This is a genomic window from Promicromonospora sp. NPDC023987 (assembly GCF_040639055.1).
Lineage (GTDB): Bacteria > Actinomycetota > Actinomycetes > Actinomycetales > Cellulomonadaceae > Promicromonospora.
Window position 1 is genome coordinate 1 of sequence record NZ_JBEZZF010000011.1, and the last position, 56,671, is coordinate 56,671.

Consider the following 56,671-nt stretch of genomic DNA (forward strand, 5'->3'; position numbering starts at 1 on the left):
GCCTCCAGACTGCCGCACCTTCCGTACGGGAGGTGCGGCCCCGACGTCGTGCGGGCGCTGTGTCCTGGTTGCGTAGACCGTGCGCCGATCGTCCGCCGTTTACCGGTGTGCCACCCCACGGCGATACGATCCCGCATCATGGCCGACACGAAGCAGACGCTCGGGGAAGAACCGGAACCCGTTGCGACCACAGCGGAGCCGGCCACCGAATCAGCACCCGAGAAGACCGCCCCGGAGGCCGACGAGGCCACCCCCGAGGAGCCGGACGGCGAGCCGGAGGCCGCCGACGACGACAGCGAGCGCGAGCCGGCCGACGCAGACGACGCCGAGCCCGAGCCGGACGACGCCGACGACGCGCCCGCCGGCCCCTTCCCGACCCGGGTGGGCTGGGTGGTCGCCGCGTTCCTGTTCTTCTGGCCGCTCGCCATCCCCGCACTCGTGCTGTCGATGCGCACCGCAGAGGCCAACGGCACAGGGAACACGCGCCGCGCGAAGAAGTCCTCGGTGCGCGCCCTCGACTTCGCCCTCGGCGCCGTCGTCCTCGGCGCGGTCGGCATCGTCGGGCTGGCGGTCGGCATCGCGGCCGCACCCACGTACGCGTCATCGCTCCCCGTCGGGTTCGTCTCGACGGTCAAGTCCTTCGTTCCGCCGGCCCTGGCGGGCCCGCTCGGCATCACGCAGCCCGGCGACGGCGCCGAGCTCGCCGCACCGACGTCGTCCCCCACCCCGAGCGACGACCCGTACGCGACGGCCGACCCGTACGCCCCGGAACCGGATGCGGAGGCTGACGGCGCGATCGCGGTGCCGACGCCCGAGCTCGGGGACCTCACGGAGCCGTCCGACGAGCCGACCTCGCCGTCGGACTCGACGGCCACGGCCGGGGCGGAGATCCCCGACCTGGAGGTGGGCGACTGCTTCGACACGGCCGCGACGTCGGGCGAGAGCACGCTGTACCGGATCCCGGTGGTGCCGTGCACCACGGCGCACGGCGGTGAGATCTACGCGGAGACAACGGCGCCCGACAGCCTCGCGAAGAACGGCGAGACGCCCACCCAGCAGGAGCTGTGGGACACGGCCGACGCGTACTGCTACCCGCAGTTCACGAAGTTCGTCGGCATGCGATGGGCCAGGTCGGAGCTGCAGTACTGGCCGATCGCGCCGTCGGAGGAGAGCTGGGCCGAGGGCGACCGGCGCGTCCTGTGCGTCATCGAGTCGGAGGAGCCCGTGACGGGCTCCCTCGAGGGCGCGGAGCGCTGACCGGACGTCAGATGCTGGGCGTCACCACGGCGAGCACGCCGATCACTACCGCCGTGGCGCCGTACAGCACGATGTCCACCGTCCGCGTCCGGATGACGAGACCCACCGGGCTGTCGAGCACCGCGCGGAAGATCGCGCAGACCACCAGGACCACACCGATCCCGATCGCACCCGCCCGCGCGCCGGCGGTCATGCCGAGCACGACCGAGACGACGACGCCGACGAGGACGAGCCAGATGGCGAGGTTGCTGCGCTGCAGCTCCGGCATCATGTCGGGGCCCTCGCCGCTCGATGGCTCACTGCGGTCGAGCTCCTGGCTGGTCGTCGTGGGGGCCGCGGTCAGACGGGCCTCTCTGGTGCGTTCGAGCGTAGCTGTTCCGGCCGAGCCCGGCTCGAGGAGCGTCGTGGCGCCACCCGGTGCGCCGGGGGCAGTCCGCGTCTCACTGAGATCCACGGGACGAGGGTACAGCCGAAACGTCGCGATCCTGGAGGGCCGTGACCTGCTTGCAACCTGAATACCAGCGCGTTCCCAGGTTGGCGGCCTGCGAGCTACCGTGAGGACCATGCCCACGCCTTCAGCACAGGTCCTCAGCAGCGTCGTCGTCGTGGGTGCTGGGCTCGCGGGAGCACAAACCGCCGCGGCGTTGCGCAAGCACGGTTTCGAGGGCAGTGTGACGGTGCTCGGGGCGGAAGGTCTGCCACCCTACGACCGTCCGCCGCTGTCCAAGGAGCTCCTCAAGCGCACCGAGCCGGTCTGGCTGTCCGACGACCTCGGCGTCGACCTGCCCGCGCTCGTCGACGACCTGCGGCTCGCCGATCCGGCGGTCCGGCTCGAGGTGGACCGGGAGGGCGTGGTGGTGCGGACGGCGTCGGGCGACGACGTCGCGGCCGACGCCGTGGTGCTCGCCTCCGGCAGCGAACCCGTGCGGCCTGCCGGCTGGGAGCCCGCCGTCACCCTGCACACCGCCGCGGACGCTGAGCGGCTGCGCGCGGCCCTCGTGCCTGGCATGCGGCTCGTCGTGGTGGGCGCCGGCTGGATCGGCGCGGAGGTCGCGGGGGTCGCCGCGGGCGCCGGCGCACGCGTGACGGTCGTGGAAGCTGGTCCGGTCCCGCTGGAACGGCAGCTCGGCCGCAGGGTGGGCAGCCTGCTCGCCCCCTGGTACGACGCCGCCGGGGTCACCCTGGTCACGGACGTCGCCGTCGACCAGGTGCTGCCCGGTTCGCACGAGGGCTCGCCGGACGGCGCGCGCGTGACGCTGGCCGACGGCAGGGTGCTGGAGGCGGACCTCGTGCTGGCCGCCGTGGGTGCGCGGCCGGCGTCGGGCTGGCTCACCGGGTCGCTGCCGCGCGAGGCGAACGGCGGGCTGCGGGTCAACCGCGCGGGGCGGTTCATGGGCGTGCGCTCCCCCACCGACCCGGCCGGCAGGCTGCACCTCGACGCTCTCCGGCGCGTCTGGGTGGTGGGCGACCTCGCGACGCGCGAGCACCCGGTGTTCGGGGCGGTTCCCGGCGGTCACTGGTCGGCGGCGCTGCACGACCCCGACGTCACCGTGCGGGCGCTGCTCGGCCTCGACGAGCGCGCGGCGGAACCCGAGCACGTGCGGGCGCGGCTCGGGCTCGCACCCGTCCCTGCGCACGCGCCGTACGTCTTCTCCCAGCAGCTGGGGCACGACCTGGCGCTGTTCGGCGTACCGTCGCCGTTCGACGAGGTGGTGCTGCGGGGCGACCCGGCGGCGTCGGGCGGCTGGGCGGCGCTCTACCTGGAGAACGCACTGGACCGGCACCCGCGCCGTACCCCGGACGGACACCGGGTGGTGACCATCCGGGCGGCGCTCCTCGTCGACTCCCCGCGCGAGGTGGGGCAGGTGCGCAAACTGATGAACCGCGGCGTCCCGCTGGAGGTCGACCTGGACCGCGCGCTGGACCCGACGATCAAGCTCCGGGACGCGGTGCTCTGACCCCCTCCCCGGGGGCCTCCGGCCTTCTCAACGAGGCCTAGGTTTCTTCGCTTTGAGGCCCCTCAAAGCGAAGTAACTTAGGCCTCGTTGAAGGCCCCGCAGCCGCGTTATCCACAGGACCATGTGATTTCATCGGTTTTGGTGTCGCTTGGATGCTGACATTGCTTCATGCGACCGCTGAAACCACTGCCTCCCCAGCTCGCCATCGTCACGTCCCGGCAAGAGGGCCTGGTGTCGTCCGTACAGCTCGACGAGATGGGGGTCGACGCCGCCTGGCGGCACCGCCTCGTCCGCCAGTGCCGTCTGATCCGGGTCACCCACGGTGTGTACGACATCGATCCCGTCCCTCCGGAGCAGCGGTCACGGGCCGACCTCCTGGACCATCTGCGCCGTCGACCGGCGTGGGTCGGCCTGCTCGCGGGCGGCCCTGGTTCGACGGCGGTCGGCCTGTGCGCCCTCGCGCTGTACAGGGTCAAGGGTCTGCCGCGCACCATCCGGCCCGAGGTGGTTGCGCCCGGCGGCAGATGGCGGCCGGCCCGGGACGGCATAGTGTTCCGGAAGCTCGGCGGCATGGTGACCGGTCGGTTCAGTGGCGACTTCCGGATTGCGAGCATCACCGATGCCCTCGCTCTCGGCGTCGCGCAGATGGGCCGGGACGACGCCGTCGCCGTGATGGACGATCTGCTCCACACACGGACCGCCACGGTCGACGACCTCGCCCGTGCGCATGACCTGGCACGTGGGCACCGGGGTGTCGACACGACGCATCCCTGGTGGCGGATGGCGACCGGCCGAGCGGAGTCGCCGCTCGAGTCCGCCGCACGAATGGCGTGCCTCGATGCCGGGATCCCGCCGGACGCCCTGCAGCTGGTCGTCCTGGATCCGGCGGGCAAGCACCTCGGCCGGATCGACCTCGCGTGGCGGCTGCCGGACGGCACGTGGCTGCTCGTCGAGATCGACGGCGCCGACGTGCACAGCACCCCCGAGGCCGTGTTCCGGGACAGGAGCCGCCAGAACGACCTGATGTCGGCGGGTGGGGCCCGCATGCTCCGGTTCACTGCCAGGGACATCCGCAGCCGGATGGTCGCGACAGTGTCCCCGATCCTGCAGGAGGCCGGCTGGAAACCCGGACTCTACGACGACCACGGTCAGCCCGTGACGCTCGGTGCCCGCCTCCTCAACCTCAACGAGGCCTAAGTTTCTTCGCTTTGAGCGGCCTCAAAGCGAAGAAACTTAGGCCTCGTTGGGGAGTGGGCCGAGCGACCAGGATGCGAGCACCTCCGGTCAGTGGGCGAAGTGGCGGGTGCCCGTCAGGTACATCGTGACCCCGGCCGTCTCGGCAGCCTTGGCGACCTCCTCGTCGCGGATCGAGCCCCCAGGCTGCACGACGGCGGTGACCCCGGCGTCGAGCAGCACCTGCAGGCCGTCCGCGAACGGGAAGAACGCGTCCGACGCCGCGACGGCGCCCCGGGCGCGCTCGGCGCCGTCGGCCAGGGTGTTGGCGCGCTCGACCGACAGGCGGCACGAGTCCACGCGGTTCACCTGGCCCATGCCGATACCGACGGCGGCGCCGTCCCTGGCCAGCAGGATCGCGTTCGACTTCGCGGCCCGCACGGCCTTCCACGCGAACTCGAGGTCCGCGAGCACCTCGGGCGACGCCGCCTCGCCGGTCGCGAGGGTCCAGCTCTCCGGGGCGTCGCCGTCGGCCTGGAACCGGTCGGTGGCCTGCATGAGCAGCCCGCCCGAGATGGGCCGGGTCTCGACGACGGCGGACGGCGCCGACGGCACGACCAGCAGCCGGATGTTCTTCTTGGCCCGCAGGATCTCCAGCGCCTCGGGCTCGAACCCGGTGGCCACGACGACCTCGGTGAACACGGGAGCGATCTGCTGCGCCGCGGCAATCGTGATGACGCCGTTGGCCGCGATCACGCCGCCGTAGGCGCTGACCGGGTCGGTCGCGTGGGCCTTCGCGTGCGCCGCGGCGATGTCGCTGCCCACGGCGATCCCGCACGGGTTGGCGTGCTTGATGATCGCCACCGCGGGACCCTCGTGGTCCCAGGCGGCCCGCCACGCGGCGTCGGCGTCGACGTAGTTGTTGTAGCTCATGGCCTTGCCGTGCAGCTGCTCGGCCTGGGCCAGACCCGTGACCCCGTCGCCGCGCGTGTACAGGGCGGCCCGCTGGTGCGGGTTCTCGCCGTAGCGGAGCACGTCCGCGCGCTCCCAGGTGCCGCCGGCCCACGCAGGGAAGCCGGTCGAGGCGGGGCCGTCGGCGCCGTCCACCACGTCGGTCGGCGCGAGCACCGAACCCATCCAGGACGCCACGGCGACGTCGTACGTCGCGGTGTGCACGAACGCCGCGGCGGCGAGCGCCTTCCGCTCGGCATAGGTGAAGCCACCTGCCTGGACGGCCGTCGCGACGTCGTCGTACCGCGCGGGGTCCACGACCACCGCGACCGAGGGGTGGTTCTTCGCAGCGGCACGCACCATGGACGGCCCGCCGATGTCGATCTGCTCGACGACGGCGTCCGGCTCGGCACCTGACGCGACGGTGGCGGCGAACGGGTAGAGGTTGACGATGACGAGCTCGAACGGCGCGATCTCCAGGTCCGCGAGCTGGTCGACGTGGTCCTGCTTGCGGGTGTCGGCCAGGATGCCGGCGTGCACGCGGGGGTGCAGCGTCTTGACCCGGCCCTCGAGGCACTCGGGGAACCCGGTAAGTGCCTCCACCGGCGTCACCGGGATGCCGGCGTCGGCGATCCTCGATGCGGTGGAGCCGGTCGAGACGAGCTCGACGCCCGCGCCGTGCAGTGCAGTGGCGAGCTCGATCAGGCCGGTCTTGTCGTAGACGCTCAGCAGGGCGCGCCGTACGGGGCGCTGCGAGTCGTCGGTGAGCTGGACATCAGGTGTGGACGGGGCGCCGGACATGGCGGTTCTCCTCGGAGGTGGCTTCGCGGAAAACCCTGGCACCCAGGCGGGCGGCGCGCATCACGGGTCGCTCGGCCGCTCCCCGGTGGTGACCCACCCTCGCCAGTCACGGCCGCGGCCAGTGTAGCCACGCAGTGTCGGACGGCGCACCGCACGCCGGTCAGTACGTGTAGCGGTGCACCGTCTCCGGGTGGATGACGACGCGGACCTGTTCGCCGGCCAGGATCGCGGCGAGGTCTCCCGCCCGCACGGGGTCGGCGAGGTCCCAGTACCGCGCGGCGAGGCGGGCGGCCAGCTCGTGCGCCCCGTCGGCCTCCACCGTGGCGTGGCCTGCGACCGCCACCCAGCGCTCGCGCTCACCCACCGCCGCTGCCACCACCAGCGAGGCGCGAGGGTCGCGGCTCAGGCGCCGGATCTTCAGCGAGTCGCGCTCGGTGAAGATCTGGACGGCACCGTCCGCCGTGGCCTCGAACCACACGGGCCGAGGCTGCGGCGGCTGCGCCCCGGAGGCGACGGAGAGGAACCCGTGCAACGGGCGGCCGAGGAACTCGAGGTCCTCGGCGGTCAGGCTGGTGCTGCTGCTCATGACATCGAGTCAACCCCACTTCACCGGACGGATCCATGGGTGAGAAGCCCGGCCACCTTCGTGATCGTCCTACGCCCCGTTCGCCGGGAGGTCCGAGAGGTCCGAGAGGTCCAGGACGAACCGGTAGCGCACGTCGTTCGCGGCGAGCCGGCGCAGCGCCGTGGCGACCTGCGCGGAGGGCAGCACCTCGACGTCGGCGGTGATGCCGTGCTCGCCGCAGAAGTCGAGGAGCTCCTGCGTGCTCGGGCGGCCGCCGCTGCCTGCCGACGCCAGGCTCTTGCGGCCGACGAGCAGGTCCATCGTCTCGAGCGAGATCGGCCCAAGGTAGCCGAGGGAGCAGAGGGTGCCGTCGAGCGCGACGAGGCGGAGCAGCTGCCCGAGGTCGTGCGGCGCGGAGATCGTGTCGATCAGCAGGTCGATGCTGCTCGCCGCGCGCGCCAGGTCCTGCTCGTCGGTGGTGACGACGACGTCGTCGGCCCCGAGGTTCCGGGCGTCGGCCGACTTCCCGGGCGTCCGGGTCAGCACCACCACCCGTGCGCCCAGCGCCTTGGCGAGGCGTACCGCGAGGTGCCCGAGGCCACCGAGCCCCGCCACCCCGACTGTCATGCCCGGCCCTGCACCCCAGCGGCGCAGCGGCTCCCAGACCGTCACGCCCGCGCACAGCAGGGGCGCGACGGCGGCCGGGTCGAGGTTGTCCGGACGGTGGTAGGCGAAGTCCTCGCGGACCACGTACTCGCCGGAGAAGCCGCCGAGCGTCGGCGTGCCGTCGTGCCGGTCGCGACCGCCGTAGGTCAGCGTCGGGAACTGGACGCAGAAGTTCTCCTGGCCCGCCCGGCACATGGCGCAGGTCCCGCAGGAGTCGACGATGTTGCCGACGGCGACCTGGTCACCGACCCGGAACCGCGTGACCTCGGCCCCTGCGGCGACCACCTCGCCCACGAACTCGTGGCCAGGAACCAGCAGGTCGTCCCCGCCGTCGTGCGAGTGCGCCCGCAGCGCCGACAGATCGGTGTAGCAGACCCCGCAATAGGTGACGCGCACGGCGATGTCGTCCGGGCGGAGCTCCCTTCGCTCGATGGTGCGGAGCGTGAGCTCCTCCTCGGGGCGCAGTGCCCCATACCCGGTGGTGCTACGCATGTGCGCTCCTCAAGTTCCAACAGACTGGTCGGTCTATTTTGAGAGTACGGCACTCGTGGGGAGGCAGGCAAGCGAGTGGACGGTATTGTCGCCACGTGGCAGACAGGAAGCCCCCCACCGCGCGCGGTGCGGCGACATGGGACCGGATCCTGGCGGCCGCGACGGCCGAGTTCGCCGAGCACGGTTTCTCGGGAGCCCGGATCGAGCGCATCACGAGCACCGCCCGGACGAACAAGGCGCAGCTCTACGGCTACTTCGGCACCAAGGACGAGCTCTTCGACGCCGTCCTGGCCGCGTCGTTCCGCCAGATCACCGACCTGGCCACCATCGACGCGAACGATTTGCCCGACTGGGCCGTGCGGCTCTACGACGAGTACCTGGCGCGCCCCGACATCATCCGGCTGGCCACGTGGTCGCGGCTGGAACGGAGCCCCAGGGGGCACCTCTCGGCCGAGGCCGAGCGCCAGGACCAGGAGAAGCTGGCCGCGATCGCTGCCGCCCAGGAGGCCGGCGCCGTCGTGCCAGGCGAACCGTTCGACGTGATGGCCATGGTGATCGGCATGTCCATGGCCTGGTCACCGGTCAGCAACGTGTACGCGGCGCACTCCGGCGAAGACCCTGCGGAGCACCGCCGACGACGAGAGTTCCTGCGCGAGGCGGTCCGCCGCGCGGTCACGCCGTAGGCGGTTCGCGCCGAGCCCGGCTAGGAGCGGCTCTCGATATGTTCGGCGACCCGCTCCGCGAACCATTCGCGCTGTTTCCTCTGCCGCACCTTCTGCTCCCGCAGGAGCGCCTTGGCCGTGGAGACGGCGAGCAGCACCAGCACGACGCTGAACGGGAGCGCCAACAGGATCGCCATGGTCTGCAACGCACTCAGTGGATCGATCCCGGCATCCGGATTCGCCGCCGCGGCCTGGGCACCCACGACGAGCAGCACGGCTGCGACCGCGCCCTCGACGCAGCCCCAGAACGCACGGCTCCACTTGGGCGGGTTCGGGTCACCGCCCGAGGCGAGCATGTCCACCACGAACGATGCCGAGTCGGAGCTCGTGACGAAGAAGATCACGATCAGGGTGATCCCCAGCACGCTCAGGATCGTGGAGCCGGGAAGGGTGTCGAAGAGCTGGAACAGTGCGGTGTCGGTGCTGACGGTGCCGTCCTCCGCGATCATCCCCCCGCCGCCGAAGATCTCCTGGTAAAGGGCCGAACCGCCGAGCACCGAGAACCAGAGGAACGTCACCAGGGTGGGCACGAGGAGCACGCCCATCACGAACTCGCGGATCGTGCGGCCCTTGGAGATACGGGCGATGAAGACGCCGACGAACGGCGCCCAGCTCATCCACCAGCCCCAGTAGAACGTGGTCCAGCTGCCGAGCCACGCCGCGCCGTCCTCCTGGAACGGGCGGGCGTTGAACGTGAGGAGGAAGAAGTTCTGGAGGTATGAGCCGATCTGGGTCATGAAGTCGCTCAGGATGAACACCGTTGGGCCCGCGATGAGCACGAACGCGAGGATCGCCGTGGCGAGGCCCATGTTGATGTTCGACAGCCACTTGATGCCCTTGTCCACGCCCGTGACCACTGAGGTCACCGCGAGCGCCGTGATGACGATGATGAGCACGACCAGCAGCCAGGTGCTGGGTTCGTCGATGACCTCGAGATAGGCCAGGCCTGCGCCGATCTGCGTGACCCCGAGACCGAGCGAGGTCGCGACACCGAACAGCGTGCCCAGCACGGCGATCACGTCGATGACGTCGCCCCAGAAGCCCTTGATGCGGTCGCCGAGCAGCGGCTTGAGCGCCCAGCGGATCGAGACAGGGTTGCCGAGGCGGTGCACGGAGTAGGCGATGGCGAGGCCGACGACCACGTAGACGGCCCAGGCGTGCAGGCCCCAGTGCAGGAACGTGACGTCCATGGCCACGCGGGCGGCGGCGGCCGGCGTGTCGGCGACGGCCCCCGGCGGCGTCACGCTGAAGTGGTTGAGGGGTTCTGCCACTCCCCAGAAGACGAGGCCGATCCCCATTCCGGCCGCGAACAGCATGGCAAACCAGGAGCCGAGCTTGAACTCCGGCTCGTCGTTGGGGTCCTTGCCGAGCACGATGCTGCCCATCGGCGAGACCGCGAGCCAGATGGAGAAGAAGACGCAGGCCGCGACCAGGCCGATGTAGTACCACCCCAGGTCCTGCACGACCGTCTGGTTCGCCGTGGCGATCAGGTTCCCCATCTGCTCCGGAATGATCGCGGTGATCACCACGAAGGCGAGCAGCAGCCCGGCCGCCGGGTAGAAGACTCGCGGCCCGCGGATCAGCCTGCGCCTCCTCGTACCGGGAGGCGCGGCTGTCGTTCCTGTGTTCTGGTCAGACATGTGCGGCCTTTCGCTGTGGACTTCCTGCGGCAATCGGAGTCATTTCCGACTTGCCGCAGTCCAGAGAGATGAGCCCTTCCACCGTATCGAGCCTCCCGGTTGCTTGCTCCTTGAGAGTCCCGGTGCTGTCTGCTACTCCAGCGCGTCGGCCGCCCAGGTGTCCGGCTTGCCGATCCGCACGAGCGGCCGCGTGCAGCAGAGCGCCAGGAGAACGCACGCCATGGCCCCCACCATCACCCACAGGCTGATGCCGATGCCGAAGCCCTCCAGCAGCGCACTACCCAGGACGGGCGCGGCCGGCGCGGCGATCAGCCCGGTCAGCCCGAGCAGGGACGTGGCGCGGCCCATCATCCGGTCCGGGACGATCACCGTGAGGTACCCCGTGAAGCCCGCGTTGAGCGCCGGGTAGAGGAACACCCCGACGGCCAGCATCGAGACGAAGACCCAGTACGTCGGCACGAGCGCCATGACGACCAGCGCGGCGACGAGCAGGCCGATGGTCAGGAGCCCGAACCGGCCCACCCTGGTGCGCTGCACGATCGGTCCGGCGACGACGGCTCCCACCAGCATGCTGATACCGGCACACGCGTCCACCAGCCCGATGAGCCGAGGATCGGTGCCGGTCCGGACGAGCTCCAGGTTGATGACCACGATCAGCGCGATCGCCGTCAGGTTCAGCAGGGTGATCAGCACCAGCACCGCACGGAAGAGCGGCACTGCGCCCACAAACCGCAGCCCTTCGCGCAGGTCGGTGAGCGGACGGCTCAGCCTGGTCCGCTCGCGGTTGAGCGGCTCGCGCACGAACGAGACCGCTACCGCCTCGATCGCGTGCCCGACCACGGAGGCCCCGAACGGCAGCACGTGGGCCATGCCGTAGAGCAGCCCACCGATCGGCCCCGCGAACAGCCCGACGGCCGCCATCCGCCCCTGGTTCACGGCCATGGCGTTCGCCATCTGGGCGGGCGGCACGACAGCGCGCAACGCGCCCACTGACGCCGGGTTCACGAACGCGCTCACCATCGAGGAGCCGAACAGCACCGCCGCCAGGTGCCAGGCGCTCAGGGCTCCGGCGAGGCCCGCGACCAGGATCGTCGCCCAGAGCGCCGTTCCCGTGGTGGCCGCGAGCACCAGGAGCCGACGGCGGTCCACCCGGTCCGCGACGACGCCTGCCGGCAGGGTCGCCACCAGGGCGCCGACCTGGCCGATGCCGCTGATCAGGCCGGCCTGCGCCACCGAACCGGTCAGCTCGAACGCCAGCAGCGGCACCGCGAACGTACCGACGCCTGCCCCGATCGCCTGTGCGAACCGCCCGGTGGTCAGGAGCAGGTAGGCGCGGTTACGCCGGAGCGGAAGCTCCGGCGCGGGTTCGGTCTCGGCCGTCGGAGTCTCTGCGATCACGCCGCACAACGTAGTGGTCAGTCGGGTCGAACGGGTGAAATGTCCACCGCGGGTCGAGGCCCTGCCAACCTCCGGTCGAGCTCGTCGAGACCCCGCTCAGCGGCCGATCGACGCCTTGCGGCCCGTGACGTAGAGACCCTCGCGAGCGATGCGGCCGACGGTCTCGACCAGCAGCGCACGCTCGGCGACCTTGATCCGCTCGGTCAGGGCGGGCTCGTCGTCGTTGTCGAGGACCGGCACCGCCGTCTGGGCGATGATCGGACCGGTGTCTACGCCGTCGTCGACCAGGTGCACCGTGCAGCCGGTGACCTTGACCCCGTGGGCGATCGTGTCACGCACCGGGTGCGCACCGGGGAAGCTCGGCAGGAGAGCCGGGTGGGTGTTCATCATCCGGCCCTCGAACTTCCGCACGACGCTCGGGGCGAGGATGCGCATGAACCCCGCCAGCACGAGGTAGTCCGGCTGGAACACCGACACCGCTTCGAGAACACCGTCGTTCCAGCCGGCACGGTCGTCGAAGTCCTTCATGGCGACTACGGCGGAGGCCACCCCGGCGTCGCGCGCCAGGTCGAGTGCGCCCGCGTCGGGACGGTCCGTCACGACACCGACCACGCGCGCGCCGTAGGCCGCGTCGTCGTGCGCTGCGAGGAGTGCGGCGAGGTTGGATCCGCCGCCCGAGGCGAGCACCACCAGGCGCTTGGCGGAACGGGACTCGACGGGGTGACCGGAGGGCGTCTGCACGGGTCCCAGCCTACGTGGACACCGGCCCGCCCCCGGCACTCCGGTGCGGCGCGGGAGTGCGGGCCGGTGGCCGAGCCGTCAGTCGGCGCGCCACACGCTCAAGGTCGCACGGTCGCCACGGATGCCGTCCACGCCGATTCCGACCTTGTCGTTGAGCACCAGCTCGTTTCCCTGGTCGCCGCCCCAGGTCGCGTATCCGTCGCCCGACATGATGCTTCCGCCGTTGGTGGAGAACGACCGGATGTACCCGCCGAGCTGAGCCGCGACGGACTTGTCGTGGACCCAGACCAGGAGCTCGTACGGCCCGCCGGGCCCCCCGATCGGGACCAGGGTCCCCGACTTCACGCGCACCTGGCATCGCGCGTCCCGGCACGCGTCGAGGTTCGATCCGTCCGCCGGTTTATTCGCGTTCGCGACGGCGCGGTCCCGCATCTGCTCGTGCCGGATCCTCTCCACCAGCTCGTCGCGCACCGTCCGCACCGACTTCGCGCCGGGTGCGTCGGGGTAGGTCTTGAGGTACTCGGCGTACAGAGAGCGGGCGTCGTCGAGCTTCCCCGCAGCCTGCCGCACCTGCGCGCAGCCCGCGAGCAGGTCGTCACCCCGGTCGTCCGTCGACGCGATCGGTTCGGCGAGCTCCGGCTCCGTCCATCCGCCGTCGTGCAGCCACAGGTACTCGTCCCTTGCCGAACAGGCATCCGAGGCCAGTGACTCCTCGTCGATCGGCTCGACGTACCCGGCCGGTCCCGGATCCACCGTCGGCTCGGTGTACCACTCCTTCTCGAACCGCCCGACATACGTCGACATCGCGTCGCGCACCGATGCCGACTCCTCGGGGTGCGCCGCGAGGGTCACGGCCAGCTGCTCGACGGCGCCCTCCGGGTCGCGGCCCGGAGCGTCCCAGCTGCCGTTCCCGCCACCGTTCGACGCGAACAGCAGCTCCGCCCGGACGACGCCCGCGTGCGCCCACCGCGCGCCACGGTGCGCGAGGTAGTCGTCGAGACCGGCCGGCTCGAAGTCCCCGTCGGCGTCGACCGCGTCGAGGAGCAGCTCGCACGCGCGACGGCCCTGCACCGACGAGTCGACGACGTCGCCCGCCACGAAACGGTGCAGCGGTCCCAGCCCGTCGAGCACCTCCGTGGCGTCCTGGCAGTTCCCGCCGACGTGCCGGTCGTCGGCCAGATTCACCAGGCGGGACGTCTCAGCCCGCACGGCGAGGACAACAGCACCGGCGGCGACCAGCACGACCGTGGCGGCCACCGCGACCACGGGCTTCCACCGCCGGGCCAGAAAACGCTTCGTGCCGCGCCCCCAGCTGCGGATCGCCGGCTCACGCGGGCGCGGCGTCGCCCGTCCCGGCGGCGGGTCGGCCAGGCTGTCCGGGTCCGCCGGGTCCGCCGGGTCCGCCGGGTCCGTCTGGTCCGCCGGGTCCGTCTGGTCCGCCGGGTCCGCCGGGTCGGTCGGGTCCGTCTGGTCGGTCGGGTCCGTCTGGTCGGTCGGGTCCGTCTGGTCGGTCGGGTCCGCCTGGGTCTCCGACGCCGTCGAACCCTCCGAGTCCGTCGCGCTCCCCGAGGCCGTCGGACTCCCCTCGTCCAACGGACCGTTCGGAGGCGTCGTCCCCTGATCCTTCGTCATGCAGCAACTCGACCACGGAAGTGTCGGGACCCCTCCCGGCGTCGCCGCCCAGATCGCGCACGCGGCCCAGCAGTCCGACGGCGTCGAGCTTGGCGCCTAGCAGTACGGCGGCCGCTCCCCCGCCGATCTCCGCCGCGACCAGGCCGGCGGTCGCCAGCGGGTTCGCACCGACGTCGGACAGCCGGCCCGGGCCGCCCGCTCCCGCGGCGGCCCACTGGCCGAGCAGCATGACGACGCCCGACGTGACGACGATCCCGGCGAACACCCAGCCGACGTCGGACCACCGGACCAGCGTCGGCTCCAGCCGGCGCCACGCGAACACACCCGCCGCGACGCCGCACGCCACCACGAGTACGGGTGTCCATGCGCTGACCGGGTTGGCCCAGTCGTCTCCCGGCAACGCGGCGAGGAGCGGGATCGCGGGCAGCGGCCCGGAGATCGTGCCGAACGGTGTGAAGCTGGTCCCCACGCCGACCGCGAAGCCGGGACCCGCGAGCCAGGCAGCCGCCCACAGCACGAGGTTGGGCAGCAGCGCGAGCTGGGCCACGGCGAACACGATGCCGCCGGTCCAGCCCGGTTCGAGCGCCGTGATGATGTCCGACGAGGTGGCGCGTCCCGCCAGCGCCCACCCCGCCACCAGGAGCGCCGCCCCACCCATCAGCAGCGCGACCGCCACTGCCCCGCCCCGCAGCCCGAGCCGCAGCGTCGCGGGGACGAGGTCGATGCCGGTGAGCCTGCGGGCCAGCGCCTCCGCCCGTTCACCGATCTCGGCGGCGGTGGGGGCGTCCGGGCGCGCCAGGATGCCGAGCAGCATGCCGAACCCGCCCATCACCAGGCCGGCGACAGCCGCCATCGGGAGCGCCCAGCCGGGGGCGCTGCCCGCGATGGCCGCCACCGCCGTCGTGCACAGGGCGTACGTGACCGCTCCTGCCACCCAGGCGCGCACCGTCGTCGTGGCGAAGCGCTTGGCGCAGACGTAGGTGGAGAACAGTGCGAGGGTCGCGACGCCGAGCGGCGCGAGAGAGACGGTCACGGCGTCGGCCGTGAGGGGGACGCCGTGACCCAGCAGCCAGATGCCCATCGCGACGTCGATCGCCGAGCCGACCTGGGCGGCGTCGTCAGGGGCGCCCGTCGGTGTGGCCAGCGTGGCCGTGCCGACGAGGTAGGCGACCACCGCGGGGAGCACCACGACGGCGAGCGACAGGACCAGGGCCTGACCTGCCGAGACGATGCCCGCGACGATGTGCGACAGCCGCGCCGGCCTCGGCTCCGCCTGGGCCGGCTCCTCGACCAGCCGGCTGCGGCGGGCGGCCGGCCGGCTGGCCGGGCGGCTCGTCCGGGCGCCGGGGGTGCGGGATGCCGCGCTCGGGCGGGGTGGTGCGCTCACGAGCCAATCTTCACCCGCGCGTGCCTGCCGTCCTGGGGACCTGCCTCGGCGTGGCCCAGGTGAACTTCAGGAAAAATCACGGGGAGACATGGATTTGCGCCCCGGTCTTGGTGTAAATGGCCCAATTCGTTGAGTGCGGGGTATTTGTTGGCCCAGCGACGTAGAACCAACAAATACCCCGCACTCAACGACGGAGGCGGACCGTCAGAGAGACCGCAGGATCTCGCGCATGAGGTCAGCGGTCTCGGTCGGCGTCTTGCCGACCTTGACGCCGACGGCCTCGAGGGCCTCCTTCTTCGCCGCGGCGGTGCCGGACGAGCCGGACACGATCGCGCCGGCGTGACCCATCGTCTTGCCCTCGGGGGCGGTGAAGCCCGCGACGTAGCCGACGACCGGCTTGGTGACGTGGTCCTTGATGTAGGCCGCCGCACGCTCCTCGGCGTCGCCGCCGATCTCGCCGATCATGACGATCGCCTTGGTCTCCGGGTCGTTCTCGAAGGCCTCGAGCGCGTCGATGTGCGTGGTGCCGACGATCGGGTCGCCGCCGATGCCGATGGCTGTCGAGAAGCCGAGGTCCTTCAGCTCGTACATCATCTGGTAGGTCAGCGTGCCCGACTTCGACACGAGACCGATCGGGCCCTTGCCCGTGATGGTGTGCGGGGTGATGCCGGCCAGCGACTCGCCCGGGGTGATGATGCCGGGGCAGTTCGGCCCGATCATCCGGGTCTCCTTGCCCTGGAGATAGGCCCACACCTCGGCGGTGTCCTGCACCGGCACGCCCTCGGTGATGACCACGAGCAGGCCGATGCCCGCGTCGATGGCCTCGATGGCCGCGTCCTTGGTGAACGCCGGCGGCACGAAGACGACGGAGACGTCCGCGCCGGTCTCGGCCATGGCCTCCTTGACGGTGCCGAAGACGGGCAGCGTGACGTCGTTGCCCTCGTGGTCCTTGTGCTCCACCGTGGTGCCGGCCTTGCGGGCGTTCACGCCGCCGACGATCGTCGCACCGGAGTCGAGCATGAGGGCGGTGTGCTTGGCACCCATGCCGCCCGTGATGCCCTGGACGATGATCTTCGAGTCCTGGTTCAGGTAGATCGACATTGTCTTCTAATCTCTGCTTTCGAAGTCTTCGCGGGCGATCAGGCGTTGGCCAGCTGGGCAGCCTTGTCGGCGCCGCCGTCCATGGTGTCGGCAAGGGTGACGAGCGGGTGGTTGCGCTCGGCCAGGATCTGGCGACCCAGCTCGACGTTGTTGCCGTCGAGGCGGACGACCAGCGGCTTGGTGGCGTGGTCGCCCAGCAGGTCGAGCGCGCCCACGATGCCGTTGGCCACCTCGTCGCAGGCGGTGATGCCGCCGAAGACGTTCACGAACACTGCCTTGACCTGCTCGTCCCCGAGGATGACGTCGAGCCCGTTCGCCATGACCTTGGCGTTGGCGCCGCCGCCGATGTCGAGGAAGTTGGCCGGCTTGACGCCGCCGTGCTTCTCGCCGGCGTACGCGACGACGTCGAGCGTGGACATGACCAGACCCGCGCCGTTGCCGATGATGCCGACCTCGCCGTCGAGCTTGACGTAGTTGAGGTCGTTCTCCTTGGCCTTGGCCTCGAGCGGGTCGGTGGCGGCCGAGTCCTCGAGCTCCGCGTGGTCCGCGTGGCGGAAGCCGGCGTTCTCGTCGAGCGTCACCTTGCCGTCCAGGGCGACGATCTCGCCGTCCTCGGTCTTGACCAGCGGGTTCACCTCGACCAGCGTGGCGTCCTCGGCCTTGAACACGGTCCACAGACCGCGGATGACCTCGGCCACCTTGCCCTTGATGTCGTCGGCGAAGCCGGCGGCGTCCACGATCTCCGCGGCCTTGGCCTCGTCGATGCCGACAGCCGGGTCCACGGCGATGCGGGCCAGCGCCTCGGGGCGCTCGACGGCGAGCTGCTCGATCTCCACGCCGCCCTCGACGGAGCACATCGCGAGGTAGTTGCGGTTCGACCGGTCCAGGAGCACGGAGAAGTAGAACTCCTCGGCGATCTTGGCACCCTGCGCCACCATCACGCGGTGCACGGTGTGGCCCTTGATGTCCATGCCGAGGATCTCGCCGGCCTTCTCAGCGGTCTCTTCGGGCGAGTGGGCCAGCTTGACGCCGCCCGCCTTGCCACGACCACCGGTCTTGACCTGGGCCTTCACGACGACAGTTCCGCCGCCCAGCTTCTCGGCGCCTTCGCGAGCCTCTTCGGGGGTCGTCGCGACAACCCCACCCAGCACGGGCACGCCGTGCTTCTCGAAGATGTCGCGCGCCTGGTATTCGAACAGGTCCACCCTGCTGCGTCCTTCCATCGGGATGCGGCCCTCGGACGTCGTAGGCGCCCGGAGCCCGGCTGAAGCGATGTCTCGACGTCAAGACATCCCGGTACAGGGTAGCCCTGGATCGCCCGTGGGTCCGAACGAACAGGCGACATTCTGCGGTTCGACGCCGGACGGCGTGCGGCCTGTGTCGCATGTCTCGGCGACGACGTGTCGGACGCACACCTCAGCGGCGCGACCTGTGCGCCGGACAGGTGAGTGTGTCAACGTGGGTTGACAGAATCGCTGATGTCAACCATGGTTGACACATGAGCCAGCAAGCACTCGTCGCATCCGCCGCCGGGGACGACCCCGCCGACGGGCTGCGCGCCGTCCGGGCCCTGCGCGAGCTGGCCGACCGTCTCGAGGCGCTCCAGGTGGAACGCGCGCGGCGGCTCGGCTGGTCGTGGCAGGAGATCGCCGCCGCACTCGGCGTCTCCCGGCAGGCGGTCCACAAGAAGCACAACAGGAGGATCTGATGTTCGAGAGGTTCACGAAGGACGCCCGCTCCGCCGTCGTCGACGCCCAGCAGGTCGCCCGTGCCGCGCACAGCGACCAGATCGACAGCCGCCACCTGCTCGTCGCGCTCGCCGAGAGCGAGGGCCCCGCCCGCTCCGCGCTGGCCGACGGCGGCCTCGACGTGACCGAACTCATCGAGCGCGCTCGGGCGAGCGTCGAGGCGGGTGACGCGCTCGACCCCGGCGCGCTGGCCGCCGTCGGTATCGACCTCGACGAGGTCACCCGCCGCACCGAGGCCACGTTCGGCGAGGGCGCGCTCACCCGCGCCGGCCGCATCCTGCGCGGGCGCCGCAAGCACCTCCCGTTCACCGCGGACGCGAAGAAGTCCCTGGAGCTCGCGCTCCGCGAGGCGATCCGCCTGGGCTCCAAGGAGATCCACGGCGGGCACATGCTGCTGGGCCTCACGCGCGCCGCGTCCCCGGCCCGGACCGTCCTGGCGGACGCCGGAGCGGACCTCGACCGCGTCCGGCGCCACGCGGAGGGTGCGAGCGAGGCGGCGTAGCCGGATTCGCCTGACCGACGACGACAGCGATGCCTACTGGGTGATCACCTGGGCCTCACCCATGACGATGTCGGTGGAGTCCTCAAGGGTGAACTCGATGGTTCCGACATCGCCGATGCCCCGCCACTGCAAGGTCCAGTACGAGATGGCCGTGACGTTGTACTCGCCCTGCCGCGTGTAGCGGTGCCCGCAGTCAGGGGAATCTGCGATGTCGTACTTGTCTTCGTACGGGGTGCCGGAGCCGACACAGGTCACCGTGGTCCCGTCGCCCATGTTCCACATGATCTTGTCGACTCTGGCTGTCGCCGTCACCGAGAAGTTTCCGGCCGTCGCTGTCTCCGTGATCGGACCCATGGTGTGCTCGCCAGGATTCTCGACCCACATCCACTGGGGCATCCCGACGATCCCGATGCTGCCGGGCTTGTCCTCTGGCACGATTCCGATGTCGATCGCGCGGAGGTCCATCTGGGCTCGGGCCTGCTCGGCAAGCTCCGCGGGGTCCGGGGGCTCCGGGGCTTCGGGGGCTTCGGCCGCCCAGAACTGGGTATCAATCGTGGGACCGAATCGCTGGTTCGCGCCGCAAAGGGCGGTGTGGATCGCACCGTCGTCATGTCCGTCCCAGATGGGCCTGTCCTTCGGCGGCTGCGGGTCTGCCAGACCGACGTAAAGGCAGTTCTGACCATCGATGGTCATACGAGGGTCGCTTCCTCCACCACTTCCGTCACCAACATCGCCACCTGAATGGCCGCCATCGGTGCCCTCACCCGCATCGGCTCCCCCGCTGCCGGGGTTGTCGGCCCATACATCACAAGTAGACCCGTCGGCGCTGTACTTCTCGCACTCCGGTTCGGCAGCAACTGCGGGTCGCGCGAACAGCACCAGGGGAACGGCGAGAACCAGCACAGCCATGGTGCGTCTCAGCATGACTTGAGCTCCAGACCCTCGGTGAAGTCGACCAGCCATGGCCCCTCTGGGTACTCGTAGTTGGCCACCCCTACCCGAAGCGCCACACGATCGGGGTGATCCGCAGGAAAGATCGAGTCCCCGTCCTCATCAACCATGTCGAGTTCGGTGATGTCGTAGCAGACGGTGAAGATGACGTTCGGAATTTCTGGCGGGGACAACTTCGGCTTGTTCGTCAGGCTGACTTTCGGGTCCTTGATCGCCTCAAGCTTGAGCCCACCCACCTGGTGCACCCCATGAGAGACGTTGCCGTTGTAACCGTTACGCAAATCGGTCAGTGCCGTCGTGATAGCGACCTTGTCGTAGTCCTCGATATTGAAGCTCTCCGGCGCCTGCAGGGACACCTCCTTGACCCGGAGGTACTCACGAACTGCCGCCTCAGCCCCGGTGATCGCTTCTTCCTCCGGCGACGGCGCGGTTGCCGACGATGATGCGGACGGCGATGCCGTCTTCGAAGTCGTCTCCGACGCAGCGGGCTCCCCGGACGACTCCGCGCCGGCCGAGCACGCTGTCAGACCGATTCCGAGCGCAACGGCGGCGCCCATGCTCAGCGCGCGGGTGGCGAAACGAGGAGTGCGAGACATCAGAGGTTCTCCTTGGATTTCCTAGCTGGTCAAGACGCGGCTCTGTAAAGCCGAGGCGTCAGATATGGCCAAATGAGATACAGCGCAGGCTACGAACGGTTAGTCGACGGGCTGACGACTGAGACTGAGAGATTCTGTGGAGCGGGTGGCGGCTTTTTCCAGAAGGAGATCTGCACAGTCCAGCCGTCACCCAGTTCGTCTGACCGGTGAAAGCCAAGCTGCGCTCGGTCGTCCCCTTCGGAGTGCTCGCCAGCAGTCCATCCTTCTTCTTCGAGTACCTCGACCATGCGCCCGGCGGCTTGTTCTGGAGTCAGTTCTGCGTCGGCTGCAAGCTCGATGGCTATGTCCCAGTTCCAGTAGCGCCAACCATCGGGATCCTCGTCGTTGACTTCTGCGTCCTCCCACTCCAACAGTGATCGCTCCATATCTTCCTGGTAGCGGTCGACCCCGTCGATCGTCGCAGTCAATGACTGCCCGATCTCTTCAGAACGCTCTTGAAGTTCTGCAACTGTCACGTCGCTCCTTGAGGTACATGCCGTGGTCAGGGCCATGGTCAGCGCGATCAGGCCCGCGAGGACGAGGCGTGATCGCCGCCTGCTCGCGCGTGTCCTGTCCACATCCAAGGTTCCTGTGGGCGATGGCATCGGCCGACTCCGTTTCCCTGTGTGATCACTCGACATCGAAGTACCTCGGCTCATAGCCCTCGACATCGATACCGTCGATGTTGTACAGCGTCCCGCCCGCAACGTAGACCTCGTCCTGCGCGTACGCCTCGACTCGGGTGCCGGTGATGACGCCGACGATGTTGTTGAACGCGGTCGAACCCTTGGTATAGACGCTGGAGTGACTCTCAAAGACACCGGTCGACTCGATGTCGCCCTGGCTCCTATTCGCGGCGTTGAGGTACCCGGTCTCCAGGCGTGTCACGTCAGGATCGTGCAATGCCGAGGCGCCGTGTCCGAGCTCGCCCGCGTCTGCACCCTGGATCAGGCCGACGACACTGTCACGTCGGGCCATCTGTGTGTAGTGCGGCACGTCCTTGGTGTAGGGGAAGTCCTGCACCGAGGTGTTGTCGTTACCCAGCCCCGCGCCGGCGACATACATGACCCGGTCCACCCTCAGGCCCTCGCTCTCGGCGATACCGAGCACGGCACCCCCGTAGGAGTGCGCCTCTGCCGTGAGCGTCGAGTCCGGGTGCACATCGATCGCGTGCATAAAGTCACGCAGCTTAGGTCCCAGGTCACGCGAGTAGCTCGCACTGGCCGCCTCCGGGATGTTCTGTGGGAACTCGCCACCCGCCCAAGCGAATACCGCCGTCGAACCCGCGCCGACTGTGTTATGGGCTTCGTCGTACAGGTTGTAGGCGTCGGTATCGGTTTCGTTGAAGTCGTCCATGCGGGTCGTGGTGCCAGGGACATGGACCGCAACGTTATCCACCCAGTCCGGTACATCGCCGGCCCGGTCATACGGACCGCGATAGGTCGCGATGCTCAATCGGGTCGGATCGAATGCCACTAGCTCAACTGTGTCGCGATAGGTCCTTCGACCGTTCTTGTCGTACTCGTACTGCCCCCCGCCCTCCGGCAGACTTCTGTAATGCTCATAGGAGTCGATCGCCGCTTGCAGCCGGTCGAGCTCCTTCGCCAGTCCCAGGTCCGGTATGTAGCCCCCACCTAAAGCACTGAACCGGCTCGCCATGGCAGCCATCCGCAGCTCCTTCTCGATCCGTGCCTTCTCTGCCTCCAGCCGGTCGATCTCGGTCGCGAGGTTGATCCGGTTGGCATCAGCACGGAACTTGACCGGGACCCCGTTCAGATTCCCGACCACCATCGGCATGGCGGCTACCAACGCTGTTCGCTGCTGCGGAGTCAGGGTGCCCCACCACTCCCGCACCTCCGACGCCGACCCGTCCAGGATCGTCTTCGTCGGCGCGAAGTCCGCCACGCGCGGCGAGTCCACCGGAGACCACGCACCGGTCGAGGAGAACAGACCCGTGCGCCCCGTCAGGGCCGGGACCGGACTTTTCGTGACCGGCACGGTCTGCTCGTCCAGCGCCTTGATCCGGTCCGCGCACCGTTGCTCGGCCTCAAGGATCACTGCGAACACCTGCTGCGCCCGGACGATCAGGTCCTGGTTCTGGTCGACCGTGTCCAGCTCCTGCAGCAGCATGGTGGTCACCCCGCCCGGGTTCGCAGCCCGCACTCGTGCCCGGAACGCGCCCGCTTCCGCCTCAAGGCTCGCCAGCCGCGGCTGAACCGCACCGACCTCGTCGACGTAGTCCTCCAGGTACCGGGCCGCGTCCAAGAATTTCTCCTGCTCACGCAACGCCGCACCGAGCGCAGGGTCCATCGCGCGATACAGGTCACCGGCCTCAGGAGCCTGGTAGGACTCGGGCAAGCGCGACCAGGCCGAGTGGATGTCCTGAGCGTTATCGGCGACCTGCTGTCCCGTGGTCCGGAAGACCCCGGCCCGCTGCTGCGCCCACTCCATTCCCAGGGCGCCGGACGCCTTCGGGAACAGTGCCGGATCGATCAACCCGCCCGCGTCGGTCACCCGCACGACATCCACCGCCACCCGACACCCCCGTGCTCACACCCATCGCTGCCGCTGGAGCCTACCGACCCGCGACACGGCATGTATACGAATACCCTGGCAGGGCAGTAGCGCACCGAGCGTGGACTTTCGCCCAGATGGTCCGTAATGCACCGCTACGATCGTGCGCCATGAAGCATGCCCGCAATGCCGGCCCCGACCTCGCGTTCCGGCTTGCCCAACGTCTCGTCACAGCCGTCGCCGACGACATGTCGACGACGCAGCGCGTCGGAGCCGGTGCGGTCGCGGCGCTCGTCGCGATCTCCCCGTTCGGGGCGTGGAGCGAGGTGGAGGCACAGGCCGACCCGCTGACCACCGGGACGCCCGTCGAGGTGGGGCCCTTCGAGGTGACCGTCGAGAAGGCCGCTACGGCCGACGAGCTCGGCCACCTTGTGCCGCAGGACGGCAACCACATGCTCGCCGTCGTCGCGGACGTCACCAACACCGGCGACGTCCCCGAGTACGGCGTCACGCTCAGCAAGGCCATCCCCGCCCCGCAGAACGCCGGGATCGTGCCGGAGGAACCGCTCGAGGACCTTGGCGCCGACGCCGCGACCGGCGATGCGGCGGCGCCCGGCGACGATGCCGGCTCCTCGGCGGAACCGTCGGCGAGCCCCTCCCCCAGCGCGCCCGAGGAGCCCAAGCTCCCGTCCGCGACGATCATCAACATCGAGGACGGCACCAGCATCAGCATCCTCAACCCTGGTGTGACGCACCGGGTAGCGCTGATCTGGGAGCAGAGCGGCACGTGGACGGGCACGGAGCTGCCGCTCGAGGTCGTGGAGCTCGAGTGGGTCGAGGAGGACCCCCTGGGTCTGGACGACGGGCACTGGTTCGCGAACGAGATCGCCTTCCAGGGGCAGATCCCGGTCAAGCCCGCCACACCGGAGGCGAGTGCCGACGAGCGGGGCCCGAGCACCGAGGTGGAACAGCAGTGAGGCACGGACGGCGCCGGATCACCTGGAAGGGCACCGCGCTCGTCGTCGGCGCGGTGACGGCGGGGTGCGCCCTCGTGACGTTCCTGCCGCAGGACGACGCCGTGGACGCGCCGTTCATCGTCGAGGGCGGCGTCGGACAGCAGCTAGACCTCACGTACGCCGAGCTGACCGTGACCGAGGTGCGGGTCGCCGACGTCCTGACGAGCCCCGCCGAGGCGGCGGCCGCAGCAGGCACGTTCCTCGTGGTGGACGCGACGTGGCGCGCCACGCAGGGCGAGACGACGTTCAGCGGGGCAGAGGTCACCGACGCGCAGGGACGCAGGTTCTGGCCGAGCACGCGAGGTGGCTGCTCGACGTCGGCCAGCGCCCAGCCGGGCTACGCCTGGCGCACCACGTACTGCTTCGACGTGCCGCGGGACGCGCTGGCGGGGGCGACCGTGCGCCTCGCGCGCGGCGACCAGACCGAGGAGCACGGCGGTCAGCGGCGCGACGCCGTCGCCGTGGTGGACCTCGGCATCACGGCGAGCGAGGCCGACGCACTGTGGGAGGCGGAAGAGACCGTGTCGCCCGAGGCACCGGGTTATCCCCCGGTGAGCGCAGGAGGTAGCGAGGGATGACGACTCTGGTGACCCCGGCGGTGCCCGGATCGGGCCGAGGAACACCGCCCGGAGCGGCGCCGAGCCTGCAGCCGGGGATGCTCCCCGGCAGCGTCCCGCCCGACCTCCGCGCCCCCGCTCGGCGCAGGGGCTGGTGGCGGCGCAACATCGTCTGGCTGGTGCTGCTGCCGATAGCGGTCGCGGCGGCCGCGGGGGCGTCGTCGTTCCGGGTGTGGGCGTACTGGTGGCCGGTCGGTCTGCACCACGAGGTGGACCGCGTCGCCGTCGGCGAGCCGGCGCACCTGGCCGGCGAGTACTACGACCTCGGGTTCGACGTGCCGGAGCGGGCGAACACCATGGTGCTGCGCGAGATCGACGCGACGGTGACGGGCATCGAACAGGTGGAGCGGTTGCCGCCGCCCCTCTACGGCGACCCCGTCACGATCCCCGACGGGTCGGTCGCGTACGAGGTGCAGGTGCACTTCGCGGCCGAGCCGCAGACCGACCTGTCGCTGTGCCAGATCATCCTCGTGTCCGAGGAGGGCACGCGCTACGGGGAGTCGACGACGGACGCGCAGGGCAGATCCAACCGCTGCTCGACGCCGGACGCCGAGGGCTTCGTCAGCGAGCAGCCCGAGTGGGACGTCTCGACGTTCGTCCTCGCCGACCCCGACGCGGAGATCACCCAGGTGCGACTGGGGTTCGGCGGGCCCGAGTACGTGACGGCCGACCTGCCGTAGCGGCCTCCTCCTCGCGCACCACGAGGCCGCGCTCGACCAGCACCTCCACGGTTGCGGCGATCAGCGCGGCGGCCAGCGCCAGGGAGAGCGCGAGGCCCGCCGCCGACTCCATGGTGCTGAAGGCCAGCCAGGTGTTGGTCTCGACGGGGCCGGTCACGGCACGCACGAGCCAGCCGACACCCTGCGGGACCCGCATCAGGACGAGGTAGCCCAGGCAGAAGACGAGCATGGGGCCGAGCCCGCCGTCGACGATCATCTTCAGGCCGTTCCACAGGGCGGAGAAGCGGGCCCGCAGGTCGTCGGTGAGGGACGCCAGGATCGCGCGCAGCCCGCCCGGGAGCCAGGTCATGCGGTCGAGCCAGTGGTGTTCCGTCGACGGCGGCTCCATCAGCCGGTGCCCCAGCACGACGGCACCGATAGCGAGCCACGCCAGCGGCGCGACGAGGACGACGTCGAGCGACTCGACGACCGTCACCGCCCCCTCCGCGAGGAAGCCGACGGCCTCGCTGCCCGACTCGCCCACGGTCTCCTGTGCGGCCCCGACCGTACCGACAGCGGCGGCCACGAGCTGGCGGTCCGCCGCGACGTCCCACAGGCCGAGCTCGATGGCCTCGATCTGGCCGGCGACCTGACTGGTCCAGTAGATCTCGAGGCATCCGCCGAGCACGGCGAAACCGAGAAAGTGGAGCTTGCCCTCAAGCCTGCCGAGCAACCAGCGCAGCAGGAACGCGCCCACCACGATGGCGACGAGCGTCCAGCCCGACCAGACGCCGAGCCGGGAGGTCCAGTCGAGACCGTCCGGGCTGAACAGGTCGTTGAACAGCTCGTCGGCGGAGGCCTCGTTGATGAACCGGTCCCGGTCGGCGTCCATCAGCCCCTCAACCTCGTAGACCAGGAGGAACGGCACCAGCACGGACAGGGCGACGTCGATGAGGCGCCGCTCGCGCCGCTCCGACGGCATGATCGGGGCACTGTGAGCAGGCAGCATGCCGGGGACGGTGGCAGCGGCGCCCAGGGCCGGGAGAAGCCGCGGGCTCAGGTGCGGCAGGGACTGGCGACAGACCCACAACATCCCGATGACGGGCATCAGATACCCGAGCGGACTGATGATCAGCAGGAGCTGCGCCACGAACGAGTTCCACTGGCTCAGCTCGACGGCGCCCCACATCGCGCCGTTCCGCACTGCGACACCGAGCAGCCCCAGCGTCAGGAGCGCGGGCCAGTGCGCCACGAACAGGCGGCCGGCGGAGAGCAGGATCCTCATGGCGACACATAGTGGCCTAAAGCGGGAGGTATGCGCCAAGCCTGGTCATACGCGCGGATCGGACGAATGCCGCCAGTCCGCCGATCCGCAACCTGCACGTCTATCCGGCCGCTGATGGACGATCAACCTTCGGGTCGACGTCAGATGGGACGTCCAGGTTGCGGTTCGACATCCACGGGGACCGGGATAGACGTCCAGGTTGCGGTTCGGCACCGGGCTGGGCCCCGGACGACGGCTGGCTTGCGGTTCGGCCCCCGAGGCGCCCGCGGACCACGAGCAACGTGCGGTTCGACCCCCCGAGGCGCCAACAAGCGACGAGCAAACTTGCGGTTCGACGTCGCAGGCGGGGCAGGCCCCGTAACGTCCCCGGACCTAGCCCGGGGGTGCTCAGACCCGTCAGAGCTTGGTGACCGCCGTGTACTTCAGGGCGATGCGCTTGGTCCCGTTGCTGCCGAAGTCGATCTTGACCACGGAGTTGGCCTCGACGTCCACCACGGTGCCGAGCCCGTAGGAGTCGTGGGTGACACGGTCACCGATCTCCAGGTTCGGGATGCTCTTCTGGACGTTGATGCCGCCGAAGCCGCCCTTCGCGCCCGCCTTCTTCTCCGGCGCGAACGGTTTGCTCTGCCCACCGCCCGACGACGTCGGGGCGCCGGCGCGTGAGGTCCCGGACCGGCCTGCCGACCAGGTCGAACCCGTACCCGAGCCGCGCCCGCCGGAGCCGTAACCGCCTGAGCCGTAGCCACCGCTCCAGCCTCCGCGGCCGGCGCGGATCGCCGCCGTCGACGACTCCCGGCGCCGCCAGTCCCACAGCTCCTCGGGGATCTCCTGCAGGAACCGGCTCTCCGGGAACTCGTTGGCCATGCCGAAGGCCGCCCGGACCGAGGACCGGGTGATGTACAGCCGCTCGCGTGCCCGGGTGATGCCCACGTAGGCGAGGCGGCGTTCCTCGGCGAGCTCGGCGTCGTCGTGCAGGGAACGCATGTGCGGGAACGTCCCGTCCTCCATGCCCGTGAGGAACACGACCGGGAACTCCAGGCCCTTGGCGGTGTGCAGGGTCATGAGCGTGACGACGCCCTGGTTCTCCTTGGGGGCCTCCTCCGCCGCGCCGTCCGCCACGTCCTCATCCGGGATCTGGTCGCTGTCGGCGACGAGCGAGACCCGCTCCAGGAAGTCGGCGAGCGAACCCTCGGGATCCGTCTCGCCGAAGTCGACGGCCACGGCGTGGAGCTCGGCCAGGTTCTCGACGCGCCCCTCGTCCTGCGGGTCGTCGCTCGCGCGCAGCTCAGCGAGGTAACCCGTGCGGTCGAGCACCGCGCCAAGCACCTCAGCCGGCGGGGCGCCCTGGTCGACCAGGGCACGTAGCTCCCGCATCATGTCGCGGAAGACGAGCAGTGGCTTGAGCGAGCGGTTGGTCATGCCGGGGATCTCGTCGGCGCGCTCCAGGGCGGCGCCGAACGACGTGCGCTCCCGCTCCGCGAACGACGCGACGAGCGACTCGGCGCGGTCGCCGAGCCCACGCTTGGGCACGTTGAGGATGCGGCGCAGGTTCACGTCGTCGTCCTCGTTGGCCAGCGCGCGCAGGTACGCGACGGCGTCCTTGACCTCGCGCCGCTCGTAGAACCGTGTGCCGCCCACCACCTTGTACGGCAGGCCGACGCGGACCAGCACCTCCTCGAGCGCACGCGACTGCGCGTTGGTGCGGTAGAAGATCGCGACGTCGCCCGGGCGGACGCCGTCGGAGTCGCCCAGCTTGTCGATCTCGTCGGCGACGAACCGCGCCTCCTGATGCTCGTCGTCCGCCACGTAGCCGACGACCTTGGCCCCTGCCCCCGAGTCGGTCCACAGGCGCTTGGGCGTACGGCCGGCGTTGCGGGAGATCACCGCGTTGGCGGCGCCCAGGATGTTCTGCGTGGAGCGGTAGTTCTGCTCCAGCAGGATCGTGGTCGCGTCCGGGTAGTCCTTCTCGAACTCCAGGATGTTGCGGATCGTGGCACCGCGGAAGGCGTAGATCGACTGGTCGGAGTCGCCTACGACGGTGAGCTCTGCGGGATCCAGTCCTGCCTCGTCGGAGGTGCCGACCCCCGCCAGCTCGCGGACCAGCGTGTACTGCGCGTGGTTGGTGTCCTGGTACTCGTCCACCATGATGTGCCGGAACCGGCGACGGTAGTGCTCCGCGACGTTCGGGAAGGCCTGGAGCAGGTTCACCGTGGTCATGATGATGTCGTCGAAGTCGAGCGCGTTCGCCTGCGCGAGGCGCGCCTGGTAGCGGATGTAGACGTCGGCAAGGACCTGGTCGAACTTGGGCGCCGCCGTGTTGCGCTCGTCGGCCGACTGTCCGCCCCACGGCCTGCGGATGGCGCCCGCCTCCACCGCGGCTGCCTCCGCGAGCGCCTCCTCCGTGGCGTTGGCACCGGTCTGCCGCGCGTAGGTCTCGGGGTCGACCAGCTCGTTCTTCAGGTCGCTGATCTTGTTCGACAGCCCGCGCGCCGGGTACTTCTTGGGGTCGAGGTTGAGCTCGCGCGTCACCAGCGTGATGAGGCGCTGACTGTCCGCGGCGTCGTAGATGCTGAAGCTCGACTTCAGCCCGAGCGTCGTCGCCTCGCGGCGCAGGATCCGTACGCAGGCCGAGTGGAATGTGGACACCCACATCCGCTTCGCTGCCGGGCCCACCAGCCCTTCGACCCGCTCGCGCATCTCGGCCGCCGCCTTGTTGGTGAACGTGATGGCGAGGATCTCCCCCGCCCTGGCCCGTCCGGTGGCCAGGAGGTAGGCGATGCGGTGCGTCAGCACACGCGTCTTGCCCGACCCTGCGCCCGCCACGATGAGGAGCTGCCCGCCCTCGTGCACCACCGCTGCCCGCTGCTGCGGGTTGAGGCCGTCCAGGAGCTCATCGGGGTCGAGGTGCGCGTAGGCCCCGGCTCGCGGCGCCTCCGACTCGTGCGGCAGGCCCGCGAGCCAGTCCGGCTCGGCGGGCACCGCTGCCTCACCCGGGTCGCCAGCGGCCGCCGCGCCGTCGTCGTCCCACTGCGGTGCCGTGCTCGGCAGGCGCGAGATCGGTCCGGGCGACGCGGGGTCGAGGCCGGGCAGGGAGAGGCTGTCGAAGAGGGAAGTCATCGTCCCTAAGCCTAGGCGGGCTCACCGACACTGCGGACGGGCCGCGCTGTCGACCCTTCGAGCGGTCACAAAACGGTGAGCTCCCCGGTCGAGGGTGCGTACGGGTCTGTTCGTCGCATCGGAAGGGGTACCCCTCATGAGGTTCGCACAGGTCAGGGGCGCTCCCCCGCCGGCCACCGGCACCGCACGCCACGGAGGCGGCCGTCGATGAGCACCATCGCGTTCCTCAACATCGGCATGCACGGGTACGTCAACCCGACGCTTCCTGTCGTCGCAGAGCTTGTCCGACGCGGGCACACCGTGGTCTACCACTCGTCTCCCGCGTTCGAGGGACCGCTCGAGGCCGCCGGGGCGAAGGTCCACCACTACGCCGGACCGGACCAGCCCGCGCTGGACCCGCCGATCCCGCTGGCGATGCTGGGCGGGCTCGCCCAGACCGCGGTCGACCTGCTGCCCTCGGTGCTGGCGGACCTCCGTGCCGCTCGGCCGGACCTCGTGGTCCACGGTGCGGCCTGCCCGTGGGGCGCAGTCGCCGCGCGGGAGCTCGGTGTGCCGGCGGCCTCGACGTTCACGACGTTCGCGTTCAACCGGCAGGTCCCCAGCCCTTGCCGCGCGGGCGGGGAGCTGCTGGCCGCCGCTGCCGCCCGCCCCCACCTCGCGTGGCGCTACCTCCGGGCGCGGTGGGCCCTGCGCCAGGGCTACGACACGAGCGGGCTCCCGTCGATCGACCTCATGAACGCGCGCGAGCCGCTGAACCTGGTCTTCACGTCCCGCTCCTTCCAGCCCGGCGCCGAGGCGTTCGGCCCGTCCTACCGGTTCGTGGGAGCGAGCGTCGGCGCCCGCCCGACCGACCGGGCCTTCGAGCCGGACCGGCTGGCCGGCCCCGTGCTGTACGCGTCCCTTGGCACAGTGTTCGACGCGAACCCTGCGCTGCTGCGCGCCTTCGTCACCGCCCTGGCCCCGCTGGGACGCACGGTGGTGCTCGCCACCGGGCACACCGACCCGGCCGAGCTGGGTCCCCTGCCCGACCATGTCGTCGCCCGGCGGTCGGTACCGCAGCTGCAGGTGCTGTCCCAGGCGGCGATCTTCGTCACGCACGGTGGCATGAACAGCGTCAACGAGGCGATGCAGGCCGGCGTCCCGACGCTCGTCGTCCCCCAGGGTGCCGACCAGCCGCTGGTGGCCCGGCGTGTGACGGAGCTCGGCGCCGGCCTGACGGTCGCCACGGAGGACGCCACCGCAGAGCGGGTCGGCGCGCTCGCCTGCCGGCTGCTGGACGAGCCGCACTTCCGGGAGGCTGCCCGCGTCCAGCGGGCCGCCCAGCAGGCGGCAGGCGGCTACCGACGCGCTGCCGACGAGCTCGAGCGGTACCTCGGGGACCGAGCAGACCGCGCGAACCAGGTAGAGGAACACTGACATGTCGACGACCGTCGTGGCCCTGCTGATCCTGGCCGGGTTCTCCGAGACCGTCGGCCGGGTGCTCCCCATCGTGGCACGCCGGCCCCAGGTGTCCCGGCGGCTCGCCGCCGGGCTGGTGGTGACGGGTACCGCGGTCGAGGGCACGGTGATCGCACTCTGGCCCCTGGCCGCCTGGACGGTCGCCGACCTGGTGCACCCGTCGCTGCCCGGCACGGCCGGGACGGCCTGGACACCGGCAATGGTCGCCCCGCTGCTGCTGGCCGCCGTCCTCGCGTTCCCGCTGCTCGGACCGCTGCTGCACTTCCTGCTCGTCGCGGGGGTCGGGTGGGGGCTCGCCGACCTGCTCGCCGCCGCGACCGGCTTCGGCTGGTGGCCGGCCGCCGGGTGCGTCGCCGTCGCGGGGATCGGGCTGGGCGCCACGGTCGACGTCGTGCGGCGGCTGATCGGCCGGGCCCTGGCCGGACCACGCAAGCCCGTCGAGCTGCGGGAGCTGGTCGCATGAGCGAGCTCCTGCTGCTCGTCGTGCTCCTGGCCCTCGGCCCGGTGCTGCTGGTCGAGGGCCTCCTCGCGCGCTACGAGCTGCTGTTCTACGCCGCCGGCTGGCGGGCACCCGCCACGAGGCTCCCGGCGGACCTGCCCTATGCCCGGGGTGCCGCTCCTGACCGCCCACCGGCCGCCTACGTCGTCTACCTCGACGGCATCGGCAAGCGCCGCTTCACCGACACCCGCGACGGCGGACAGCTCGTCAAGGCCGTCATCGCCGGTGCGCCAGAGCTCCGCGTGCTGGGCCAGGTGCAGCCCTACTCGCCACTGGCCGACCCGCTCGTGGGACGCCCCGTGTGGGATGGCTGCGCCACCACGTCGGCATCGTGCTGTTCCTGCACAACGTGATGCAGATCTTCGTCGCCGCGGACCGCCGGTACCGCCCCCTGTACAACCGAGCGGTGGGCGCCCAGATCGCCGACCAGCTCCGGCTCGCGGGCTACAAGGCGAACTGCGGCATACCGGTGGTGCTGCTCAGCTACAGCGGCGGCGCCCAGGTGGCGACCGGTGCGGTCGACGAGCTCTTCGCCGAGCTGCGGGCCCCGCTCTGGCTGATCACGCTGGGCGGCTTCCACAACGGCGCGAACGACCTCAGCCACGCGCTCCAACTGCACCGGCTCACCAGCTCGACCGACTGGATCGAGCGGGTCAGCACCCGGCTCTTCCCCGAACGTTGGCCGTTGTTCCGCCGCAGCGCCTGGAATCGGGCCAAGGACGCGGGAAAGATCACCGTCCACCCGCTCGATCCTGCGGACCACATCGGGCCGTCGAGCTACATCAGCCCGACGGCGCACCTCGCCGACGGACGCAGCTATCTCGACCGCACCACGGAGACGGTGATCGGCATCATCCGCAGCGAGTGCTCGGCCTCCGCGGCGCGGGACGGAGCACCGTGAGGGTCAGCCGGCCGACGGCGCGGCGCGGTCCGCCGTCCGCCGTCAGACCTTCTCCCAGACCGAGACCTGCTTGGTGCTCTCGTGCTCGAACGGCGACCGGTCCCAGTCCGCCCAGCGGTGCTTGAGCCGCAGGCCGGCGATACGCGCCATGAGGTCCATCTCGGCGGGCCACGCGTACCGGAACGGGACGGTCCAGAACCGCCCGCCGTCCGCGGTCACCGTCACGTGGTTCGACGTGAAACGCTGCGTCGCCGTGTCGTACCGGTCGAACCCCACGTACCCGCCGCCCTCGTCCGGCGCCACGGTGAACGGCACGGTGTCCTGACCGGGCGGCATACGCCGCAGGTCCGGGATGCCCACCTCGATCAGGAACAGGCCACCGGGTCGCAGGTGCGCCGCGGCGTTGCGGAAGACGTCGACCTGCCCGTCCTGGGTGGTGACGTTGCTGATGGTGTTGAACACCAGGTAGACGAGCGAGAACTCGCCGGGCACCCGGGTGGAGGTCATGTCGCCGATGGCGACGTCGATGTCCGCGCCACCCGGCTTGTCCCTGATGCGGTCCGCCATGGCCTTGCTCAGCTCGATACCGCTCACCGGTACGCCGCGGGCGGCCAGCGGGACGGCGATCCGGCCGGTCCCGATCGCCAGCTCCAGCACCGGGCCGCCGTCGGCCAGGTCTGCCAGGAGGTCGACGGCGGGGTTCACCACCTCTGGCGCGCTCGAGCCCTGAGGGTCGTCGTAGTCGGCGGCGACGCTCTCGGGGAACCAGCCGTCGCTCGGGTCGTCGATGGGTGTGCTGCTCGCGTCGTTGCTCGTCTCGCTCACGAGCCCGACGCTAACCCCGACGGCGGTGGCGGCTCACCCTTATTTCCGGTTGGCACCGCCGACCCGGTCACGCGGGTTGCGGCCGAACGTCCAGCAGGTCGAGCGCCTGGCGCAGCGCCGTGCTGGAGGTGTGCACCGTGTACGGGAAGTACATGACATCGACGCCGACGTCGGCGAACCGACGCTCCAGCTCCAGCCCTTTGTCGGTGCCCTTCCAGTCATCACCCTTGAAGAACACGTCGAACGGCCGACGGCGCCACGTCTCGATCTTGTCCGGCTGGGTTTCGACGAACACCTCGTCGACGAACTCGATGTGGCGCACGATCTCGGCACGCTCGATGACCGGCACCACCGGACGACGGCCCTTGGCGAGCTCCAGCATGTCGTCGTCGACGACGCCCGCGACCAGGTAGTCGCAGCGGCGCTTCGCGTGCCGGAGCACGTTCAGGTGGCCCACGTGGAAAAGGTCCCATGCGCCGGGTGCATAGCCGACCACTGTCATGCTTGAGAGGCTAGGAGGGTCGCAGGCCCTGGCGCGCCCTGAACGGCGGATGAACAAGCAGTTCACCCGTCATATCACCCACACCGGCGCCCTCCCCGTCGCCATGGCTGACCGGACAGGCCGCACGAAGGGTGACCTTCGGGTGAAAAGGCCCCGATCGGCTACTACCACGACATACACCACGGCATGCTTGGTTAGCCATGACCACGACCATTCTTGCGGTGTGCACGGGGAACATCTGCCGTTCCCCGGCCCTGGCGCGCCTGCTCACGGCGCGCACCGATGGCACCGTCGAGGTGGACAGCGCCGGCATCCGGGCGCGGGTGGGCGAGCCGATCGCACCGCGTATGGCGAGCCTGCTGCAGTCGCGCGGGCTGGACAACGGACCGTTCTCCGCCCGCCAGCTCACGCCGGCGATGATCCGCTCGGCGACCGTGATCATCACGATGTCCCGGGCCCAGCGCTCGGCAGTGGTGCGGGCGGTGCCCGATGCGGTCCGGCGCACGTTCACGCTGCTGGAGCTCGCACACGTCCTGAGCACGTCGCCCGGACCGCGTTCCGCGACCGACGACGCGACCCGATGGGCCAAGGTCCCGGAGCTGGTGAGCCTGGAACGCCTCAACCACTCGGCGTGGAACCGCGAGCTCGACATCGCGGACCCGTGGGGACGCAGCGAGAAGGCCTTCCGTCGCGCCTTCGAACGGATCGGGACCGCCACCGACACCGTGTGCGGTGTGCTCGGCACGGGTCGGCAGCCCTGGCTCCTGAGCCCGCCGACTCCCCGTAACGGCGTGCAGATCCCTCGCGCCGGCGTGCAGGTCCCCCCGCCGCGGCACTCGTCGCAACCAGGCAGACCCTGACCCACGCGGACAGCACTGCACGACAACCAGGCCACACGGACAACAGGGAGGCAGAGCGTGGAACTCGCCGAATACGCGAACGTGCTGCGACGACGCTGGGCGGTCATCGTCTGCTCGGCACTCCTGGCAGCGCTCGCCGCGTTCGGCTGGGCCTGGACGACGCCGCCGTCGTACACCGCGACGGCCAAGGTCTACGTGTCGCTGAACACTGGCGAGTCCACCAGCGACCTGCTGCAGGGCTCGACGTACGTCAAGAACCTGATCGAGTCCTACGCGGCGCTCACCGACATGCCGGTGGTGCTCGACCCCGTCGCCGACGACCTCGACCCGGACCTGACCGGTCGTGAGCTCGCCAAGGCCGTGACCGCCGACTCGCCGCTCAACACCTCGATCATCGAGATCAAGGTCGTCGACGGCGCTCCCGAGCGTGCGGCGGAGATCGCGAACGCCGTCGCGCAGCAGCTCTCGAGCACCGTCGTCGACCTGTCGCCCGCCACTCCCAGCGGTGGCCAGTCCATCGCCGTGACCGTCGTGTCGCCGGCGGAGGTTCCCCAGTTTCCGTCCGCCCCGAGGACCCGCCTCCTGACCGCGGCCGGTGGCGCCGTCGGGCTCGCGCTCAGCATCGCGATGGTTCTGCTCTGGGCCGTCCTGGACACTCGGATCCGCTCGGCCAAGGACCTAGAGATGGTCTCGGAGGGCACCGCCCTGCTCGGCTCCATCCCGGTCGTCAAGCGCAAGGTCGCCCGGGTACCAGCCACCCAGGACCCCCTGAGCACCCGTGCGGAGGCCTACCGCCGCGTCCAGACGAACCTGTCGTTCGTCGACGCGACCACGCCCGCCCGGGTCCTCGTCGTGACCTCCAGCGTCCCCGCCGAGGGCAAGTCGACCACGGCCATCAACCTCGCCTCGACCTTCGCCGAGAGCGGTAGCCGGGTCCTGCTGATCGACGGCGACATGCGGCGCCCCTCGATCGCCCCCACCCTAGGGCTGGAGGGCGCTGCCGGGCTCACGACCGCCCTGGTCGGCCGTGCCACCGTGGCGAACCTGGTGCAGCGATACGGCCCCGGACCGCTCGACGTCCTCCCGCTCGGCCCGGTTCCGCCCAACCCGCACCAGCTCATCGCCTCGGACGCCACCCGTGACCTGCTCGCCGCGGCACGTTCCTCGTACGACGTCGTCATCGTCGACGCTCCGCCGCTGCTGCCCGTCTCGGACGCCGCGGTCCTGTCGACCATGGCCGACGGCGTGGTCGTCGTCGTGGGAGCCCGGCGGGTGCGCCGACAGCAGCTCAGCCAGGCGCTCCACGCGCTCGCCGGTGTCGAGGCCCGGGTGCTCGGCGTCATCCTGACGTTCGCGCCCCGGTCCGGCCCTGGCGGTACGTACTACGGCTACCGCACGACACGACGTCGCTGGTCCGGCGTCCTCCCGGGTGGCCGCGGGCACGACCCGCTCGACCTGCCGTCGACCACCGGGGCGATCAGCGTCGTCCCTGGTTCCGGGAACGCGGTCCGGGCCGGTGTCATCCCTGGTCCCGAGGGTATCCCCGGGCTGAGCAACGGGCCTCGTCCTGGCGTCGTCCCGGCGCCCAGCATGCCCGGCCTTAGCGGCAACCCTGGTCCAGTCAGCACTCTCGGTCCGGTCAACGTTCCCGACGCGGATTCACGTACCGCGCCGGGTCCTGTGCCCCGGCCAGGCGCCGCCGTCGGCTCCGATCTCGGGCAGGTCGACGAGCGAGCCGGATGAGGTCCTGGAGCGTGCCGTCCGCGTCGACAAGGTGGTCCGCACGGCAGCATCGGAGCGCACTCGTAGCCTTACAGGCAGTCCTCAAACTCGATAGATCCCAACGGTCGTCGTTCTGCAAACCGCTACGGTAACGCCATGCCCACCGGCCCTCAGCTCGCCGCGTTTCTCGCGGCGTCCGTCGTCTTCATCGCCCTGCCCGGTCCCAGCGTGCTGTTCGCCATCGGCCGCGCACTGACGGTCGGACGCCGGGACGCACTCCTGTCAGTGACCGGCAACGCGCTCGGCCTGCTCGTCCAGGTGGCGTTCGTGGCGATCGGCCTTGGCGCGCTGGTCGAGGCGTCCGCCGCCGCCTACACCGTGCTCAAGCTCGTAGGGGCCGGTTACGTGATCTATCTCGGGATCCAGGCGATCCGCCACCGCGCCGACGCCCGGCTCTCCCTCGCCGCACCGGACGCGGCGGTCGTGGCAAGCCCGTGGCGTGCGGTCTGGGCCGGGTTCATGGTGGGCGGGACGAACCCGAAGACGATCTTGTTCTTCGCGGCGTTCCTCCCGCAGTTCATGAACGACGCCGCCCCAGCGACGCCGCAGCTGCTGTTCCTGGGGCTGCTGTTCGGCCTGCTGGCCCTCGGTCAAGACTCGGTCCTGGCGCTGGTCGCGAGCCAGGCCCGCACCTGGTTCTCCCGCAGCCCGAAGCGGCTCGACCACCTTAGCGTCACCGGCGGGGTCGCTATGGTGGGCCTGGGCACCGGGCTGGCGCTTGAGGGCACGGTGATCAAAGCCTGACAGAGCAGGTGGAGCATAGAACCCGGAGCATGTGAAGCGTAGGGATGGTGGGCCTGGACACCGGGCTGGCGCTCGAGGGCACGGTGATCAAAGCCTGACCGTGCTCAGGGCCCGGTCGGCGAGCCGCACTCACCGACCGGTTCGAGGAGCTGCTGCCCGAGCGTCTCGGCCAGCCACGACGTGTAGTCAGCCGGTGACCATCCGCAACCTGAGGTCGCGTTGAGATAGGTGTCGAGGCCGGTGAGGAGCCATGCTCGATCCACTGCCGCGCTGGGCGTCAGGTCGTGCCGGATGACTCCGTCTCGCGCGAGCCGGCCGATCAGCGTTGTCAGACCCGCGCGACGGCGGGCGTTGCCCTCGGCGGCCATCTCCTCCATCTCGGCGGTCACCTCACGCGCGACGAGGAGCTGCGGCATGCTCGCCGAGAAGAAGGCGCAGGTCCACTCCGCGAACGCCTGGAGGATCTTCCGCGGGTCGCGCTCGACCGCGATGCGCTCCCGCCACTTCGCAGCATCGGCCGACTCCTCCATCTGCTCGACGACTGCGCGTGCCACCTTCGCCTTCGAACCGAACACGGCGTAGACCGTCTGGGGCGCGACACCGGCACGGGCGGCGATCTCGGCGATGGTGGTCCCGGCGAACCCCGCGGACTCGAAGAGCTCGCGTGCGGCCGCCGTGATGTCGGCACGGGTCCGAGCCGCCTGCGCTTCCCGCAGGTTCGATCGATAACGACGTGTCGACGGTGTTCGATCTGGCAACGCGTCTCGCCTCCAGAGCTAGGTGCTTGACCGAATCCTATTGGATAGAGTTGACTAAGGTTAATTCCCCAGAGACCGGAAAGGCGGGCACATGAAGACGCCGCTCAAGGAGCCGCACCGCACAACGCCTGTTCAGGGCCGGGAGATCGGTGCCCAGATCGCCGGAGCGTTCGGGTTGGTGTTCGTGTGGATCAACTCGACGGCGCTTCCGCTCGCCGTGCGCGTGCCGCTGCTCGTCGCCGCCGGTATCGCCCTGGCCGCCATTCTGTTGCTCAGCGTTCGCAGCTATCGGCAGCAGGCGGATCGAGAGGGCAGCGCACGCGCAGGCACCGATCAGTCGACGGCGCGGGCGAGCGGTTCCCCGTTCGGGCGGAAGTACTGGCTGGTCGTCGGCATCGAAGCCATCGCTCTGTTCGGAGGGAGCCAGATCATCATCGGCCTGGGCTACCCGGAGCTCGGCATCGCCTGGGTCGCCTTCGTGGTCGGCACGCACTTCTTCCCGCTCGCACGCATCTTCCGGCTTGCCCGCTTCCACGTCCTCGGCGCCATCATCACAGCGTTCGGGATCGCCGGGTTCACGATCCGAGCGTTCGGTCACGTCGAACCGATCGCGGTGGTCAGCGGCGTGCTCAGCGGTTTGGCGCTGCTCGGATTCGGGCTGTGGGCATTCGCGCCGGCGCCAGCAGCGCCACACCCAGCACCAGAGTCGTCAGCGAGGTCTCCACGGGCGAGAACATGAGGTCCCACATCGCCTTGATGCCCAGGAACAGCACGAGCGCGGACGCGGAGCGCGCAATCGCGAGCATCCCCACCCGACTCACGAAGAGCACCGCCAGAACCACCGCGAGGGCGAACCCCGCCAGCCCGTACCAGGCCCAAAGGTCGCCGAACACGGAGTGCAGCTCGATCCCCGCACCGAAGAGATAGTTCTCGACGTACCCGTTGTTCGGGTCGTACCCGAGCCCTGCCATGCCGGACTTGGCGATCTGCAGATCGTGCATGGACAGCATGGTCCAGCCGCCGAATCCGGCCGGCTGGGCGCCCATGAGCGCCGCCGTGGCACCGAGCTCGGGCCGGCCTCCTGCGATCAGCGTGCCCGACGTATCGAGCTGCATCAGCGTGCGTTAGCAACACGGGGGTCGCCATGGTGGGCGTGGGCACCACCGGGCTGGCACTTGAGGGCGGCACCTGAGGCGGACGGCACAAGAGCGACGGTCATCGCCTCTGCACCCGTAGCCCCTGCTTCCACCTGTTCCCCTCCGGGGCAACGTAGAGGTATCGCAGCGGGCCGGAAGCGGTCCATCTGTGCACGAGCCAGGAGAGCGCGATCGCGACCGCCGCGGCGACCGGCACCGCGAGGATGCCTGCGACGCCCGGCAGGACTGTAGACCCGATCAGGGCGAACACCAGTGAAGAACCCACGATGATCACCGGCGTGTGGCCGAGGTAGACGGACAGCGTCGATGAGCCGATCCGCACCAGCCCGGCGCTCCGGGCAAGGAAGGTCCCCAGCGCGACGCCGGCGAGGATCCCGACGGCGCACAGGACGAAGTACACTCCAACGACGGACCGGAGCCCTGCCACCTCGACGACCGTCGCCATGAGCGCCCAGCCGAGCAGCAGCCCGGCCCTGACCGCCCAACGTGTGCGTGCGAAGCGGAGCAGCAGCACGCGCAGGTTCATGCCGCACACGAAGAAGATGTAGTACTTGAGCGCGCCGTTCCAACCGATGTTGCCAAGATCGAAGCCGTCGGTCAGCACGATGACCGACGGGACCGCCGCACCCAGGAGATGCCATCGCCAGTCGAGAGACCGCAGGAGGCGCGCGATGACGCAGAAGAGTGCTAGCGCCCAGATGAACCAAAGCTCGAACTGCGGACGGACCGGCGACAGGAGCAGGTCGCGCAGCATCGGGCCGAATCCGAGCGGGGTGCCGCGCAGGGCGAACCCGATCAGGTAGCACGCGGTGCCGACGCACTCCCAGATCACGAAGACCCACAGGTAGAGGCGCAGCCTCCGGTCCCACAGCGTGCGCCAGGACGACCCGGTCTCGGCCGCCGCACCGACGCGGTAGGCGAGCAGACCCGAGATCATGAAGAAGAACGGCATGCGCACCGAGGACACGTAGTCGTTGACTTGCTCCCACGCAGACACGTCGAACCAGCGCGCCGCGTGGTAGAGCACGACAAGTATGACGGCGAGGCCCCTGCCTGCGTCGATCCAGATCTCACGGCCGGGCGCGCCTGCGACGTCGGGTGTGCCGGTCACTCAGCCGCCTGCCCCACCGGCCGGATCGAGGGCGCCATCAGCGCCACGGCGAGGACGAAGACGGTCAGCGCGCTCTCCAACGGAGCGAACAGCAGATTCCAGACCGACTTCACCCCGAGAAAGAGGACCAGAGCGGAAGCGGCTCGCCCCGTGGTGAGAACTGCGGTACGCACGACGAAGAAGGCCAGCAGTACAGCGGCCAGAGCGAGTCCCGGGACACCACACCAGGCCCATAGGTCGCCGATCACCGAGTGAAGTTCGAACCCGCTGCCGAACATGTAGTTCTCGACGTACCCGTTGTTCGGCTCGTACCCGAGGGCTGCCATACCAGACTTAGCCACGAGAAGATCGGACATGGACGGGATGATCCCGCCACCGAATCCGCCCGGCGACTCGGTCATCAGGGCCGCGGTGGCGCCAATCTCCGGCCTCCCGCCGGTGATCAGGGTGCCTGACGTCGACAGCTGGAGCTCAGTACGGAGTTGTGCGCTCTCCCCGAGCGCACCCTCGAGGATCGCGGCCTGGACCGAGAGATACGTGCCGAATGCGAGCATCCCGAATAGAATCAGCGTCCGCAGGGCCGCGAGCTTGGACGACGCTGGCCTGCCCCAGAACTGCCATAGCACGAGAACCGCGACCATGAGCAGGATCGCGCTCGTGGACCGTCCGCCATTGATCGCCGAGACGCCGGCGAGGGCGAGCACGGCGACGATGTCGACCCACCTCTTGCGCCACCGTGCCGTGAGGGCGAGGACGATGACGGTGAGCGGCAGCGAGAACCCGAAGCGCCAAGGATTGTCTGCGAACGACTCACTACCCGGGTTGATGCCAAGCAGCAGCCCAACGCCGAAGGTGGCTCCCACCACCGTCACCGACGTGCGGCCGCGCGCCCACAGGGTAGCGCCGATCCCGCCCCCGAGCCCGAGCACCACGAAGACCGACTCCAGTAGGCCTGCGGTGGACACGGTCCGCGAGTCGCTGTGCCATACCGTGAGCCAGACGCTCCACGCCGCCGCTACCGCGGCCAGGGAAGTCGTCCACGCGATCCACCGGGAACTGCGCACCGAGGACGCCCACAGCGGCAGGAGCACCAGGGTAAGCACGAGCCCCGCGGTCAGGCCGAAGAACACGTTCTGGCCCAGTCCAGTGAGGACGAGGCAGAGCAGCGCCAGCCCGGTCGTGGCAACACCCCAGCCCTGCTGTCCCTCATGCGACGGCAGGACTGGGGCGACCACGGTGCGGTTCGACGTCACGGCGACAGCGGCCCCGCCCAGAGATCGTCCAGCCGGACGACGTTCTCACCGGTGGTGGCTCTGCCGGACAAGCTCAGCGAGTAGCCCACACCGCCGGCGTCCTGCAGCTCGGGGGTTGAGTCAGTGGTGGTGAGCTGCCAGTCCGCCGGCTCGGTGGAGCTCGTCTTCCACACCTTTCCCTGCAGTGTGGTCGGCGCCGAGCCCGTGATCCGCAGCCGCACGGTGAGACGTTCGTCGGCGGCAACGCTCAGTCCGGCGATGTTCTTCGCGGCTAAAGTGGTCTCGCCTGACTGGAGCGCGACAAGCTGCAACTGCACCGCCCCGGTCTCCTGGACCCAGACCTTGGCCCGATACTCGCTGGAGAATCCGCCGGCGCGTCCAACCAGAGAGACGAACGTACCGCCACCATCGGAGATCTCATCGAGCGAGAGCACGCCGGTGAGTTCGACGTCGGAGGCGGACACGTCTCGCAGCTGGGCTTTACGGTTCGAACCTGGCGCGCTCAACGTCATGGCGCCCTCACCGTCGGCGACCGAGTAGTTCGACGCCGAGTTGTAGAGCGTCCACGGACCGCCCACCGCGGCCGCTCCCCAGCCGCCCGTCACGGACCGGGAGAAGTCGTCGGCGGCGAACTCGCTGGGCGCGGAGGCCTCGACCTGGACCGTGTCCTCGGCGGTGGCGCCTTCGTCGTCGGTCACGGTGAGGGTGACGGTGTAGGTGCCGGGGGCTGCGTAGGTGTGGGTAGCCTCCTGGCCGGTGCCCGTCGTTCCGTCGCCGAAGTTCCACGCCCAGGACGCGATGGTGCCGTCCGGGTCGGCGGAACCGCTCCCGTCGGCACTGAGGTCGAAGCCGTGGATGTCCGCCGCTGCCTCGGCGACGGGCCCCTGGTTGGGGCGACCGCCGTTCGTGGCCACGGTGTAGTGGTCGAGGACCTTGGCGGTGGACAGCACCGTCGGGTAGATCGCGACGTCGTCGATCGCCCCCGTGTACCGGTCACCGCTGAGCCAGGATCGGTTGGGCCAGCCGCTCAGCGTGTCGGCGCCGATGCGCCAGTAGCCGTTGTAGGCCTGGCCCTGGGTGACGTCTGTCCGGTCGGCGACCCGGGCGCCGTCGACGAAGATCTGCATGCCACCCGACCCGAGCGTGGCGACCACGTGGTGCCAGTCGCCGTCGTCCACCCGGCCCGGCGACCGGAGCGTCTCCCGCCCGCCGTCGTACACGCCGAACGTCAGCCGCCCGCCGGAGTCGACGTAGAGCAGCCGGTCGGTGGAGCTGGAGGTTCCGGTAGCGCTGTTGTTGTTGCCGAAGCCGACGATGCGGCCGTCGCCGGTGCCCCGGATCCAGGTCTCGACGGAGAACGTGTCAGGTCCGGCGACGCGCTGAGCCGAGGCGAGCCGGCTGGACGAGGAGTTCCGGAACGTCGCGGCGGTGTTCGGGTCCCCCGTGATCGCACCGGCGGTGCCCAGCTCGACGCTCGACGGCACGGTGAGATCGTCGCCGCCCGCCCAGTCGTAGGTGCGGTTCGACCCGCCCGGCTCGCCGAGGCGCCACAGGTGCGCTGCGCCGTCCTGCACGACGGCGTCGGCGTAGTCGCTGCGGGGCGCGTCAGAGACCGTGGCGTTGACCCACTCCGACCGCTTCACGTTCCCCCACGGGTCCGTGACGGTGAGCCGGTAGCGGTGCTCCGAGCCGGGCGAGAGGCCGGTGTCCCTGGCAGTCCGCTGTACGGGCTCCCAGAACTTGGCGGCGATGGTCTCCTCGAAGACCGGCGTGGTCGCCTCGGAGTCGCGGTAGACCCGGTAGGTGAGCGCCGCGTCGTCGCGGTCCCACGTGGTGGTCAGGTTGATCCGGACAGTACCGGCCGCGACTGAGGCGACCTCCGGGTTGATCGCGGCGCCGGATTCGACCGGGCCGGACTCGTTCGGCGCGATCGCACGCTTCGCAAACCGGACCAGCCCTTGCTGTGCGACGCCGTTCACCTTCGGGAACTCACCGCCGTACAGCACGTAGTCCTCGTTGCCGGTGACCGTCCAGACGGCCTGGCTCTTGCCGGTGTAGGTCCCGACGTCCGTCTGGGGATACCACGTCATGAGGTCCGGGCGAGGCGTGCCCGGGTGGTCGGGGTATCCCCAGATGTCCTCGGTATTGGTACCGCGCACCTCGTTGGTCCAGGCGGTCGCGTGGTAATAGCTCCACGGGTCCGTCTGCGGGAACCCGCCGCTGTTGCCACAGTAGTGCTTATGGCTTGCCGTGTAGACGACATCGCCCACCGGTGCCACGTCGTACGTGTCGCCGTGGCAGTCCTCGAGCCAGATCAGCGCGCCGTCGTCCCAGCCGACCTTGAAGGTGCCCTCGGTCGTGCCGCCCTTGCCGAAGTGCCAGCCGACGCCGTACCAGCCCGCTTCGCCGTCGGTCGCGAGCCGGATGATGCTGGAGCTGTCCCCGGCGTTGCGGATCCGCGCGTTGACCGGCAGCGGGCGGCTGTCGCCGGTGGCCGCGTCGAGCCAGGCAAGGCCGTATCCGTTGGCGGTGTCGGAGTTCACGGAGGTGAACGTCCCCGAGATCATCACCGACTGCTCATCCGGCGCCACGACGATCGACTGCACCTGCCGGTCGTCGACCACCGGCTTGAAGCCGGTCAGCGCGGTACCGTTCGATGCACTCATGGCCGCCATCCGGTAGCGGGTGTGGCCGTTCACCGCGGAGAAGTAACCGCCCGCGTAGACGGTCGTGTTGGTAGCCGCGACCGCCTTCGTGTTGCCGTTCATGTTCGGCGCGAAGGAGGTGTTCAGGGTGCCGCTAGGCAGGTTGAACGCGGCGATGCGGTTGCGGGTTGCTCCGTCAACCGTCGTGAAGCCGCCCACGATGTAGAGCCGCGTCCCGTCCGGTGAGACGGCCATGTCGGTGACGAGCCCGTTCAGCGTGTGGTTGAACGTCGTGATCAGCTCGCCGGTCGTCAGGTCGTAGGCGAGCAGGTTCGTGCGGGGCACCTGGTTGGTCCCGGGGGCAGCGCCCGCCGGACGGGCGTTCTGGAACTCGCCGCCGACGTACACGGTGTCGCCGGCGATGGCCTGCTTCCACACGATGCCGTCGACCTGCACGGTCGGCAGGGCGTCGGCTGACACGCTGGCCGGGTCGGCAGTCGGCTCGGCGACCTCTGTGGCTATTTGGGCGGCCTCGGTGGCCGATGCCAACGGGGCGGCGACGAACGACGCGACCACGAGCGTGACGCTCGCGAGGACGGCGGAGACCCGCCGGCCGGGCAGAGTGCGATGGGACACGAGAACCTCACTGGGGAGACATGGACCCGCCGGACCGCTGGGCTGCCAGACGATATGGACCTGTAGAACGACCGCTCATCACGCTAATAGCGGACAGGACGGTCGGCGCGGTCAAAACGGGGTGAACTCCGGGTGATCTCTGGCGCCTCAGGCGCCGGTGAAGATCACTATCGTCTTGCCCACGCCCGCGTCGATCTCGAGCTCCACCTGGTCCTGGGACTCCGACGGGACGTTGAAGACGAACGCGCCGCGTGCCGACTCGTCTGCGGCGACCTCTGGCTCGAACGCCTTCCCACCAGGCTTGAGCAAGGGTGCGGCCGGCGTTCGGTCAGGCCCGTAGTAGGCGTTCACGACGACGGTCCGCAGGTCGAGCACCTTGCCCGTGCCGTTGGTGAGCTCCACGGTGAACCTGAGTGCCGGACCACCCACCTCACCGGGCACGTTCGCCTCGCCGGTCACCTTCTTGACGGACGGTACCGTCACGGTGACGCCGGGCTCTGGCGTCGCCTCAGCGCCGAACGGCCTGGGCTCCAGCGTCTCCCGGGGCCGCGGCGCGTCTGCTTCGTCGGTCCCGCCGCCCGCTTCCGGGTCCGCCGCGTCGCCGTCGGCAGGATCGTCGTCGGACTCGGCGTCATCCGCGCCGGGCTCGGTCGCCTCGGGGGCGCCCTCGGTACCGGTAGACACTGTCGCACCGGCCGACGGCGTAGCGCCGGCCGCCGGGTCGGCGTCAGGGCGCAGCGCCAGCACCGCCAGGACTGCGGCGACCGTCAGGACGAGCACCGCGAGGGCGATCAGAAGGCGACGCCGGGTGACGAGACTGGATGCGGGCATGATCCTGGAGCGTAATCGCGCGGCGCCGCGTAAGCCCTCTGTTCCGGCGGAGTTCACCCCTTACCGGGCGTACGGCAGCAGCACCTTGCCGAACGCCGCGAGCAGTTCGCCGCGGGACCTGGCGAGCGCCCGCCGGCCGTGCGCGTCCCGCGCGACGTCGCTCCGCACGGCCGCCACCGCGACCCCCAGCCCTCCGAGGACACCGCGCGCCAGCCCGGCCATCAGGATGCGCGCTCGTATCACGGACCGTCGGCCCCGGTGCGGCGCGGCAAGCAAGAGCGCCACCCGCGCCGACGCGTTCGCGAGCCCCGCGGTGCGCGCGATCAGGTAGGTACGGGTCAACCGGTCGGCGGGCACGACGTCGGACACCACCGCCTCGGCGCACCAGACGATGCGCCCGCCCGCCGCGGTCAGCGCGCTTGTGAAGAGCGTGTCCTCGCCGCCGGAGAGCCCGAGGGCCGGGTCGAAGGCCAGGTCCGCTCTGCGGACCACGCGCAGGTCGAGCAGGAGGTTGTTCGTCGCTGCGCTGGAGACGCCGGTCCCGGTCCGCAGACCGCTGCGATGGGCACGGTCGTAGAAGCCGCCGGCCACCACCCAGGCCTCGGGTTCCACCGCGTACCGGGAGGTCACAGGCCCTGCGACGGCAGCAGCACCCGTCGCTCGATAGGTCGCCCACAGGGCGTGCAGCCAGCCGGCGTGCGGTACCTCGTCGTCGTCCACGAACACGAGGAGGTCTTGATCGGCCGAGGCGCGCAGCGCTCGGTTGCGGGCCGCCGAGATACCGGGCTCCGGTTCGACGACGGTGGTCACGGGCCAGGTCGGGTCCCCGCCCGGCCGGGCCGGAGCCATGACGCCCGCGGCAGCCTCGGCGACCGCGGCGGCGCCCGTGCCCGCCGCGTCGTTGTCGACCACCAGCACGCTCACTGCCATCCCCTCGGCCCGGCACATCAGGTCGGCCGCCTGCTCGACGAGGACCGGCACGAGTGCCGCGATCCGCTCCGGGCGGCGGTAGGTCAGGACGGCGACAACCAACCGCTCCTGCCGAACTTCACCCACCACAATCACCCCTTCCACGGCACCACGACGCCTGATCCGGCAGTTACCGTAGCGTGGCCCGCCCCCTTGATCCTCCGGAGAGTCGAGACTCATGCAGCAGGTTCACCCGCGCGTCCTGGTCAGCGCGTACGCCTGCGGACCTGGCGACGAGCCGGAGGCCGCGGCCGGATGGGCCTTCGCCCGGGCGGCGGCCCGGTCCCACCAGGTACATGTCATCACGCGGCGACGGTTCGCCCCGGCGGTCACCGCCGCGCTCGCGAGCGACCCCGAGCTCGCGCGGCACCTCACTGTGGAGTACCTCGACCTGTCCGAGCGGTTTCTTGCCCTCAAGCGCCGCAGCATCGACGTGTACTGGTACTACGTGCTCTGGCAGCGCGTGCTGGCCCGGCGCGCCGCCGAGCTGCACGCAGCCACGCCGTTCGACGTCGGCCATCACGTGACGTTCGCCAACGACTGGCTGCCTTGCGGGCTGACCCGGGTCCGGAACCTGCCGGTCGTCTGGGGACCCGTCGGCGGAGCGACCATCGTCCCCCTGCGCCTCGTGCGCTGGCTCGGGCTGCGCGGGGCCACCACCGAGCTGCTCCGTGCGCTGATCACCGCGCCGCTGCGGGCCGTCTGGGGCGCCACCGCCGCCCGGCGCGCCTCGGTCGTCGTCGCGCAGAACGAGACGGTGGCACGGCGGTTCCGGCGGGCCCGACACGTCATCGTGGAGCCGAACGCCTCGCTCGATGACCTGTCGGAGCACGCTCTGTCGACGCGGGCCGGGGCAGCCCATGCCGACGATTCCGTGCCGCGCCCCCTGCGGGCCGTCTTCGCGGGCCGGCTCCTGGGCCTCAAGGGCGGTCGGCTCGCGATCGAGGCGCTAGCCCGCACCCCCGGCTGGGAGCTGCACGTCTACGGCGACGGATACGACCGCTCGACGCTCGTGCGGCTCGCCGAGCGGCGGGACGTGACCGGCCGCGTCGTCTTCCATGGGCATCGGCCGCGGGCCGAGGTGCTCGACGCGGTCGCCGGGTGCGATGCGATGCTGTTTCCCTCGATGCACGACCAGGCCGGCTGGGCAGCGGCGGAGGCGAGCGCGCTCGGGCGTCCCGTGATCTGCCTGCCGCTCGGCGGCGTGCCGCTCATGGCCGGGGTCAACGCGCGACTGGCCGACGTGCGGGGCGACGTCGTCGCGCACCTCGCTGACCAGCTCGCGGAGGCCGCCACCCGACCCGGCACGCCGTCGGACCGCTGGTCCATCTCCCGGCTGCCCGACGTCGTGGAGCGCCTCTACGGCACGACACGGTCAGGCAGCCCCGCGGCCGAGGCCAGCCCCGTATGACTCCCGTCCAGGTGCTGACGTCGAACCGTGAACCGCGCAGCACCACCAACCCATACATCACGATGCTCACCGCGGCGCTGCGCCGCACCCCCGCCCTCGAGGTCGTCACGTTCTCGTACCCCGCAGCTCTGTTCGGGCGCTACTCCGTGGTCCATCTCCACTGGCCGGAAACGCTCGTCGGCCTCGGAGGGCGGCGGCTCGTCGGGCGCCTGGCCCGCCTTACTCTCGCCGCGCTGTTCCTGGTGCGCCTCACGCTCGCCCGCACCACCGTGGTCCGCACCGTGCACAACGTGGAGCCTCCGGCCGACGCCGACCGGATCCAGCGGGCCCTGCTGCGCTGGTTCGACCGGCTGACCACGCACCGGATAGTGCTCAACGACCGCACGGACTGCCCCGGGCCGACGACCACGATCCCACACGGCCACTACCGCGACTGGTACACCGGCCCCCGCTCGGCGACGGTCCACGGGCGGCTCCAGTACGTCGGCCTCGTGCGGCGGTACAAGGGGGTCGAGGGGCTGGTCGAGGCGTTCCGGTCCGTCGCAGACGGCTCGCTCACGCTCGGGATCGCGGGGGCGGCCTCCACCCCCGAGCTCGCGGACACGATCACCGCACTTGCCGACGGCGACGCCCGGGTCACCCTGCGCTTCGAGTTCCTGTCCGACAACGAACTGGTCGCCGCCGTGACCGCCGCGGAGCTCGTGGTGCTGCCCTACCGATTCATGCACAACTCGGGGACCGTCCTGGCCGCGCTCTCACTGGACCGGCCGGTCCTCGTCCCGGACACATCGGTCAACGCCGACCTTGCCAAGGAGGTCGGGCCAGGCTGGATCCACACCTTCACCGGGGATCTGACGGCCGAGGCCCTCGAAGCGGCGCTACCGGCCGTGCGCGCGCCGCGCGCGCCGTCGCCGGACCTGGGCGCGCGCGAATGGGACGCTGCCGGACAGGCGCACCTGGACGTCTATCGCGCGGCACTGTCCCGAGGACCATCCCGCCCGGGTGCCGGAGCGCGCGCGTGACGCAGACCCGGACGGGTGCTCCGTGGCACTCCGTCGGGAACAGCGCGATCGTCCAGGTGATCGTGACGGGGCTGTCGGGGCTGCTCGGCATAGTGACCGCTCGCATGATCATCGAGCAGTTCGGCGTCGCCCAGTACGCCCAGTACGGACTCCTGGCGTCCCTGCCGGCACTGATCCCGTTCGCGGACCTCGGCATGGCCGCAGTGGTGGTGAACGTGCTGGCCTCCTCGGACCGGGCGAGCACCGATCCCGTGGTCCGCAGGACGCTCACCAGCGCCTTCCGGGTACTGGTCTGCTCCGGCCTCACGATCGCGGCGGTCGGCGTGCTGCTGGGCGTGCTCGGCTGGTGGCCTGTGGTCCTTGGGCCGGGGCTGCTCGAAGGCGGTGCGGTCACCGCGACGGTGTGCATAACGATCCTCGGCCTGGCGCTACCCTGCGGTGTCGGCGCGCGGATACTCGTGGGGCTCGGCCGCAACCCGCTCCAGACGGCCATCGGCGGGCTCGCAGCACCCCTGGTGATGGCGGGCGTGTTCGTCATCCTCGCAGTGGGCAACGGGTCAGGATCCTTCCTCGCCGTCGCTTCCTACGCGGCGGTGGCAATCGTGGCGGTGATCCTCCTGGTCACTGCGGCGCGCCTGGTCCGGCCACAAGTCGGCACCGCGCTTCGGGATGTGCCTCGACTACGGACGGTTCCCGGCGTCCGTGTCTTCGACATCGCCTGGCCGATGCTGGTACAGATGGTCTCGCTGCCCATCGCCATGCAGACCGGCCGAATCCTCTTGAGTCACCAAGGTACGTCGGCTGATCTCGCCCAGTACAACCTCGCCGCGCAGCTCTTCGGCATCGTCCTCGCCGCCGTGTCGACGGCGGGGCTCGCCCTCTGGCCGCATTTCGCGCGGGCCCGCAGCCAGTCAGTCAAGGCCTCACCGTTCCGCGCCTCGTTGGTCTTCGCCGCGGCGGGTGTGGGGTTGTCCCTGCTGCTCGCGGCGCTGCTTCCCGTACTGGTGCCCCTGGTGACTGGAGGAGAAATCGGCCTCACCTTGTCGTTGACAGCGGCGTTCATAGCGTTCGTGGTCGTTCAGGCAGCGAAGTACCCGATCGGCATGTATATGACCGACGCAACTGGCCTGCGAGCGCAGGTCCTCCCGATCATCCTGATGGTGCCGTTGAATCTCGGCCTGGCGTGGTGGTCTATCCCGTATCTCGGGGCGGCCGGCCCGGTGTGGGCGACGTCGGCGTCGGTGTTGGTGTGTCAGGTGATCCCGACGACGTGGTGGGTGCGCCGTCGACTGCGGGCGGACGGGATCTGACCATGACCGCCGCGGGAGGACGCCGTGCTCGTCCGAGTTGTCACGCGAGCCGTCAGGCGTGTGTGTAGCGCTGACGGGCAGCCTCGCCAGTGGTCCCGATCGCCTCACCAAGCTTGCGCCAGGACACCCTCGCCTCCCGGGCTGCCTCGACCGCGGCGGCGAGTTCCTTCTCCGCGCTATCGCGCTTGAACGCGGCGAGCTTGACCGCCATCAGTGGCGGCACCGGCGCATCGAAGTCGTCGTCCTTGGGCTCGTACCCCTCGAACTGGTCCGCCAGCGCGTCGGCGTTCGCGATCAGCGCTTCCAGGTTTCGTCGCATCAGCGCTTTCCTCCCTTGCGTCGCAGGTACTTGGCTCTCGCGGGACGCATCGCATGACCGATCGCGAGAATCCCGAACCACTCCAGGACCCCGACTTCGATCAGTGTCCCCCTATGGTCCGGTCCGATGAACATCACCATGCCGTCCTCCTGGACCACGTGCTGTGTCTCGTGGCGCAACGCGTGCAGCATGTCCTGCTCGTCCACGCCGTGCCGGAACGCAGGCTCCAGGATCACCGGTTCTTCCAGCTCGGTGACCTCGTCGACGTCGTCGTTCACTTCATCTCCGTCCAACAAGTTTACTTGTTGGCAAGATTACTTGGCAAGAGTGATCGTGGAGCGCCGGACGCAGAGCGCGGACGGTTGCGATCGTGTCCAGGAGCGCTACACGCCCAGCGCCTCCACGAGGCCCCGCGCCACCCCACGCCACGGCCCGACCCCCTCGACGAACTGCCGGCGCCCGCCCCGCAGCGCCACGGCCCGCGCGGCCCGCGGGAGGGCACGCCGCCACCGGCGCACCTCGGCCGGGCCGAGGTTCTTGCGTGCGAACAGCATCCGGTTCCGGATGTCGTACCGGTAGTAGGTCTCGCTCTTGGCCCGGCCCCGGGACTCCTGGGTCCCGCCCTCGTCATGCACCACCTGGACGTCGTCGACCACCTCGAGCCGCGCGTCGAGGGCCAGGGCGCGCCACGAGAGGTCGACGTCCTCCCAGTAGAGGAAGTAGTCCTCGTCGAACCCGCCGAGCTCGCCCCAGAGTCCTGCGCCGAGGGCCAGGCATGCCCCGCTGAGCCACGGCACGTCGTCGGGCGATCTGCGGCGGCCGCTCATGGTGCCGTCCGCGCGGTGCAGGTACGTCAGGCCCCGCGAGTAGACGCTCCCGTCGGGCCGGTGGATCCGGGGAGCGACGAGCGCCCGGTCCCGTGAACGCGCCGCCGCGGCGAGCACCCCCAGCCCCGCCGGGTCCGTCCAGGCGTCCGGGTTGAGGAACACGAGGACCCGGGAGCCGGTCGCGAGGGCGTGCGTCGCACCGAGGTTGGAACCGCCGCCGAACCCGACGTTCGTCGCGGGCGTCAGCAGCTCCCACCCGTGCTGGGTGGCCAGCCGGGCCACGGCCGCCCGCTCCCCCGGGCCGCTGAGGCTGTCCACGACCACCACCCGCACGCCGCTCTCACCGACCGTCCTCGGCAGGTTCGTCGCGAGCAGCCCGGACGAGCCGTAGTTGACGACGACCAGCGCGACGTCGTCGAGACCGCTCACAGCGTGCGTACCTCGCGGAACCACTTGACCAGCGCCAGCGCCAGGAAACCCGTCGTGCAGACGGTGATCGCCGCATACACCCACAGGAAGACCGTCGGCGCTCCGAGCAGCAGGAACGTCCAGCACAGCACCCCGTAGTCCGTCGGCAGCACCAGCACGGACCGGAGCCAGGGGAACCTGCCGTCGGTGGGCGCCAGCGACTGCACGCCGTGCGCCCGGCGGAGCTGTTCCGTGAGGATCATCGCGAAGAACAGGACGCTGCTGGTGACCGCGGACACGAGGGGGACGAGCAGCCAGGCGGGCGCCACGACGTCGTGCACGGCGAAGCCCACCGCGAGCGCGAGCGGGAGGGTGACCACCTTGACCGCGTCGACCGCATGGTCGAGCCATTCGCCGGCGGGGCTGCCGAGGCCGGTCAGGCGCGCTACCTGGCCGTCCGCCGAGTCCCAGGCGTACCCGAGGGCCAGCAGCACGGCGACGGCGGCTCCCTGGCCCCAGGAGGGTGGCAGCGCGATCAGCAGTGCGATGCCGCTGAACGTGAACAGCGCGCTCACGCCGGTGACGGCGTTCGGGCTGAGCCCCGCCCGGTAGGCGGCCGCCGCGAGGTATCTGCCGATGCGGCGGTTCACGAACCGGGAGTAGGCCGGTGCGCCGCGTGCGGCGCCCTTCTGCGCGGTGCCGAGCCGGACGAGGACCTGGCCGTACGGCTCACGGGCGGTGGCGCTCATCGGACGTCTGCCCCCTCAGGCCGCTGGGCCCACCGCTCGGCGTGCCGACGCCGTGCGAACGGCCGCGGGCCCGTCGTCGTGCGGGCGGCGAGGTCGCGGGCGAGCTGCTCGTACCCGTCGGTGACGATGTCCCAGTCGTACGTGGTGGCGCGCTCGGCGAGCGCCTTGCCCCGGTCCGCGCAGCCCGCGACGTCGTCCTCCGCCTCGGTGACCCGCGCGTCGACGTCGGCCGGCGTGCGGAAGTATCGCCCGGCATCCCCGAGGACCTCGCGGTTGAATGCGACGTCGTACGCGGCGGTCGCGGTGCCGCCCCCGATCGCCCGGAGCAGCGACGGGTTGGTGCCGCCGACGGAGTGTCCGTGCAGGTAGGTGAGCGCACCGGCGTACAGCTGGTCCAGCAGCTCCTGGTCCCAGACGCCGCCCAGCAGCCGCACCCGGCGGTCGCCCGCCGCGAGCGCGGAGATCCGTTCGGTGTACTCGTGCGCGTAGGGCGCTGAGCCGACGACGACGAGCGGGCGGACCGCGTCGCTGGCGACGTACCCCTCGACGATGACGTCGACGTGGTTCTCCGGCTCGAAGCGCGCGACCACGAGGTGGTAGCCGTCGGGGACCAGGCCGAGCTCGGCGAGGCGCTCGTGTCCGACGCCGGTCAGGTCGGGCGCGCCGTACGTGATGAGGTGACTGTCCGCGTCGTACTCGTCGCGGTAGTAGTCGGCGATGCCCTGGGCGTCGGCGATGAGGGCGTCGGAGAGCCGCACGGCCGCCGTCTCGGCGGCCCGGTAGTACCGCTGGCCGCCGGGGCCCCACTTGGCGCGCCGCCATTCCAGGCCGTCGACGTGCGTGGCGACGGGGATGCGCGCGGTGCGCAGCACGGGCAGCAGCGGTGCGTTGGCGGCGTTGAACACGAACGCCACGTCGGTGCGCTGCGTCGCGAGGTGGGCCACCGAGAGCGCGGTGTGGCTCAGCGTCTCCAGGGAGCGGCGACGCATCGCAGGCAGCGTGACGAGCTCCATGCCCAGGTGACGCTCGAGGGGCGGGGCAGCGGTGTCGCGCTCGGCGACGGGGCCGCGGCGGCAGTAGGTGCGGACCCGGTGTCCGCGCGCGGCGAGCCGGGACCCGATCTCCTCGACGGCAGTCTCGAAGCCCCCGTAGCGAGCGGGGACACCACGGGTGCCGACCATCGCGACGTGCAGGGTTTTCGGAGGCATGCGGGGAGCGTAAGTCGCCCTAGACGGGTGGAGCACGCTCGCGGGTGGGTGAACATGGCATTTCACCCATCTCGCCTAGGTTTCACCCTCCCTGGGTGAATTGGCCGTAGGCCCGCGACTTTAACCTGCGGCGCCGTCCGGCATCGTGCGGACGACGCGGCGCCGGCTCACCAGGAGCCGCCCCAGCTGCGCCCGGTAGCGCTGCGCCCCGAACCGCACTCCGGCGTCCTGGCGCCCCGCGTCGGCGAGGGCAGCGGCGCGCGCCGGGTCGTCGAGGAGCTCTGCGACCGCCTCGGCCAGTGCCGCGGGGTCGTCGGGCGGCACGAGCAGGCCTGTCTCGCCGTCGCGGACGATCTCCGCGAGCCCCTGCGTCCGGCTCGCGACCACGGGGCGCCCGGCGAGCATCGCCTGGACCGCCACGTTCCCGAACGGCTCCACCCGTGACGGCACGACGACGACGTCGCCGCGCGCGAACCACGCCCACGGGTCCGCGTACCCCACGAGCTCGACCGCCCCGGCCAGGTCGTCCTCGTCGGCTCGGGCCCGGAGCTGGTCCTCGAACCACTCGTAACCGGCGAACACCGACCCGCACAACGTCAGCCGCACGTCCCGGCCGTCCCGGCGCAGGCGTGCCACGGCCTCGAGCGCGACGTCGGAGCCCTTGCGCGGCGAGAGGCGCCCGACCAGGACGACGCGCGCCGAACCGGACGCCGGCCCCGCACCGCGGTCGGCCACCGGAGACGGAGCCGCGCCACCCGCGCCGTCGTCGGAGTCCTCGAACACCGGCGGACCTGGCACACCGTTGTAGACGACCCCCGTCCGATGGCCGAGCACCGGGACCGCCGACACGACGACGTCGCGCGCCGCCGCCGAGTTCACCACGACGTCGCGCGCGAGCAGCAGCGGAGCGGCCAGGCCGACCCGGACCACCCAGCGCGCGTCCGCCTCCGCCTCGTGCACGTGGCACACGGGCGCCACTCCCGCGAGACGGGACGCGACCAGCCACGCGGGGATCGTGAGGGTGTTGACCAGGACCGCGTCCGGTCGCAGACGCCGGATCAGCCGCTTCATCGGGGCGAGGGCACGCAGGGTGCGGATCCCGAGGGCGGCGATGCCGCGCGGGGTCAGGTGCGCCTTGCGCAGCACCGGCACGTCGAGCGTCTCCACCCGTGCGCCGACGGCGCGCATCCGCTCGGCAAGCGGCCCGTCACCCGGCAGCACCACGACGACGTCCGCGCCCGCGTCGAGACAGCCGACCGCGGTCTCGACCAGCTGAAGGTCGGAGCCGTAGAGGTCCACGGAGGCGTGCGCGAGCAGAACCGTTGTCATGAGCGCCAACTGTGCCAGTCGCGCAACTACGCAGGAGGTCTCGGATCGGGTGAACTCCGGCCGGACACATCGCCGGGTGAATTCTCCACTCTTCTCCCGTTATCGCCCGTCCGAGAGGTGAAATTTAGGAGTTAGCGGGTGACTTATGCGGGTTCACGCCGCGTTGTCCCCGACTTCGCCGTACGTTGTCTCCAGCCACCGGCGCCACGCTGCCCGGACGGCACCACATCTGACCCACACGACGCCATGGGCGCCGCGCGAAGCATGCGTCCGGGCACCAGCCACGCCAGCAGGAACCGAAGGGATCGAGCGTGACCACACACTCGGTTGACGGTGAGCCGCCGCTTCTCTTTCCGGTGCGCGACGGCTTCCCGATGAACCATGGTGCGTCGACCGCCACGGAGGACGCCGGCGTCCGCCCGCTCCGCGTCGTCTCCGCACCGCGGGCCCGCACCGGATGGCAGGCCGGGTACCGGACGCGGCTCCGGCTGACGGACGCCACGGTGATCGGGGCGACCCTGATCACGGCCTACGGTCTGCAGCTCATGCTCGACGCTCCCTCGCGCTGGTCCGGCACCGAGCTGATGATGCATACGGGCCCCGGCCTGCTGCTCGCGATCGTCTGGCTCGCGGCGCTGAACACGAACCGCGCCTACGACGTGCGTTTCTTCGGCCGCGGCATGTCCGAGTACCAGCGGGTCCTCGACGCCACCTGGAAGTCGTTCAGCGTGATCGTCCTGCTCGCCTGGGTCACCGCCTACGCCGAGGCGCGCACCCTGCTGCTGGTCGCCGCTCCGCTCGGGATGGTCGGCCTCGTGGCGTCACGCTACGCCTGGCGGCAGCATCTGCTGCGCCAGCGCCGGCGCGGCGAGGGTGGCCTGACCATCGTCCTGGCGATCGGTGGGCGCGAGCAGGCCGCACGGCTGATCCGGCTGCTGAACGGCGCGCCCGAGCAGGAGTTCGTCGTGGTCGGCGTGTGCGTCCCGACCAGCGGCGTCCGGCCCGGCGAGAAGCTGAGCGGCGTTCCCGTCCTCGGCGACCTCGACCACGTCGGGCAGACGGCGCACGAGGTGGGCGCGGGCGCCGTCGCGGTGTGCAGCTCGCACGAGGTCACCGCCGACGTCGTGCGACGGCTGGGCTGGGAGCTCGAGCGGTACGGCGTCGACCTGATGCTCACCGCCGAGCTCGCCGACGTCGCGGTCCCCCGGATCACCGTGTCCCCAGCCCCGGGGATGTCGCTGCTGCACGTGGACACGCCCCGGTTCGAGGGCCCGAAGTTCTCCGTGAAACAGGTCATGGACTGGGGCCTGACCGCCCTGCTGACGATCCTGGTCTCGCCGGTCCTGCTGGTCATCACGCTGGCGGTGGCGCTGACCAGCAGGGGTCCGGTGTTCTACCTGTCGCACCGTGTCGGCCGGGGCGGGCGCACCTTCCCGATGGTCAAGTTCCGCACCATGTACGTCGGTGCGGACCGCGACGTCGTGTCGCTGGCCGCCACGAACGAGGCGGCCGGCCCGCTGTTCAAGATGCGCGCCGACCCACGGATCACGCGGGTCGGGCGCGTCCTGCGCCGGTACTCGCTCGACGAGCTACCGCAGCTCTTCAACGTGCTGTGCGGGCACATGAGCC

Annotated in this window: 53 protein-coding genes (1 of these 53 cut by a window edge); 21 read left to right on the forward strand and 32 right to left on the reverse strand. The window is 70.6% G+C overall.

Annotated elements, in window-relative coordinates; all coding sequences use genetic code 11:
* The first annotated feature begins 138 nt into the window (after positions 1 to 138).
* A complete protein-coding gene (locus AB0F40_RS07510; RefSeq protein ID WP_357465500.1) occupies positions 139 to 1,257 on the forward strand; it encodes a septum formation family protein in 1,119 nt (372 codons plus the stop codon).
* 7 nt (positions 1,258 to 1,264) lie between these two features.
* Here the strand turns inward: AB0F40_RS07510 and AB0F40_RS07515 are convergent, their stop codons facing one another.
* Positions 1,265 to 1,711 carry a DUF3017 domain-containing protein gene (locus tag AB0F40_RS07515; protein WP_357465501.1) on the reverse strand — a complete coding sequence of 149 codons (447 nt, stop codon included), beginning with the start codon at positions 1,709 to 1,711 and terminating at the stop codon, positions 1,265 to 1,267.
* Between the two features lie 109 nt (positions 1,712 to 1,820).
* On the opposite strand from AB0F40_RS07515, the gene AB0F40_RS07520 reads away from it, so the two are divergent.
* Positions 1,821 to 3,215, forward strand: coding sequence for an FAD-dependent oxidoreductase (locus AB0F40_RS07520; RefSeq protein WP_357465502.1), 1,395 nt, complete (start codon positions 1,821 to 1,823; stop codon positions 3,213 to 3,215).
* A 168-nt stretch (positions 3,216 to 3,383) separates the two neighbouring features.
* Positions 3,384 to 4,412, forward strand: coding sequence for a hypothetical protein (locus AB0F40_RS07525; RefSeq protein ID WP_357465503.1), 1,029 nt, complete (start codon positions 3,384 to 3,386; stop codon positions 4,410 to 4,412).
* Between the two features lie 87 nt (positions 4,413 to 4,499).
* Here the strand turns inward: AB0F40_RS07525 and purH are convergent, their stop codons facing one another.
* The 3 genes from purH to AB0F40_RS07540 all read right to left on the reverse strand — a co-directional run bounded on the left by purH (position 4,500) and on the right by AB0F40_RS07540 (position 7,863).
* Complete coding sequence (gene purH / locus AB0F40_RS07530) at positions 4,500 to 6,140, reverse strand: bifunctional phosphoribosylaminoimidazolecarboxamide formyltransferase/IMP cyclohydrolase (RefSeq protein ID WP_357465504.1); 1,641 nt, start codon at positions 6,138 to 6,140, stop codon at positions 4,500 to 4,502.
* Between the two features lie 160 nt (positions 6,141 to 6,300).
* Complete coding sequence (locus AB0F40_RS07535; RefSeq protein ID WP_357465505.1) at positions 6,301 to 6,726, reverse strand: pyridoxamine 5'-phosphate oxidase family protein; 426 nt, start codon at positions 6,724 to 6,726, stop codon at positions 6,301 to 6,303.
* 69 nt (positions 6,727 to 6,795) lie between these two features.
* On the reverse strand, positions 6,796 to 7,863 hold the full coding sequence (locus tag AB0F40_RS07540) for an NAD(P)-dependent alcohol dehydrogenase (RefSeq protein WP_357465506.1): 1,068 nt from the start codon (positions 7,861 to 7,863) through the stop codon (positions 6,796 to 6,798).
* A 95-nt stretch (positions 7,864 to 7,958) separates the two neighbouring features.
* On the opposite strand from AB0F40_RS07540, the gene AB0F40_RS07545 reads away from it, so the two are divergent.
* Positions 7,959 to 8,546: a TetR family transcriptional regulator gene (locus AB0F40_RS07545; protein ID WP_357465507.1), complete on the forward strand. Its 588-nt coding sequence runs from the start codon at positions 7,959 to 7,961 to the stop codon at positions 8,544 to 8,546.
* 20 nt (positions 8,547 to 8,566) lie between these two features.
* Here AB0F40_RS07545 and AB0F40_RS07550 read toward each other — a convergent pair whose 3' ends face one another.
* The 7 genes from AB0F40_RS07550 to sucC form a co-directional block, all read right to left on the reverse strand.
* A complete protein-coding gene (locus AB0F40_RS07550) occupies positions 8,567 to 10,225 on the reverse strand; it encodes a BCCT family transporter (protein WP_357465508.1) in 1,659 nt (552 codons plus the stop codon).
* 132 nt (positions 10,226 to 10,357) lie between these two features.
* The gene (locus AB0F40_RS07555; protein WP_357465509.1) at positions 10,358 to 11,623 is read right to left on the reverse strand and encodes an MFS transporter; all 1,266 of its coding nucleotides are present in this window, start codon (positions 11,621 to 11,623) and stop codon (positions 10,358 to 10,360) included.
* Positions 11,624 to 11,719: 96 nt separating this feature from the next.
* Complete coding sequence (gene purN, locus AB0F40_RS07560; protein ID WP_357465510.1) at positions 11,720 to 12,364, reverse strand: phosphoribosylglycinamide formyltransferase; 645 nt, start codon at positions 12,362 to 12,364, stop codon at positions 11,720 to 11,722.
* Between the two features lie 78 nt (positions 12,365 to 12,442).
* Positions 12,443 to 13,630: a hypothetical protein gene (locus tag AB0F40_RS07565; protein WP_357465511.1), complete on the reverse strand. Its 1,188-nt coding sequence runs from the start codon at positions 13,628 to 13,630 to the stop codon at positions 12,443 to 12,445.
* Positions 13,631 to 13,691: 61 nt separating this feature from the next.
* Positions 13,692 to 15,383, reverse strand: coding sequence for a DUF6350 family protein (locus AB0F40_RS07570; RefSeq protein ID WP_357465512.1), 1,692 nt, complete (start codon positions 15,381 to 15,383; stop codon positions 13,692 to 13,694).
* A gap of 204 nt (positions 15,384 to 15,587) precedes the next feature.
* On the reverse strand, positions 15,588 to 16,484 hold the full coding sequence (gene sucD / locus AB0F40_RS07575; RefSeq protein ID WP_357465513.1) for a succinate--CoA ligase subunit alpha: 897 nt from the start codon (positions 16,482 to 16,484) through the stop codon (positions 15,588 to 15,590).
* Positions 16,485 to 16,522: 38 nt separating this feature from the next.
* Positions 16,523 to 17,689, reverse strand: coding sequence for an ADP-forming succinate--CoA ligase subunit beta (gene sucC / locus AB0F40_RS07580; protein WP_357465514.1), 1,167 nt, complete (start codon positions 17,687 to 17,689; stop codon positions 16,523 to 16,525).
* Between the two features lie 293 nt (positions 17,690 to 17,982).
* Here sucC and AB0F40_RS07585 point away from each other — a divergent pair, with 293 nt between their 5' ends.
* Together AB0F40_RS07585 and AB0F40_RS07590 are read left to right on the forward strand one after the other, a co-directional pair.
* Positions 17,983 to 18,192 (forward strand): helix-turn-helix domain-containing protein, encoded by a 210-nt coding sequence (locus AB0F40_RS07585; protein ID WP_253868885.1) that lies wholly within the window; start codon positions 17,983 to 17,985, stop codon positions 18,190 to 18,192.
* A complete protein-coding gene (locus AB0F40_RS07590; protein ID WP_357465515.1) occupies positions 18,192 to 18,734 on the forward strand; it encodes a Clp protease N-terminal domain-containing protein in 543 nt (180 codons plus the stop codon). Before AB0F40_RS07585 ends, AB0F40_RS07590 begins: the two co-directional genes overlap by 1 nt.
* A 33-nt stretch (positions 18,735 to 18,767) precedes the next feature.
* Here the strand turns inward: AB0F40_RS07590 and AB0F40_RS07595 are convergent, their stop codons facing one another.
* From AB0F40_RS07595 to AB0F40_RS07610, 4 genes are all read right to left on the reverse strand, one after another.
* Positions 18,768 to 19,658 (reverse strand): hypothetical protein, encoded by an 891-nt coding sequence (locus tag AB0F40_RS07595; RefSeq protein ID WP_357465516.1) that lies wholly within the window; start codon positions 19,656 to 19,658, stop codon positions 18,768 to 18,770.
* A complete protein-coding gene (locus AB0F40_RS07600) occupies positions 19,652 to 20,281 on the reverse strand; it encodes a hypothetical protein (protein WP_357465517.1) in 630 nt (209 codons plus the stop codon). Before AB0F40_RS07600 ends, AB0F40_RS07595 begins: the two co-directional genes overlap by 7 nt.
* Before the next feature lie 89 nt (positions 20,282 to 20,370).
* Entirely contained in the window at positions 20,371 to 20,796 is a 426-nt protein-coding gene (locus tag AB0F40_RS07605) for a hypothetical protein (protein WP_357465518.1), read from the reverse strand.
* A 154-nt stretch (positions 20,797 to 20,950) separates the two neighbouring features.
* The gene (locus AB0F40_RS07610; RefSeq protein WP_357465519.1) at positions 20,951 to 22,855 is read right to left on the reverse strand and encodes an alpha/beta hydrolase; all 1,905 of its coding nucleotides are present in this window, start codon (positions 22,853 to 22,855) and stop codon (positions 20,951 to 20,953) included.
* A gap of 149 nt (positions 22,856 to 23,004) precedes the next feature.
* Here AB0F40_RS07610 and AB0F40_RS07615 point away from each other — a divergent pair, with 149 nt between their 5' ends.
* Genes AB0F40_RS07615 through AB0F40_RS07625 form a run of 3 tightly spaced genes read left to right on the forward strand, consistent with a single transcriptional unit; the run spans position 23,005 to position 25,147 of the window.
* Positions 23,005 to 23,811 carry a hypothetical protein gene (locus AB0F40_RS07615; RefSeq protein ID WP_357465520.1) on the forward strand — a complete coding sequence of 269 codons (807 nt, stop codon included), beginning with the start codon at positions 23,005 to 23,007 and terminating at the stop codon, positions 23,809 to 23,811.
* Entirely contained in the window at positions 23,808 to 24,428 is a 621-nt protein-coding gene (locus tag AB0F40_RS07620) for a hypothetical protein (RefSeq protein WP_357465521.1), read from the forward strand. Before AB0F40_RS07615 ends, AB0F40_RS07620 begins: the two co-directional genes overlap by 4 nt.
* The gene (locus tag AB0F40_RS07625; protein ID WP_357465522.1) at positions 24,425 to 25,147 is read left to right on the forward strand and encodes a hypothetical protein; all 723 of its coding nucleotides are present in this window, start codon (positions 24,425 to 24,427) and stop codon (positions 25,145 to 25,147) included. The genes AB0F40_RS07620 and AB0F40_RS07625 overlap by 4 nt, the downstream gene beginning before the upstream one ends.
* Here the strand turns inward: AB0F40_RS07625 and AB0F40_RS07630 are convergent.
* Complete coding sequence (locus AB0F40_RS07630; RefSeq protein ID WP_357465523.1) at positions 25,089 to 26,411, reverse strand: hypothetical protein; 1,323 nt, start codon at positions 26,409 to 26,411, stop codon at positions 25,089 to 25,091. The genes AB0F40_RS07625 and AB0F40_RS07630 overlap by 59 nt on opposite strands.
* 396 nt (positions 26,412 to 26,807) lie before the next feature.
* On the reverse strand, positions 26,808 to 29,528 hold the full coding sequence (locus AB0F40_RS07635) for a UvrD-helicase domain-containing protein (RefSeq protein WP_357465524.1): 2,721 nt from the start codon (positions 29,526 to 29,528) through the stop codon (positions 26,808 to 26,810).
* A gap of 207 nt (positions 29,529 to 29,735) precedes the next feature.
* Here AB0F40_RS07635 and AB0F40_RS07640 point away from each other — a divergent pair, with 207 nt between their 5' ends.
* Genes AB0F40_RS07640 through AB0F40_RS07655 form a run of 4 tightly spaced genes read left to right on the forward strand, consistent with a single transcriptional unit; the run spans position 29,736 to position 32,386 of the window.
* A complete protein-coding gene (locus AB0F40_RS07640; protein WP_357465525.1) occupies positions 29,736 to 30,944 on the forward strand; it encodes a macrolide family glycosyltransferase in 1,209 nt (402 codons plus the stop codon).
* Position 30,945: 1 nt separating this feature from the next.
* Positions 30,946 to 31,449 (forward strand): hypothetical protein, encoded by a 504-nt coding sequence (locus AB0F40_RS07645; RefSeq protein WP_357465526.1) that lies wholly within the window; start codon positions 30,946 to 30,948, stop codon positions 31,447 to 31,449.
* Positions 31,446 to 31,838, forward strand: coding sequence for a hypothetical protein (locus AB0F40_RS07650; RefSeq protein WP_357465527.1), 393 nt, complete (start codon positions 31,446 to 31,448; stop codon positions 31,836 to 31,838). The genes AB0F40_RS07645 and AB0F40_RS07650 overlap by 4 nt, the downstream gene beginning before the upstream one ends.
* Complete coding sequence (locus AB0F40_RS07655; RefSeq protein ID WP_357465528.1) at positions 31,787 to 32,386, forward strand: hypothetical protein; 600 nt, start codon at positions 31,787 to 31,789, stop codon at positions 32,384 to 32,386. Before AB0F40_RS07650 ends, AB0F40_RS07655 begins: the two co-directional genes overlap by 52 nt.
* A 42-nt stretch (positions 32,387 to 32,428) precedes the next feature.
* Here AB0F40_RS07655 and AB0F40_RS07660 read toward each other — a convergent pair whose 3' ends face one another.
* Entirely contained in the window at positions 32,429 to 33,211 is a 783-nt protein-coding gene (locus AB0F40_RS07660) for a class I SAM-dependent methyltransferase (protein WP_357465529.1), read from the reverse strand.
* Positions 33,212 to 33,278: 67 nt separating this feature from the next.
* Complete coding sequence (locus AB0F40_RS07665; RefSeq protein WP_357465530.1) at positions 33,279 to 33,713, reverse strand: adenylyltransferase/cytidyltransferase family protein; 435 nt, start codon at positions 33,711 to 33,713, stop codon at positions 33,279 to 33,281.
* 200 nt (positions 33,714 to 33,913) lie between these two features.
* On the opposite strand from AB0F40_RS07665, the gene AB0F40_RS07670 reads away from it, so the two are divergent.
* The 3 genes from AB0F40_RS07670 to AB0F40_RS07680 all read left to right on the forward strand — a co-directional run bounded on the left by AB0F40_RS07670 (position 33,914) and on the right by AB0F40_RS07680 (position 37,099).
* Entirely contained in the window at positions 33,914 to 34,573 is a 660-nt protein-coding gene (locus tag AB0F40_RS07670) for a low molecular weight phosphatase family protein (RefSeq protein ID WP_357465531.1), read from the forward strand.
* Positions 34,574 to 34,630: 57 nt separating this feature from the next.
* Entirely contained in the window at positions 34,631 to 36,316 is a 1,686-nt protein-coding gene (locus AB0F40_RS07675; RefSeq protein ID WP_357465532.1) for a polysaccharide biosynthesis tyrosine autokinase, read from the forward strand.
* A gap of 135 nt (positions 36,317 to 36,451) precedes the next feature.
* Positions 36,452 to 37,099: a LysE family translocator gene (locus AB0F40_RS07680; protein ID WP_357465533.1), complete on the forward strand. Its 648-nt coding sequence runs from the start codon at positions 36,452 to 36,454 to the stop codon at positions 37,097 to 37,099.
* Between the two features lie 104 nt (positions 37,100 to 37,203).
* Here AB0F40_RS07680 and AB0F40_RS07685 read toward each other — a convergent pair whose 3' ends face one another.
* A complete protein-coding gene (locus AB0F40_RS07685) occupies positions 37,204 to 37,857 on the reverse strand; it encodes a TetR/AcrR family transcriptional regulator (protein WP_357465534.1) in 654 nt (217 codons plus the stop codon).
* Between the two features lie 91 nt (positions 37,858 to 37,948).
* Between AB0F40_RS07685 and AB0F40_RS07690 the strand changes: the two genes are divergently transcribed.
* Positions 37,949 to 38,596 (forward strand): hypothetical protein, encoded by a 648-nt coding sequence (locus AB0F40_RS07690; protein WP_357465535.1) that lies wholly within the window; start codon positions 37,949 to 37,951, stop codon positions 38,594 to 38,596.
* Here the strand turns inward: AB0F40_RS07690 and AB0F40_RS07695 are convergent.
* The 6 genes from AB0F40_RS07695 to AB0F40_RS07720 form a co-directional block, all read right to left on the reverse strand.
* Positions 38,487 to 38,972: a hypothetical protein gene (locus tag AB0F40_RS07695; protein WP_357465536.1), complete on the reverse strand. Its 486-nt coding sequence runs from the start codon at positions 38,970 to 38,972 to the stop codon at positions 38,487 to 38,489. The genes AB0F40_RS07690 and AB0F40_RS07695 overlap by 110 nt on opposite strands.
* Positions 38,973 to 39,072: 100 nt before the next feature.
* The gene (locus AB0F40_RS07700) at positions 39,073 to 40,125 is read right to left on the reverse strand and encodes an acyltransferase family protein (RefSeq protein ID WP_357465537.1); all 1,053 of its coding nucleotides are present in this window, start codon (positions 40,123 to 40,125) and stop codon (positions 39,073 to 39,075) included.
* The gene (locus AB0F40_RS07705; protein WP_357465538.1) at positions 40,122 to 41,378 is read right to left on the reverse strand and encodes a hypothetical protein; all 1,257 of its coding nucleotides are present in this window, start codon (positions 41,376 to 41,378) and stop codon (positions 40,122 to 40,124) included. Before AB0F40_RS07705 ends, AB0F40_RS07700 begins: the two co-directional genes overlap by 4 nt.
* Entirely contained in the window at positions 41,375 to 44,659 is a 3,285-nt protein-coding gene (locus AB0F40_RS07710; protein ID WP_357465539.1) for a PKD domain-containing protein, read from the reverse strand. The genes AB0F40_RS07705 and AB0F40_RS07710 overlap by 4 nt, the downstream gene beginning before the upstream one ends.
* A gap of 147 nt (positions 44,660 to 44,806) precedes the next feature.
* On the reverse strand, positions 44,807 to 45,490 hold the full coding sequence (locus tag AB0F40_RS07715; RefSeq protein WP_357465540.1) for a hypothetical protein: 684 nt from the start codon (positions 45,488 to 45,490) through the stop codon (positions 44,807 to 44,809).
* A 60-nt stretch (positions 45,491 to 45,550) separates the two neighbouring features.
* Positions 45,551 to 46,546 (reverse strand): glycosyltransferase, encoded by a 996-nt coding sequence (locus tag AB0F40_RS07720; protein ID WP_357465541.1) that lies wholly within the window; start codon positions 46,544 to 46,546, stop codon positions 45,551 to 45,553.
* 91 nt (positions 46,547 to 46,637) lie between these two features.
* Between AB0F40_RS07720 and AB0F40_RS07725 the strand changes: the two genes are divergently transcribed.
* The 3 genes from AB0F40_RS07725 to AB0F40_RS07735 are packed head-to-tail and all read left to right on the forward strand — an operon-like array spanning position 46,638 to position 50,202.
* Positions 46,638 to 47,870 carry a glycosyltransferase gene (locus tag AB0F40_RS07725; RefSeq protein ID WP_357465542.1) on the forward strand — a complete coding sequence of 411 codons (1,233 nt, stop codon included), beginning with the start codon at positions 46,638 to 46,640 and terminating at the stop codon, positions 47,868 to 47,870.
* Complete coding sequence (locus tag AB0F40_RS07730; RefSeq protein WP_357465543.1) at positions 47,867 to 48,892, forward strand: glycosyltransferase; 1,026 nt, start codon at positions 47,867 to 47,869, stop codon at positions 48,890 to 48,892. Before AB0F40_RS07725 ends, AB0F40_RS07730 begins: the two co-directional genes overlap by 4 nt.
* Positions 48,889 to 50,202 (forward strand): polysaccharide biosynthesis protein, encoded by a 1,314-nt coding sequence (locus AB0F40_RS07735; protein WP_357465544.1) that lies wholly within the window; start codon positions 48,889 to 48,891, stop codon positions 50,200 to 50,202. The genes AB0F40_RS07730 and AB0F40_RS07735 overlap by 4 nt, the downstream gene beginning before the upstream one ends.
* 52 nt (positions 50,203 to 50,254) lie before the next feature.
* Here AB0F40_RS07735 and AB0F40_RS07740 read toward each other — a convergent pair whose 3' ends face one another.
* The 6 genes from AB0F40_RS07740 to AB0F40_RS07765 form a co-directional block, all read right to left on the reverse strand.
* On the reverse strand, positions 50,255 to 50,521 hold the full coding sequence (locus AB0F40_RS07740; RefSeq protein ID WP_357465545.1) for a hypothetical protein: 267 nt from the start codon (positions 50,519 to 50,521) through the stop codon (positions 50,255 to 50,257).
* Entirely contained in the window at positions 50,521 to 50,799 is a 279-nt protein-coding gene (locus AB0F40_RS07745) for a hypothetical protein (RefSeq protein ID WP_357465546.1), read from the reverse strand. Before AB0F40_RS07745 ends, AB0F40_RS07740 begins: the two co-directional genes overlap by 1 nt.
* Positions 50,800 to 50,904: 105 nt before the next feature.
* Entirely contained in the window at positions 50,905 to 51,777 is an 873-nt protein-coding gene (locus tag AB0F40_RS07750) for a glycosyltransferase (RefSeq protein WP_357465547.1), read from the reverse strand.
* Positions 51,774 to 52,505 carry a CDP-alcohol phosphatidyltransferase family protein gene (locus AB0F40_RS07755; protein WP_357465548.1) on the reverse strand — a complete coding sequence of 244 codons (732 nt, stop codon included), beginning with the start codon at positions 52,503 to 52,505 and terminating at the stop codon, positions 51,774 to 51,776. Before AB0F40_RS07755 ends, AB0F40_RS07750 begins: the two co-directional genes overlap by 4 nt.
* A complete protein-coding gene (locus AB0F40_RS07760; protein ID WP_357465549.1) occupies positions 52,502 to 53,713 on the reverse strand; it encodes a DUF1972 domain-containing protein in 1,212 nt (403 codons plus the stop codon). The genes AB0F40_RS07755 and AB0F40_RS07760 overlap by 4 nt, the downstream gene beginning before the upstream one ends.
* A gap of 120 nt (positions 53,714 to 53,833) precedes the next feature.
* On the reverse strand, positions 53,834 to 55,042 hold the full coding sequence (locus tag AB0F40_RS07765; protein ID WP_357465550.1) for a glycosyltransferase: 1,209 nt from the start codon (positions 55,040 to 55,042) through the stop codon (positions 53,834 to 53,836).
* A gap of 311 nt (positions 55,043 to 55,353) precedes the next feature.
* Between AB0F40_RS07765 and AB0F40_RS07770 the strand changes: the two genes are divergently transcribed.
* A protein-coding gene (locus tag AB0F40_RS07770) for a sugar transferase (protein ID WP_357465551.1) crosses the window boundary here: on the forward strand, positions 55,354 to 56,671 show its 5' portion. The gene runs 242 nt beyond the window's last position; only the first 1,318 of its 1,560 coding nucleotides appear in the window; its start codon is at positions 55,354 to 55,356; its stop codon lies beyond the right edge, outside the window.

Excerpts from the sequence above, each read along its gene's own strand:
- AB0F40_RS07510 (WP_357465500.1), top strand. The coding sequence starts at position 139 with ATGGCCGACACGAAGCAGACGCTCGGGGAAGAACCGGAACCCGTTGCG.
- AB0F40_RS07520 (WP_357465502.1), top strand. The coding sequence starts at position 1,821 with ATGCCCACGCCTTCAGCACAGGTCCTCAGCAGCGTCGTCGTCGTGGGT.
- AB0F40_RS07525 (WP_357465503.1), top strand. The coding sequence starts at position 3,384 with ATGCGACCGCTGAAACCACTGCCTCCCCAGCTCGCCATCGTCACGTCC.
- purH (WP_357465504.1), bottom strand. The coding sequence starts at position 6,140 with ATGTCCGGCGCCCCGTCCACACCTGATGTCCAGCTCACCGACGACTCG.
- AB0F40_RS07535 (WP_357465505.1), bottom strand. The coding sequence starts at position 6,726 with ATGAGCAGCAGCACCAGCCTGACCGCCGAGGACCTCGAGTTCCTCGGC.
- AB0F40_RS07540 (WP_357465506.1), bottom strand. The coding sequence starts at position 7,863 with ATGCGTAGCACCACCGGGTATGGGGCACTGCGCCCCGAGGAGGAGCTC.
- AB0F40_RS07550 (WP_357465508.1), bottom strand. The coding sequence starts at position 10,225 with ATGTCTGACCAGAACACAGGAACGACAGCCGCGCCTCCCGGTACGAGG.
- sucD (WP_357465513.1), bottom strand. The coding sequence starts at position 16,484 with ATGTCGATCTACCTGAACCAGGACTCGAAGATCATCGTCCAGGGCATC.
- AB0F40_RS07585 (WP_253868885.1), top strand. The coding sequence starts at position 17,983 with ATGAGCCAGCAAGCACTCGTCGCATCCGCCGCCGGGGACGACCCCGCC.
- AB0F40_RS07590 (WP_357465515.1), top strand. The coding sequence starts at position 18,192 with ATGTTCGAGAGGTTCACGAAGGACGCCCGCTCCGCCGTCGTCGACGCC.
- AB0F40_RS07595 (WP_357465516.1), bottom strand. The coding sequence starts at position 19,658 with ATGCTGAGACGCACCATGGCTGTGCTGGTTCTCGCCGTTCCCCTGGTG.
- AB0F40_RS07600 (WP_357465517.1), bottom strand. The coding sequence starts at position 20,281 with ATGTCTCGCACTCCTCGTTTCGCCACCCGCGCGCTGAGCATGGGCGCC.
- AB0F40_RS07615 (WP_357465520.1), top strand. The coding sequence starts at position 23,005 with ATGAAGCATGCCCGCAATGCCGGCCCCGACCTCGCGTTCCGGCTTGCC.
- AB0F40_RS07625 (WP_357465522.1), top strand. The coding sequence starts at position 24,425 with ATGACGACTCTGGTGACCCCGGCGGTGCCCGGATCGGGCCGAGGAACA.
- AB0F40_RS07630 (WP_357465523.1), bottom strand. The coding sequence starts at position 26,411 with ATGAGGATCCTGCTCTCCGCCGGCCGCCTGTTCGTGGCGCACTGGCCC.
- AB0F40_RS07635 (WP_357465524.1), bottom strand. The coding sequence starts at position 29,528 with ATGACTTCCCTCTTCGACAGCCTCTCCCTGCCCGGCCTCGACCCCGCG.
- AB0F40_RS07640 (WP_357465525.1), top strand. The coding sequence starts at position 29,736 with ATGAGCACCATCGCGTTCCTCAACATCGGCATGCACGGGTACGTCAAC.
- AB0F40_RS07645 (WP_357465526.1), top strand. The coding sequence starts at position 30,946 with ATGTCGACGACCGTCGTGGCCCTGCTGATCCTGGCCGGGTTCTCCGAG.
- AB0F40_RS07650 (WP_357465527.1), top strand. The coding sequence starts at position 31,446 with ATGAGCGAGCTCCTGCTGCTCGTCGTGCTCCTGGCCCTCGGCCCGGTG.
- AB0F40_RS07665 (WP_357465530.1), bottom strand. The coding sequence starts at position 33,713 with ATGACAGTGGTCGGCTATGCACCCGGCGCATGGGACCTTTTCCACGTG.
- AB0F40_RS07670 (WP_357465531.1), top strand. The coding sequence starts at position 33,914 with ATGACCACGACCATTCTTGCGGTGTGCACGGGGAACATCTGCCGTTCC.
- AB0F40_RS07680 (WP_357465533.1), top strand. The coding sequence starts at position 36,452 with ATGCCCACCGGCCCTCAGCTCGCCGCGTTTCTCGCGGCGTCCGTCGTC.
- AB0F40_RS07690 (WP_357465535.1), top strand. The coding sequence starts at position 37,949 with ATGAAGACGCCGCTCAAGGAGCCGCACCGCACAACGCCTGTTCAGGGC.
- AB0F40_RS07695 (WP_357465536.1), bottom strand. The coding sequence starts at position 38,972 with ATGCAGCTCGATACGTCGGGCACGCTGATCGCAGGAGGCCGGCCCGAG.
- AB0F40_RS07715 (WP_357465540.1), bottom strand. The coding sequence starts at position 45,490 with ATGCCCGCATCCAGTCTCGTCACCCGGCGTCGCCTTCTGATCGCCCTC.
- AB0F40_RS07725 (WP_357465542.1), top strand. The coding sequence starts at position 46,638 with ATGCAGCAGGTTCACCCGCGCGTCCTGGTCAGCGCGTACGCCTGCGGA.
- AB0F40_RS07730 (WP_357465543.1), top strand. The coding sequence starts at position 47,867 with ATGACTCCCGTCCAGGTGCTGACGTCGAACCGTGAACCGCGCAGCACC.
- AB0F40_RS07740 (WP_357465545.1), bottom strand. The coding sequence starts at position 50,521 with ATGCGACGAAACCTGGAAGCGCTGATCGCGAACGCCGACGCGCTGGCG.
- AB0F40_RS07755 (WP_357465548.1), bottom strand. The coding sequence starts at position 52,505 with ATGAGCGCCACCGCCCGTGAGCCGTACGGCCAGGTCCTCGTCCGGCTC.
- AB0F40_RS07760 (WP_357465549.1), bottom strand. The coding sequence starts at position 53,713 with ATGCCTCCGAAAACCCTGCACGTCGCGATGGTCGGCACCCGTGGTGTC.
- AB0F40_RS07765 (WP_357465550.1), bottom strand. The coding sequence starts at position 55,042 with ATGACAACGGTTCTGCTCGCGCACGCCTCCGTGGACCTCTACGGCTCC.